Source organism: Sphingopyxis sp. HIX, from assembly GCF_001468285.1.
Taxonomy (GTDB): Bacteria; Pseudomonadota; Alphaproteobacteria; order Sphingomonadales; family Sphingomonadaceae; genus Sphingopyxis.
Genome location: NZ_LNSB01000003.1, coordinates 111,508 through 154,392, shown reverse-complemented (window position 1 = coordinate 154,392; position 42,885 = coordinate 111,508). Strand labels below are relative to the sequence as shown.

The following is a 42,885-nucleotide window of genomic DNA, read 5'->3' as shown; positions in this document are numbered from 1 at the left end:
GTGTTCTTTTTGGTGCCGCCCGGGGGTGGGTTAGCATGGGCGAGGCGTTAGAGATAGGGGCGGCCTGCCGTGTCTTGGTTTTCGGCGATAAAGTGAACTGTAGCGTAAGCTGACTTGACAGCTATGCGTGTCTCTATCAGCCTTCGATCCAAAAAATCGTTGTTGTGCTGCACAGTGCTGCACTTTGCCGCAAGTCTTGCCTTAGGCGTGCAACATGTGTAATAAGTGATCATTGCGCTAAGAGGTGATTTATTCGCATCTCCGTAACCATTTCAGATTCGTTGCATCGAAAATTGATCGCTATCCGCGAAATGGAGAATTTGCGGTCAGTTTCGGAAGTGGCGGCGCGCTTCATTAAGTCTGCATCTGATGCTTATCCAGATCCCGATCAGCTAGCACTTCCATTTGTCGGTAAGGAAATCTCATGAATAGGGATCGAGCGCTGCACGACGCAGCGGAGGAGGGATTGGATAATAGCCGTCGCATCCGGGAGGGACTTCTATCGCTCATACGGGGTCAATCCATCGAATTTGAGAAGTGCAATACCCCCTTGATTGTTATATTTGATGTTCGCCCATCAATTTTTGTCTCGACGAGGATCCATCTTTTTCAGCAGTTTGTTGAGAACCATGTCGGGCAGGTGCCCAAGGTTGTACGTCAAGTGCCCGCTTGCGTTAAGGTCTTTTTTTCAATCGATCTTGACGCGTCTGAAAAGGTTTCGTTGTCGAGGGCGTTCTTAGGGAAAGAATTTGCAGGGCTCGCGAAGTCTTTGGGTATAACTTATATACAACTTTTTGATCGGCCATTCCGACTGTAAGCGGTCTGGCAAGGCTGACTTTTCGGGGGATGGGGATGGACGCCAAGCTGGATAAGTACGAGTTCTGTGTTTTATGCGCCAAACTTGAAGAAATGCGCGCTATTACTTCAGTATTTGATGAATGTTTTGACCAGGCTCCTGGGCATAGGCGCACGGACGTCGTCTATAAAGTTCCCTCGGAAGATGATCTTTTTCTAAAAGTGGCGATGTGCCCAGGGATGGGAGACATGAATGCTGCGGTTCGCACGACCCAGATTATCACATTGTCGCAGCCCACTTTTATTATTTTCGTTGGAACTGCTGCGAGTTTAAGGCCAAAACACTTACAAGTGGGAGATGTGGTGGTTCCAAACAATGCGATTAATCGGATTTATGAGAAGGTAACCGAAGAAGGCAGGTCCGACTACGATCGCTTGTCAGGTCGCAAAGATTTTAGGGAACAGTTCTTTGGTGCCAACGCTCTGATCGCTAATAGCCAAACGATGCCATGTTCTCCCGATGCTCTGGGCGCGCTTTCAAGAGTGCAGGCGGACCGCCTTGTGCTCGATTCACCCTTAGGAAAAACTTTTCAGCTGGGTAGCGAAGAATTCGAAATTCGTGAACCAAAACTGCACGACGATGTGAGCATATTTTCCTGTGGAATGGTCATCGACAGTGTTAGCTATCGCGACTTCATCGCGGACTTGATGGATATTGTGATGCGAAAAGTGCACGCGATAGATATGGAGTCTTTCGGCTTTTTTAAGTCTATCGATGCCGTGCAGCGAACGCCGGTCGGCGCCGCTAGCCAAGGCTTGATGATCCGCGGTATCTCCGATTATGCCGGAAGAAAGGATGAGACTGAAGCGCGACCCGACGATTGGAGGGGGATAGCCGTCAAGAACGCGGCAATCGTTGCCGCGCAGGTCATTCTCGAATTGGCAAAATTGTCTAAGCCCTCCATTTAGCCGACATTAAAAGGGGCCGGTCGCTTCGCAGCGCCGGCCCTTTCCCTATCCCTTAACCATCCGCTTCAGAACAGCTTCGTCACCGTCGCGCTGCGGCGCTCGGGTTCGGCTTCGCCGGTGTAGAGGCTCACCATCGGCTCGTCGCTCACCACATGGGTCTCATCCGCGCCGAAGCCGTTGAACTTGGTCCGCATCGCGCAGCCATAGGCGCCGAGCATGCCGATCTCGATGAAATCGCCGGCCTTCACGTCCGCGGGGAGATAGAAGGGGCCGGCCATATGGTCGAGGTCGTCGCAGGTCGGGCCGTAGAAGCTGAACGCGGTCGTCTCGGCGTCGCTCTCGGGCTCGCGGAGCAGCGTCACGGGGAAGCGCCAGCCGACATGCGCGGCGTCGAACAGCGCGCCATAGGCACCGTCGTTGATGTAGAGCTCGTCGCCCCGGCGCTTTTCGACGCGGACGATCAGCGAGCTGTATTCGGCGGCGAGCGCGCGGCCGGGTTCGCACCACAGTTCGGCCGAATAGCTGATCGGCAGGCTTTCGAACGTCCGGTGGATCGTGTCGAAATAGGCGCCGAGCGGCGGGGGCTCCATGCCCGGGTAGGACGAGGGGAAGCCGCCGCCGACATCGATGATGTCGACCGTCACCGCCGCCGCGACGATCGCGGCGCGGACGCGCTCCATCGCCTGTGCATAGGCATGCGGGGTCATCGCCTGGCTGCCGACGTGGAAGCAGATGCCGAGCGCGTCGCTGGCCTGGCGGGTCGCCATCAAGAGTTCGGCGACATCTTCGGGCTCGGCGCCGAACTTGGCGGCGAGGCTGAGCTTCGAATGGTCGGACGAGACGCGCAGGCGGACCAGCAGGTTGAGGTCCTGGGCGCCCTCGGTGGCGCGGACGATCTTCTCGAGCTCGTCCATCGTGTCGAGCGAGAAGGTGCGCACGCCATGCTTCCAATAGGCTTCGGAAATCGCTTCCTCGGCCTTTACCGGATGCATGAAGCAGAGCGTCGCCTTGGGCAGCGTGCGCGCGACGAGGCGCACCTCGGCGATCGAGGCGACGTCATAATGCGTGACACCCGAATCCCACAGCACGCGCAGCAGGTCGGGCGACGGGTTCGCCTTGACCGCATACATGGTCGTGCCGGGAAATCGCTCGATGAAGAAACGCGCTGCGCGCGCCGCGGCGTGCGGGCGGACAAGCGTAACAGGTTCGACCGGCGAAAGTGCCTGAATCAGCCCGTGGGCGCTATGATGCTGGTGCAACTCAAGGGACCCCCAAAAATAACGTTAAACATCCAAGGCTGCCTTGCGGTTATTGGAAGTCCCCCTGGGGCAGCGGAGGGCGATATATGCAGGGGGGTCCCCCCTGTAAAGACCCTTTGGCGCAATTTTGTAACGCATCGGTAACAGGCGCGGCGAAGCGGGCCTGACGCGCGGTAACCGGGGGACAAAGCCGCGCTTTCCCGCTATTGCTCGCGCCTTCTCCCGCGACAAGGACCATGGCCCATGAACCCGCCGCCCGACGTGAATCACACCTTTTCCGGCGCCGAACTGGAAGAGCTGATCGCGTTCGGCGCCGTCGAATCGCATGCCGAGGGCGATCTTATCCTCGCCGAAGGGACGATGGCGCCCGACTGTATCGTCACGCTGACGGGGCATACCGACATCTTTGTCCAGACCGACGAGGGCAGCCGCCGCGTCGGGTGGATGGAGCGCGGGCAGTTCGCGGGCGACCTGTCGGTGCTCACCGGGCAGCGGCATCTGTCGCGCGTGGTGATGGGCGCCGACGGCGATATCCTGCGTATCCCGCACGAGAGTTTCCAGCGGATGATCGCGGGCAACAGCCATTTCTCCGACATCTTCGTGCGCGTGTTCGCGGCGCGGCGCGAGTTCGGCAATCTACGCGGCTTTGCGGCGATCATCGTCCTCGGCGCGGGGATCGACCGCAGCGTCTATGCGCTGCGCGACCTCTTGATGAAGCATGGCGTCGGGCATCGCTGGTTCGACCCCGCCGACGGCCCGGTCGCGGCGCATCTGATGGCCGAGCGCGGGCTGAGCGAGGATCAGCTGCCCGCGGTGATCCTGGGCGCGACCGACGTGCTGGTGCAGCCGACGCCCGAGGAGCTGGCGCAGGCGATGGGGCTCGACCTGCTGCCCGACGGCGCGACGGCCGATGTGCTCGTCGTCGGCAGCGGGCCCGGCGGGCTCGCGGCGGCGGTCTATGCGGCGTCGGAAGGGCTGACGGTGATCGCGCTCGATTCGCTCGCGCCGGGCGGGCAGGCGGGGACCTCGTCGAAGATCGAGAATTACTTGGGTTTCCCGACGGGCATTTCGGGCAACGAGCTGGCGCGGCGCGCGACGGTGCAGGCGCAGAAGTTCGGCGCGCGGATCGTCGCGCCGGTGCGCGCGGCCGAGATCGGGCGCGACGGCGACGCTTACTGCCTGCACCTCGCCGACGGACGCAAGCTCAGGAGCCGCGCGGTCGTCGTCGCGAGCGGCGCGCAGTACCAGCGGCTGCCGATCGAGGGGATCGAGTCATACGAGGGCCGCGGCATCTATTATGGCGCGACCCCGATGGAGGCGCAGCTCTGCGGCAATGCCGAGGTCACCATCGTCGGATCGGGCAATTCGGCGGGGCAGGGCGCCATTTATCTCGCGAGCGTCGCGAAGAAGGTCTATGTCATCTTCCGCCGCGAGAGCCTGCGCGAGACGATGTCCGAATATCTGGTCAAACGGCTGGAGGAACATCCGAATATCGAGATCATCGGATCGACCGACGTCGTCGCGCTGCACGGCGAGGACCGGCTTGCGGGGCTCACCTATCGCTGCCGCGAGACGGGCGAGGAGGGGCATTGCGACTGCGGCTTCCTGTTCCTCTTCCTCGGCGCGACGCCGAACACGCGCTGGCTGCCCAAGGAAATGGTGTGCGACGAGAAGGGCTTCGTGAAGACCGGCACCGACATCGCTCCGATGGAGCTGGTCAAGGCGGGCTGGTCGCTCGACCGCATGCCGAGCCGCTACGAGACGAGCTGGCCGCGCATCTATGCGATCGGCGACGTGCGCAAGGGATCGGTGAAGCGCGTCGCCTCGTCGGTCGGCGAGGGGTCGGTGGTGGTCAGCGACATCCATCAGGCGCTGGCGGAGATCGCTTCCTGATTCCGGTTGCAAATGTGACGGACCATCAGTTAACCTCTTGTTATCCATAAGAGTCGGACCGGCCGGCGCGGCCGGCCAACTGGCGCGACAGTGGTGAGGAGACGATCATGGCGGTGATTCCCGGCGGACCTGGCGACGATATCCTTCCCGGCACGCCCGACGCCGACACGATCGACGGCTTCGACGGCAACGACCGGATCACCGCCGGCGAAGGCGACGACACAGCGACCGGCGGGCGCGGCAACGACGTGATCAACGGCGAGGGCGGCAACGACACGCTCTATGGCAATGGCGGCAGCGACATCATTTCGGGCGGTACCGGCAACGACATCCTCTATGCCGGCGGCGGCGCCGACGAACTGCGCGGGGGCGACGACGACGATCAGCTCTACGACGAAGATGCCCCGGGCATCGGCGGTGCCGGCGGCAACGACAAATTCTATGGCGGGCGCGGCAACGATCTGATCGTCATCAATCGGCCGGGCGTGTCGAGCCTGCAGGAAAACCTGCTGATCTGGGGCGACGACAATGTCCAGAATCCCGGCAACGACGTCGTCGACTATCGGAACGCCCATGCCGATATCGCGACGGTCGACCTGTTCGGCGGCGCCGATACCTTCATCCTGCGCGACACCGGTACCGGGCGCGTCGACCTGCGCCTCGGAACCGGTCCCGATCAGGATAGGATCGTCTTCATGGACGCGACCCCGGGTTCGGCGGGGCAGGCGGGGCTGGTCGTTTCGCAGTTCGGCACGGTGGGCCGGGAGTCATCGTTGACCGGGCTCGACGTCGTCGACCTGTCGCCGCTGCTTTCGTCGCTCACCAACTGGGACGGCGCGAACCCGTTCCTGACGGGACATTTCCGGCTGGTGGAATCGACAGCCGGCAGCGTGCTGCTGCAGGCCGACTTCGACGGCGCGGGCCCCGGGGGCTATTCGACGCTGATCCGGTTTATGCCCCAGAGCTTCGCCCAGGCCGACCGTCTGCGGGTTTCGGACTTCGGCGAGGCCAATTTCATCAACATCCCGCAGGGCGGCGTGACGCGCGTCGGCGATGCGGGCGACAATGTGCTGAACGGCAGCGCGTTCGACGACAATCTGACCGGCGCGGGCGGCAACGACGAGCTCTACGGCTTCGCCGACGATGACGTGCTGAACGGCAACGACGGCAACGACCTGCTCGACGGCGGCGCGGGCGCCGACACGATGACCGGCGGCATCGGCGACGATACTTATATCGTCGACAATATCGGCGACGTGGTGAGCGAAGGCACCGGAGGTGGCACCGACCGGGTCGTCTCGTCGATCAACTACACGCTCGGCGCCAATGTCGAGCAGCTCGATCTCAGGGGCGGCAACGGCCTCGCGGTGATCGGCACCGGCAACAATCTCGACAATAATATCCAGGGCAACGCCCAGAATAATTCGCTGATCGGCGGCGGCGGCAACGACGTGCTGGCCGGCGGCGAGGGCAATGACACGCTGAACGGCGGTGGCGGCAACGACGCGCTGCTCGGGAACGACGGGAACGACGTGCTCAACGGCGGCCCCGGGCTCGACATGCTCGACGGCGGCGCGGGGGCCGACCGCTACGTTTTCATCCCGTCGGGCATGAGTATGACGCAGGTCGACCGCGTCTATTTTTCGGCCGACGACGGCGATGTCATCGACCTCAGCCTGCTCGATGCGGTCACGGGCGGCGGCGACAGCGCGTTCAGCTTCATCGGCACGGACGCCTTCACCGGCGTCGCGGGCGAACTGCGCTACGAGCTCATCGGCACCTGGGACGAGGGACCGCGGTCGGGAACGACCTATTATGTCAGCGGCGACGTTAATGGCGACGGCGTTGCCGACTTCATGATCGAGATTTCGATGCTGGGCCCGCAGCCGCTCGATGCCGGAGATTTCATCCTCTGAGCACCATCAGCTCAGCCGCGTCTTGAAGTCCTCGTAAGCGAATTCGCGGACCAGCTTCAGTTCGTCGGTCGCGCTGTCCCACAGCCAGATCGACGGCAGCGGCACACCGTTGAAGCTGTTGGTCTTGACCATCGAATAATGCGCCTGGTCGAGAAAGGCGAAGCGCTGGCCAATCGCAGCGCCGCCGGGCAGGCGATAATCGCCGATGACGTCGCCCGCGAGGCACGAGGGACCGCCGAGGCGGGTCGGCGTACTGCCCTCTTCCTCGCCCAGCATCGCCGGGCGATAGGGCGCCTCGATGACGTCGGGCATGTGGCAGGTCGCGCTGATGTCGGTGATGCCGATCGGCATGCCGTTGTCGAACAGGTCGAGCACTTCGCCGACGAGGATGCCCGCGTCGAGCGCGACCGCCTCGCCGGGCTCGATCATCACGTCGCAGCCGGTGGTTTCGCGGACGTTCTTGAGAAAAGCGATCAGGTCTCCCACCTGATAGTCGGCGCGCGTCACATGGTGGCCGCCGCCGAAGTTGAGCCATTTGAGCTGGCCCAGATACGGCGCGAGCTTCGGCTCGACCGCGGCCCACGTGCGGGCGAGCGGCGGGAAATCCTGTTCGCACAGCACGTGCATATGGATGCCGTCGACGCCCGCCATATGCTCGGGGGTGAGCTGGTCGACCGGAAAGCCGAGGCGACTGCACGGCGCCGCGGGGTCGTATTTGGGGACCTCGCCCTCGCTGTGCTGCGGATTGATGCGCAGGCCGACGTCGAAGCTTTCGCCCGCGGCGCGAAGCTCGTCGAGCAGCGGGCGGAAACGCGCGATCTGGCCGGGCGAATTGAAGATCAGATGGTCCGAGAGCTTCGCGATCTCGGGCAGGTCCTCGGCCTTGTAACCCGCGCAGTATGTGGCGACCTCGCCGCCATATTCCTCGCGCCCGAGCTTCGCCTCGTAGAGCCCCGAGGCGCAGACGCCGTCGAGATAGTCGGTGACCGTCGATCCCAGCGACCACATCGAGAAAGCCTTGAGCGCCGCGAGTACGCGCGCGCCCGACGCGTCGCCGATATGGCGCAGCACGCCGAGGTTCGCGCGGATCTTTGCCGCATCGACGACGAAGGCGGGCGAAGGGACGCGGGTGAGGTCGAAATGGGCAAAGGCCCCGGGATCGCCGGCTCTGGTTTCCATGGGCGCGCATGTAGGGGCTTTGGAGGCAGGAAGGAAGGGGCGGTGTCTACGCCACCGGCACGGTCACATTGCCGCTCGCGGTCTGCACCGAATAATCGAAGGGTACCTCGTCCCAGCCGGTCTTTGCCGCGCCGTGCACGCCGTCGCGGCGGATGACCGCGATGCCGCCGCCGATGCTGTAGCCGGCATCGGCGATGCGGCGCAGCGCGGCCTCGGCCGCCGCCTGCGGATGCATGCCGCCGCGCATCAACTCGACCGCGTGATAGGTGGGCAGGAAGCGCATCATCACATCGCCATTGCCCGTCGCGACCGCGCCGCCCACCGCCTGATCGCCGTAGGCGCCGGCGCCCGGGATCGGCGAATCGCCGACGCGCCCCGGGATCTTGAACTCGCGGCCGTTGGTCGAGCAGCCGACGCAGAGATTGCCCGCGGCGTCGAGCGCGATGCAGCCGACGGTGTCGTGCGCGCGCAGCGTGTCGGACTGGCCGCGCGGCTCGGGGCCGAAGGCGTCGGACTTCGAATGGGTCGCCGCCCATTTGGCGAAGGCCGCCTGCGATTTCGGTCCGGTGAGCGAGGTTTCGGTAAAGCCCATGCGCGCGGCGAAGCGCGTCGCATCGTCGCCGACGATCAGCGTGTGCTGGGTCTCTTCCATCACCTTGCGCGCGACCGATATCGCCCTTCTGACGCGCTTCAGGCAGCCGACCGCGCCGATGTCGTGTGTCGGGCCCCATAATATCATCGCGTCGAGCGTGGTCTCGCCGACCTCGTTCGGGACGCCGTCGGCGCCGACCCAATAGTCGCCGAACTCCTCGACATGGTTGATCGCCGCCTCGACGGTGTCGATCGACGACGCGCCCCCCGCAAGCATCGGCCAGCCGACGGCATTGGCGCTCGGACCGAAGTTCCAGGTCGTGAGGATGAAGGGCTTGCCGATGGGGATCGGCGCCGGCTTGGGCGGTTTGGCCGTCGCCGCGGCCGGCAGCGCGGCGAGCCCCGCTGCGCCGACCGCAAAGCTGCGCCGCGAAATGCCCTTGTCGTCCGCCATGCTGCAGTCTCCCCTCGGTGGCGAGGCTAGCGACATGGCGATCAGGCGGCAATCGGCCCCTTGAAGATGAAGAAGGCGCCGCCCGCGATCAGCAGGAAGCCGACGAGATGGTTGAGCGTCAGCTTCTCGCCGAGCCAGAAGACGGCGAAGCCCGCGAAGACGATCAGCGTGATCACCTCCTGCATCGTCTTGAGCTCGGCGGTCGAATAGACGCTGTGCCCCATGCGGTTGGCGGGGACGACGAGGCAATATTCGAAGAAGGCGATGCCCCAGGCGATCAGGATCGCGAGCCACATCGGCCGCGAGATGTCCCCCAAATGCCCGTACCAGGCGATCGTCATGAAGATGTTCGAGATGACGAGCATGAAGATCGGCAGGACATAGGGCGTCATCGTCATTCTTCCTTGGTCAGCGGCAACACGTCGCGGAGCAGCGCGGCAAAGAAATGTCCCGGCTCCTCGACCATCGGCATATGCGCCGAATGTTCGAGCCAGACGAGTTTTTTGGACGGCGCCTTGACCTGCGCGAACCAGTCGGCCGCTACGGGCGCGGGCACGGTATAATCATGCCGTCCGAGCAGGAAGACGATCGGCACGTCCATCTTCTTCACCGGCTTGAAGCTGACGTCGGCGAGGCGCGGCCAGAGCGTGGTGACCGAAAAGGCGCTGCCCTTGCCCCACGCCTGCACGTCGGCGGGCCCATATTCGGGCGAGAGGCGCGGGGTCTGGAAATAATATTTGAGGTCGGGCTTGTTGTAGATCAGCGAACCGTACGGAATTGCATATTTGCGCCAGCCGTCGGCCTTTTCGATGGTGAACTCGCCCGCGGGATAGGGTGCGAGCGCGTCGATTGCGGCGACCGCCTCGTCATTCCCGGCCGCGACCGCCTTGGCGCGCGCCCAGGCCATGCCGGCCTTCTCGCCTTCGCGGAAATCGATGCCCTGGCCGACGCCGACATAGGCGTAGAGCAGGTCGGGGCGTTTCACCGCGACCGACAGGCCGACGATCGAACCCCAGCTGTGCCCCATCAGCACGACCTTCTTCTTGCCGTAGCGCTTCTGCAGCAGCTCGATCAGTTCGATCGCGTCGTCGCGGTAGCGTTCGGGGGTCATCGTCGGCGCGAGCGCCGCGGGGTCGCTCAGCGGATAGCTCCGCCCCGCGCCGCGCTGGTCGTATTGCACGACGGTGAAGACATCCTCCCACGGGCGCTGGAACGCCCAGGCAAAAGGCATCTCGACCGCCCCGGGGCCGCCGTGGACGAAGACGAGGATCGGGTTGTCGCGGTCGGCACCGCGGACGTTCACGACCTGCCGCGCGCCGCCGAGCGTGGCCTCGAAGGTTTCCTGCACGCCGTTGGGGGTAACGATCTTGCCGATGTCGGCGACGATCGCGCGCGCGGGGGCGTAGGCGTCTTCGGTTTGAGCGGCGGCGGGGGTGGCGAGGGCGGCAAGCAGGAGCAGCCCGACCGACCACTTCGAAAACGCCTTCAGCGCAGCAAACAAGCGGATGAGGTCGAAACGGGCAAAGGCCCCGGGGTTGCCGACTCTCGTTTTCATATATGGCATTTCCAAAGTTTCACGCAGAGGCGCGGAGGGTGCAGAGACCGCGGAGAATCATTCTTCCGGGCGGTAGTTATTGACGACGCGCCTGATGCCTTCCTTCATCGTCGATCCTGAGAAATTTAGGAGCAGCCCGACGGGCTGCTGTAAGATTCTCAGATAGGTCAGCACCTGCTTTGCATGGGCTTTTCCGAACTGCTCCACCGCTTTGATCTCTACCACCAAGCGGTCGTCCACCAGAATATCGACCCTGAAAGCCGCTTCAAAATGATGGTTTTCAATTGTTAGCGGCACGACCAATTGGCGAGCCACCTTCAATCCCCGCTGCTCAAGTCTGCTTGCCAATACGGTCTCATAGACGATCTCGAGCAAGCCGGGTCCCAAAAGCCGATGGACCGCGATCGCCTCATCGACGACGATGGCGCTGACATCGTCAATCCGCATCCGGCCCATCTCTCTGCGGTCTCTGCATCCTCTGCGCCTCTGCGTGAAACCGAATTAAAAATCCAGCGGCCCCGCGAGTTCCTTCACCTGCCACGGCAGGCCGTGCTGGTTCAGCATGTCCATGAAGGGATCGGGATCGAACTGCTCCATGTTGAACACGCCCGTGCCGCCCCATGCGCCGGTCACCATCATCGCGGCGCCGATCATCGCGGGCACGCCGGTGGTGTAGCTCACCGCCTGGTTGCCGGTTTCGGCATAGGCATCCTCATGGTCGCAGATATTGTAGAGGTAGAGCGTCTTTTCCTGGCCATCCTTGCCGAGGCCGGTCGCGATGACGCCGATGTTGGTCTTGCCCTTGGTCGTCTCGCCGAGGCTCGACGGCTCGGGCAGCACGGCTTTCAGGAACTGCAGCGGGACGATCTCGCGGCCTTCGTAGATTACCGGGTCGATGCGCGTCATGCCGACGTTCTGCAACACGGTCAGGTGCGTGATATAGGCCTCGCCGAAGGTCATCCAGAAACGGATGCGCTTGATCTCGGGGATATGGGTTTTGAGGCTTTCGATCTCCTCATGGTACATGAGGTACATCGTCTTTTCGCCCACCGCCTCGAAGTCGAACTTCTGCTTCACCGACATCGGCGGGGTTTCGACCCAGTCGCCATTTTCCCAGTGGCGCGCGACCGCGGTCACTTCGCGGATGTTGATCTCGGGATTGAAGTTGGTCGCGAAATGCTGGCCATGGTCGCCGCCGTTGCAGTCGAGGATGTCGAGCGTGTCGATGCGGTCGAAATGATGCTTCTTGAGCCAGGTGGTGAAGACGCTGGTCACGCCGGGATCGAAGCCCGAACCGAGCAGCGCCATCAGCCCCGCATCCTTGAAGCGGTCCTGATAGGCCCATTGCCAATGATATTCGAACTTCGCCTCGTCGCGCGGCTCGTAGTTCGCGGTGTCCATATAATGCGCGCCGGTCGATAGGCACGCCTCCATGATGGTGAGGTCCTGATAGGGCAAGGCGAGGTTCACGACGTGCGTTGCGCCGATCGAGCGGATCAGCGCCGCGGTCGCGTCGATATGGTCGGCGTCGACCTCGGCGGTCTGGATCGTGACGCCGGTGCGCGACTTCACCGACTCGGCGATCGCGTCGCATTTGAACTTGCGGCGGCTCGCCAGCGTGATGTCGGGGAAGATGTCGGGGTTCATCGCCATCTTGTGCACCGCGACCGAGCCGACGCCGCCCGCGCCGATCACCAAAACCTTGCTCATCGTGAAAATCTCCTGTCCGCGAACCTATGCGGCTTGCTCTCTATGCCGCGCCCTATAGGACGAAGCCATGACACAGCAAAGCCCCGAACCCCGTGACTCAAGCCTGCGCGATCCGGCGCGCGCACCGACCCTCGCGGGGGTCGAACGCGCGGCGGCGAAAGTCGCTGCATTGCTGCCGCCGACCCCGCTGCTGCCGCTCGAAATCGACGGCACGACAATCTGGTGCAAGGCCGAGTGCCTGCAGCCCGTCGGCGCGTTCAAGATCCGCGGCGCGTGGCACCGGCTGACCGATCTGACCCCCGAGCAGGCGGCGGCGGGCGTCGTCGGCGTGTCGAGCGGCAACCATGCGCAGGGGGTCGCCTGGGCCGCGAAGCGGCTGGGGATCAAGGCGACGATCGTGATGCCGAGCAACGCGCCGGCGATGAAGCTCGCCGCGACGCGCAAGCTGGGCGCCGAGGTCGTCCTCTACGACCGCGTCACCGAATCGCGCGATGCCGTCGCGGCGAAATTGCTGGGCGAGCGCGGCGGGACGCTCGTGCACGCCTATGGCGACCCGTGGATCATCGAGGGGCAGGGGACAGCGGGGATCGAGGCCGAGGAACAGCTGCGCGCGCGCGGGTTCGATGGCTTCGACAAGGTCGTCGCCTGCTGCGGCGGCGGCGGGCTGTCGGCGGGGCTCGCGCTCGCGCTGCCCGATGCCGAGATCGTCGCGGTCGAGCCCGAGGGCTGGGACGATGTCGCGCGTTCGCTGGAGGCCGGCGAGATTTTGTCGGTCGGGGACCTCGCCTATCCCACCGAATGCGACGCGCTCCAGACACCGCAGACCTGGCCGATCAACTTCGCGGTGCTGCAGGCGCGCGGGGTGCGCGGCGTCGTGGTGACGCGCGAGGAAGTACGCCACGCGATGCGTATGGCTTTCGAGCGATTGCATCTCGTCGTCGAACCCGGCGGCGCGGCGGCGCTCGCGGCGCTGCTCGCGGGCAAGGTGGCGCCGGGGAGGGCGACGCTCGTCACCCTTTCTGGTGGCAATGTCGACCCGCAGAAATATGCCGAGATTTTGAGCGGATACTAATCGCCGCTTGGTGCGTTGAGACCGCGAAGGAGAAAGTCGATGCAGAAGAGCATGATCCTGATGGGCGCCGCGGCGCTGGTGGTGCTGAGCGGCTGTGAAAAGGCCGAAGCGCCCGCGCCGACCGAGACCACCGAGGTGGTCGACGAGACGGTGCCGATCGCCGACGAAGCGGTCGAGGGCGAAGCCGACCCCGCGACCGCGCCACACCGCTTCGCGAGCTGGGCGGGCAAATGGATCGGGGTCGAGGGCATGTACGCCATCATCACCCCCGGCGAGCCCGGCAAATATAAGCTGGAAATGCAGGCGGGGACCGACGACAGCACCAAGGGTACCTACGACGGCACCGACAGCGAACATGGCATCAAGTTCAAGCGCGGCGCCGAGGAACTGAGCCTGCGCCGCGGGAGCGGCGACGAGACCGGGCTCAAATATCTCGCGGGCAAGAAGGAATGCCTGATCGTCAAGGACGGAGAGGGCTATTGCCGGGATTGATAGGTCCCCCTCCCTGAAAGGGAGGGGGTAGGGGTGGGTAAGTCCGGACGGGCTCGACGCCCGGCCGGGCTTCTTCTGGTCTAGGTCGCCGACCCACCCCCGACCCCTCCCTTGCAGGGAGGGGAGGGTTTTTTCACCCCTGTCCCCATTTTGTCACCGAAGCGTCGCGTGAATCGCAAGAATCGCTGCCATGGGCGGCCCCGGATCCACCTCGCTCCGGGAGACCTGCCATGGCCAGCCAGTCCAACCGCAAGATCGCCGCCGCCGTCGTCCGCGAGGATGCCGAGCAGAAGCAACGCCTGCTCGATCGCGCCTTCGCGCTCGCCTTTCGCGGCCTCGTCTACGCCCAGATCTGGGAAGACCCGGTGGTCGACATGGAGGCGCTCGACATCCGGCCCGGCAACCGCATCGCGACGATCGCGAGCGGCGGCTGCAACGTCTTTTCCTACCTCACCGCCGACCCCGCCGAGATCGTCGCGGTCGACCTCAATACCGCGCATGTCGCGCTGGGGCATCTGAAGCGCGCCGCCGCGGCGCAGCTTCCCGATTATGCGAGCTTCCGTCGCTTCTTCGCCGACGCCGACAGCCGCGATAATGTGGCGGCGTACAAGAGCCATGTCCGCCCCCACCTCGACGAGGTCAGCCGGCGCTATTGGGAGGGGCGCGACCTGATCGGACGCCGGCGGATCAACGGCTTTGCGACGGGGCTCTACAAGCGCGGGCTGCTCGGGAATTTTATCGGGGTCGCGCACCTGCTCGCGCGGATGATGAAGATCGACCCGCGCATGCTGCTCGAAGCCCGCGACCTCGACGAGCAGCGGCGCATTTTCGAGACCAAATTCGCGCCCTTCTTCGACCGGAAGTTCGTGCGCTGGGTCACCGACCAGCGCTCGTCCTTGTTCGGGCTCGGCATTCCGCCGGCGCAGTACGACGCACTCGCGGGGGGCAAGCCGATGGCCGACGTGCTGCGCGCGCGGCTCGAGAAACTGAGCTGCGACTTCGACCTCAAGGACAATTATTTCGCGTGGCGGGCCTTCGGGCGCGGCTACGGTCGCGGCGACGAGGCGCCGCTGCCGCCCTATCTGCAGGCGGCGAATTACGACGCGGTCAGGGCGCGCGCCGAGCGGGTGACGATGCTCCATGCGAATATGACCGACATGCTCGCGGCGGCGGCGGATGCGAGCTTCGACCGGTACATCTTCCTCGACGCGCAGGACTGGATGAGCGACGCGCAATTGCTGGCTTTGTGGACCGAGGTCACGCGGACCGCGCGGCCTGGCGCGCGCGTGCTGTTCCGCACCGCCGCCGAACCGAGCCTGCTGCCCGGGCGCCTGCCCGATGCGCTGCTCGATCGCTGGGATTACCGCGCGGAGGAATCGCTTGGGCTTACGCGGCGCGACCGCTCGGCGATCTACGGCGGGGTGCATCTCTATATCCTGAAGCGCTGAGCCGTGGCCGGGGGGGAGGGCCATGCCGCGCTGATGGACGATGTCTATCGCGGCCAGCGGCATATCTATGATATGACGCGCAAATATTACCTCTTGGGGCGCGACCGGCTGATCGACGAATTGCAGCCGCCGGTCGGCGGGCATGTGCTAGAGGTCGGCTGCGGCACGGGGCGCAATCTGATCGCGGCTGCGCACTGTTGGCCGGGTGCGCGCTTCTACGGGATCGATATTTCGGAGGAGATGCTGAAGAGCGCCCGCGCCGCGATCGCGCGCGCGGGCCTCTCTCGGCGGATCACCGTCGCGCAGGGCGATGCGACGGCGTTCGACCCCGACGCGCTATTCCGCGTCGCGAGTTTCGACCGCATCTTCCAGAGCTATACGCTGTCGATGATCCCCGACTGGCAGGGCGCGATGCGCGAGGCGGCGCGGCGGCTGGGGCCGAGCGGCTCGCTACACATCGTCGATTTCGGGCAGCAGGAGGGCCTGCCCGCGTGGTTCCGCGCCGGGCTGTTCGGCTGGCTCGGACGCTTCCACGTCGCGCCGCGCGCGATGCTGGCCGATGCGGCGCGTGAGATCGCGGGCGACGTCGGCGGGCGCATGACGCTGGTGCGCCTCTATCGGGGCTACGCCTGGTCGGTCCGGATCGACAAGGGGCCGCGCCGTTGAGCAGCGGCCGCACCAAGCTCAACCCGCCGGGCGCGTGGCGCTGAACGAGAAGGCGATGTCCACCCCAGCCGCGATGGCGTCGGTCGCGGCCCATTCGCCCTGGCCGACGCCGAAGGCGGTGCGGTCGATCCGCGTGCTCCCCGCCACGCGCGCGCGGTCGCCGTCGATGGCGAGGGTGAAGCGCAAGGTTGCGGGCTTCTCTACCCCGCGCAGGTCGAGCGTGCCGCGCGCCTCGTAGCGGTCGCCGCCGAGGTGACGGATGTCGCGCGCGCTATAGACCGCCTTCGGATGCGCGCCGCTGTCGAAGAAGTCGCTCCCTTTCAGCGAATCGTCGCGCTGGCCGTCGCCGGTGTCGGCCGAGGCGAGGTCGACGGTCACCTTGATCCGCGACTTGGCGAGGTCGTCGGGGCTGAACTTGATGTCGGCGTCCCAGCGGCCGAAGCGGCCCGCGACCGCGTCGCCGTTCCAGCGCGCGGTAAAGCCGAGGCGCCCGCCGGACGCGACGCTCCAGTCGGCGAGCGGCTGGGCGGCTTCTTCGGGTTCGGCTTCCTCGGTTTCCTCGGGTTTTTCCTCCTCGGCCACCGGCGCTGGGGTGGGCGCCGCCGTGACCGGCGTCTCATCCTGCTCGGCGGCTACGCGCGGCTTGTCGGGATAGACGAGCTTGCCCGCGGCCATCGCGGCGAAGATCAGCGCGAGCGCGCCGATCGCGGCGCCGGCCGCCTTGCCCTTGGCGAAAGGGATCATCCGCTGGAGCTCGGGCTTGCCGAGCAGCCACTGGTGGCGGAGCGCGCCCGCAATGTGAAGCAGGAACAGCCCGATCGCGAGCCAGGCCATCGCGCCGTGGATCGACTCGGCGGGATCGTGCCAGCCGTGTCCGACGGGCAAATGCGGCCAGGGGATCACGCCGAAGATCAAGGTCGGTACCTGCACCTTTGCGGTCGAGACGATCAGCCAGCCGGTGACCGGCCCGAGGATCATGACGACGTAGAAAAGCCAGTGGACCGTGCCCGCGAGCGCGCGTGTCCACGCCGGGCCGTCGGACGCGGGCGGGCGCGGTGCGAACAGCCGCACCGCCAGCCGCGCGAGGCTGAGCAGCAGGATCGCGATGCCGATCGACTTGTGGAGCTGGAAACGCGCGAACAATTCGGGGCTGTTATTGCCCTCGAGCGCCCAGCCGAGCGAAATCTGGAAGGCGAGGAGCAGCGCCAGCAGCCAGTGGAGAGCGATGGCGGTGCTACTATAGCGCTGGGTTGTCATGGCATCTTTCGTGCGGGGGAGGACGATTGCCCCACCGCTATCACGACCACCAATAGAGCGCCGCAATTAAAATCAGCAGTAGCGCGAAGCCGATAAAGCAGCCGATCCGGTTGCGGCGCTTGCGAAGGTCGGGGATTTCGGTCGCGGCTTCGCCCACCATGCCCAGCGCGTCGAGCAGGTCGAACGGCACGCGCTCAGTCGTCGAAGCCGACGAAGCGCACCGCGTCGGCGACGCTCTTGCGGTTCGATACCACCGCATTCGCGGGGAAGTCGTCGGCGGGCCAGCCCAGCGCGACGCAGATCATGATCACCTGGTCGTCGGGGATTCTTGCATGCTCGCGCACCACCGGCGACTGCATGATCCCCTGGCTGTTGATCACGCAGCCGAGCCCGCGCGACCAGGCGGCGTTGACCAATGCGTTGGTCACCGCACCGCAGTCGAAGGGGGCAATGTCGCTGCCGAGCAGGACACGGTCATAGGTGACCACGATGCTGACCGGCGCGTCGAACTGGCGGAAACCGCGCAGCACCCAGTCCTGCCGCGCATCCTTGTCGTCGCGCGCGATACCCATCGCGCCGAAGAGCTGCTTGGCGATCTCGATCTGGCGCGCGCGATGGTCGTCGGCGATGCCGTCGAAGCGGCGGAATTCGCGGCTGTCGGGCTTGCCCGCGAGAATGCCCTCGGTGTTGCCGCGGCGGATCGCGTCGAGCGCGGCGCCGGTGACGACCGAGAAATTCCAGCACTGGTTGTTGAACGACGAGGGCGCGCGCATCGCGACCTCGAGGATCTCGGCGATCAGGGCTTTGGGTACGGGTTTGTCGAGGAAGCCGCGAATGCTGCGGCGTCCCAGGACGACCTCGTCGAACCCCGGAGCGGCGCTCACGCGGCCTTGCGCAGCTCGAGACGGTCCCAGATTTCGACCAGCGCCTCGGTCAGTTCGCGCATCATCGCTTCGTCGTGCGCCGGGCCCGGGGTGAAGCGCAGGCGTTCGGTGCCGCGCGGCACGGTGGGGAAATTGATCGGCTGCACATAGACGCCATATTCGGCGAGCAATATGTCGCTGATCTTCTTCGCGCGCACCGGGTCGCCGACCATCAACGGGACGATGTGCGTCGTCGAGTCCATCACGGGCAGGCCGGCGTCGCGGAAGCTTTGCTTGAGATAGGCCGCGGCGGCCTGCTGCGCATCGCGCTCGACGCTCGATTGCTTGAGGTGGCGCACGCTGGCGAGCACGCCGGCGACGAGCACCGGCGACAGGCTGGTCGTGAAGATGAAACCCGGGGCGTAGCTGCGGATGACGTCGATGATATTCTTGTCGGCGGCGATATAGCCACCCATCACGCCGAACGCCTTGCCGAGCGTGCCCTCGATGATCGTCACGCGGCTCGCGGCCTCGTCGCGGTCGGTGATGCCGCCGCCGCGCGGGCCGTACATGCCGACGGCATGGACTTCGTCGCAATAGGTGAGCGCGTTATACTTCTCGGCAAGGTCGCAGATCGCGTGGATCGGGGCGACGTCGCCGTCCATCGAATAGACGCTTTCGAAGGCGATCAGCTTCGCGGCCTCGGGATCGTCGGCGGCGAGCAGTTCCTCGAGATGGTCGAGGTCGTTGTGCCGCCACACGCGCTTTTCGCAGCCCGAATTGCGGATGCCCGCGATCATCGAGGCATGGTTCAGCTCGTCCGAATAGATGATGCAGTTGGGCAGCAGCTTGCCGAGCGTGCCGAGCGTCGCCTCGTTCGAGATATAGCCCGAGGTGAAGAGCAGGGCGCCGTCCTTGCCGTGCAGGTCGGCGAGTTCGGCCTCGAGATCGATGTGGTAATGCGTGTTGCCGCCGATGTTGCGCGTGCCGCCCGATCCCGCGCCGACGTCGTGCAGCGCCTCTTCCATCGCGGCGATGACCTTGGGGTGCTGGCCCATGGCGAGATAGTCGTTCGAGCACCACACGGTGATCGGCTTCGGCCCGTTGTGGCCGGCGAAGCAGCGTGCGTTGGGGAAAGCGCCCTTGTTGCGGAGGATGTCGATGAAGACGCGGTAGCGCCCTTCCTCGTGCAGCCGGTCGATGGCGCGTGCGAAAATATCGTTATAGTTCACGTTTCAGCCCCGCAGTCAGGTGCCAGCACCGCCTCCCTCCGGGCGGCTATTAACATGCGGGCCAATAACGCCGGACGCTGCCGAAATCCAGTGCGAACGATTCGCAATTTGTCCCGCAAATCAGCCTGATCGAGCGGCTAGATCAGCTCGATCCGGTCGAGGCCATAGGGGGCCAGCGCCGACAGCGGCGGCGGCGGGCGGTCGTCGCTGCGTGTGAACACCGCGATGCCGGGCGCGGCGGCGGCGGGCCAGGGCTGGCCGTCGGTGAGGTGCGCGATGCGGCGCGCGATGCCCGCGGCGCCGTCGATCAGGCGGACGCCGGGGCCGACCTCGGCCTGCAGCTCGTCGGCGAGTAGCGGGAAATGGGTGCAGGCGAGCACGATCACGTCGAGCCGGTCGCCGCCGGGCTGTTCGGTGAGCCCCGCGATCGCGCGCGAAATGACCGCGGGATCGACCGTCTCGCCGCGCAGCTTCGCCTCGGCGCCGGTGACGAGCCCGGGGCTGCCGTGGCGCAGCACCGTCTTGCCCGCGGCGAAGCGCGCCGACAGGTCGTCGACATAGGGCTGGCGCACCGTCGCCTCGGTGCCGAGCACGCCGATCACGCCGGTCCTGGTCAGCTCGGCGGCGGGCTTGATCGCGGGGACGGTGCCGACGATCGGCAGGTCGAGCGCGGCGCGGACATGGGCGAGCGCGATCGTCGAGGCGGTGTTGCACGCGATCACCGCGAGCCGCGGCTGGTAGCGCTCGACCAGCCGGCCGAGCAGCGCGGGGACGCGCGCGGCGAGTTCGGCCTCGCTCTTCTGGCCATAGGGCAGGCCGGCGTAATCGGCGGCATAGACGATCGGTGCGGTCGGCAGCAGCGCGCGCGTCGGCCCGAGCACGGTGAGGCCGCCGAGGCCGGAGTCGAAGAAGAGGATGGGGGCGTGCGCCGCGGGGGAGGACATGGCGGGGCGTTAGCAGCGCCGCCACGCTCGCTCAATGGGCGCAACGAGTTTGTCCGATTTGGCGGTCACCATGCGCGAACTCGTTGATTGCTGCGCGCAACATCGCCACAAAGGCGCAAAGGGAGCTGGGGTTACCATGACCATCTTTTTGCTGATCGCCGCGGGCTATCTGCTCGGCTCGATCCCGTTCGGGGTGATCCTGACGCGGGCGTTCGGGGCGGGCGACCTGCGCCAGATCGGGTCGGGCAATATCGGCGCGACCAATGTGCTGCGCACCGGGCGCAAGGGGCTGGCCGCGGCGACCCTGATCCTCGACGGCGCGAAGGGCGCGGTCGCGGTGCTGCTCGCGCGATATTTCTTCCCCGAAACCGGCGACGACGGTGCGATGATCGCGGGCGCGGCGGCGATGATCGGCCATTGCTACCCCGTCTGGCTCAGGTTCAAGGGCGGGAAGGGCGTCGCGACCCTGCTCGGCCTCGCGCTTGCGCTTGCCTGGCCGATCGGGGTGATCTTCGCCGCGGTCTGGCTCGGTACCGTGCTGGCGCTGCGCATCTCGTCGCTCGGCGGGATGATGGGCGCGGTCGCGGCGCCGGTGGCGGCGCTGCTGATGGGCTATCAGGTCTATGCGATCGGGCTCGCGGGGCTCGCCGTGATCGTGCTGTGGCGCCACCGCGAGAATATCGCACGGCTGCGCGCGGGCACCGAACCGCGCGTCGGCGCGAAAAAAGAAACGACCGAATGATCGACGCCGAGCGGCTGGCGCGGCTGCGGTTGATCCGCACGCCGCACGTCGGCCCGGTCAGCTGGCACCAGCTGATGACGCGCTTCGGATCGGGCGAGGCCGCGCTCGCGGCGCTGCCCGATCTCGTCGGGCGCGGCGGTGGACGGTTGCGCATCGCGCCCGCCGAGCTTGCCGAGCGCGAGATCGTGCGTGTCGCCGAACTCGGCGCGCGCCATGTCTTCAGCGACGATGCCGATTATTCGCCGCTGCTGCGCGAGGTCGAGGGCGCGCCGCCGGTGCTGATCATCCGCGGCGATACCGCGATGCTCCAGCGGCCGTGCGTCGCGATCGTCGGTGCGCGGAACGCCTCGGCCGTCGCGTGCCGCTTTGCGCGGCAGATGGGCGCCGAACTGGCGGGGCACGGGGTGACCGTCGTCAGCGGGCTTGCGCGCGGGGTGGACACCGCGGCGCATATCGGCGCGCTGGGCGGCGCGACCGCGGCGGTGATCGGCAGCGGCATCGATATTGCCTTTCCGCCCGAAAATGCCGCGCTCCAGCAGAAGATTGCGGCCGACCAGCTGCTCATCGCGGAACAGCCGCCGGGTACCGACCCGCTCGCCCGGCACTTTCCCGCGCGCAATCGCATCATCGCCGGGCTGTCGCACGGCACGCTGGTGATCGAGGCCGCGCCGAAATCGGGCTCGCTGATCACCGCGCGTCGCGCCGGCGATTATGGGCGCGAGGTGATGGCGGTACCGGGCTCGCCGCTCGACCCGCGCGCGCAAGGGTGCAACATGCTGATCCGCGAAGGTGCGACTTTGATCCAGACGATCGACGATGTGCTCGAGGCCCTGGGGCCGATCGACCGACGCATGGTGCGCGAGCCTGCGCAGGGCTTTGCGCCCGTGCCCGCGGTTGCCGAGGCGGGCGAGGGCGATCGCGGCCGGATCGCCGGGCTGCTCGGCCCGACCTCGGTCGCGGTCGACGAACTCGTCCGCCAGTCGGGCTGCGCCGCGGCGGCGGTGCAATTGGTGCTGCTCGAGATGGAGCTCGCCGGGCGGATCGAGCGCCACGCGGGAGGGCGAGTGAGCCTGCGCAATGTTTGAAGCAGAATCTATGAGGGCGTCGATTTCCCAGGATCTTTAGGGGGTATGACGCCCAGCGACAGCTGTTTCTCCCAATTTTCGGACATGGCGATGTTCAGCGCGCTCCATCTCCGCGACAGTTCCGCGATATGAGGGCTTTGAGGAGGATCGGGCAATTCGAAATGCAACTCGTTGGCTATCGCATAGAGTTGATCGCGCTTGCGATAGAACCAGTTTGCGCGTTCCTGAAACTTTAGTTGATTGAGGACGATCGTGCACAGGGCGGGCACCAAGGCGATAGCGCCGACCAGGATGCTGTCAAATTTCAAAAATGCCAAGATGCTGGAGGCGACGCTAGAAATGGTCGCGACAACAACGAAAAAGAAAGCAAAAGAGTAGTTTCGCAGAGCCGCGCGTCCATTTACATCTATCGCCCTGTCGAGATCTGAAGACATTCGACTGCGCCTCAGATCGAATTCGGTAGCTGCCGACATTTTTTACCTCCCTATTTCGACCGTTCCTTATCATTCTTCGTGTCGATGTGCCAACTCGGCAGCGTGCTCGCTCTGCCGAGCTCGCCAACGGCATGTTGTGACGCCGCGCATAGCGGCCAAACCCAAAGTAATTCACGGCTTATCGCGGTTCAGCCACGGTTCAGCGACCGGAGGCGAGTTTGATGATATTGTATCACATAGCCGGGGAGTTTGATGATGCGCAGCCGATTTCTGACCGGAACGACGATGCTCGCGGTGCTGGCGACGGGGCTGGCGCCGACGCCGCTCTCGATCGCGTCGGCGCGGACGCCTGTCCAGAGCTTCTGCCGCAACGCCGGTCCGCTGCCGCGGCTCGATGCCGAGCAGCAGGTCCGCCAGCAGCAGAACGGCGGCTATGCCAAGGGCGCGAGCAAGCGCGACCGCAGCGGCGCGCTTCGCGCCGAGATGGCGGTCGAAGCCCCGCCGCCTCCGATGGCACCGCCGCCTCCGCCGCCGCCCGCTCCGCCGCCACCGCCGGCCTACGAACCGAGCAGCAGCGTCGATGCGATATCGACGCCGACGGTCGGCGCGCGCGCCGGCATTCTCGAAAGCCCATCCGAATCCTATGCGCCCGCCGCGGCTCCGCCGGTCCCGGGTTCGTCGACCGACTATGTCGAGCGCCGTCCTCCGCCGCCGCGCCCCTATCCGCAGCCGCAGCCGCAATCGGGCATCCTCACCGCGGGCGAGCATGACGACCTGCTCAACCCCGAGCTCTACGCCGCCTATGTCAACCGCACCAGCCTGGGCCAGGATATCCGCGCGCTGCCGCGGGTGGACACGACGCGCGTGGTGACGGTCAAGGTCAGCGACCGCAACGGCCAGCCGGTGCCCTTCGCCGATGTGAAGCTGACGTGCAGCGACGGCAACAGCATCACCATGGCGACGCAGGCCGACGGCAGCGCGGTCTTCTTCCCCGGGCTCGACCGGCTGAGCGAGCGCGTCACCGTGTCGGCGACGAAGGCGGGGCGGCCGATCGCGGCCGCGCGGCCGCTGTTGGTCGTCGACGCGCCAGGCGGACAGACCGTCGGGCTCACCGCGAACCAGCTCGCGACCAAGGCGACCAAGCTCGACCTGATGCTCGTCGTCGACACGACGGGCAGCATGGGCGACGAGATTCGCTTCCTGCAGGCCGAGATGCGCGCGATCATCGCGTCGATCGCGGCGAAGCACCGCGACCTCGACATCCGCGTCGGCTTCGTCTTCTACCGCGACCTCGGCGATGAATATGTCACGCGCACGGTGACCTTCGACCGCGACATCGGGCGGGCGCAGGGCGCGCTGGCGGCGCAATATGCGACCGGCGGCGGCGACTATCCCGAGGCGATGGACCAGGCGCTGATCCGCGCGGTGGCGCAGGAATGGCGCCCCGACGCGGTGAAATCGATGCTGCTCGTCGCCGACGCGCCGCCGCATGGCGAGCTGTTCGGGCGGACCTGGCAAGCCGCCGAGGCGGCGCGCGCCAAGCGCATCCATATCACCCCGGTCGCCGCCTCGGGGGTCGCCGACGAGGCCGAATATGCGATGCGTGCGATGGCCGCGGCGACGCAGTCGCGCTACCTGTTCCTCACCGACGACAGCGGGGTGGGCAATCCGCACGCGCCGCCGGCGATCGACTGCTACCTCGTCACGCGGCTCGACGCGCTGGTGCGCCGGGTGGTCGACAGCCAGATCAGCGGCCGCCGCATCGAGCCCGACGACAATGAGGTGATCCGCAGCGTCGGCAAATATGACGCGGGCAAATGTATCCTTCCCGCCGACTTCCGCTGGCAGGATCAAAGCTAAGCCCGCGTCAGCCAAGGATTGACAAGGCCCCTGCATCTGATTCATGCAGGGGCCACGGGTCGCCTCGTATCGCTCTCTTGCCGGCTAGTGGGTCTGTCGGTCGAGGGCCGGAGGAAGACCCATGAAAAAATTGCTGTCGGCCATCGCCATCGGCGCGATGCTGCTCCAGCCCGTCCCCGTCATCGCCAAGGAAAAGGAACCGGTGAAGATCACCGGCCCGGCCAATGCCAAGGGCGTCACCAACGTCGCGATCGGTTCGTTCAACGTCGGTTTCATCTTCGAATCGATCGACCGCACCGCGGCCAGCGGCGGGCTGATGGGGGCGTTCGGCGGGACCACCAAGGCCAAGAGCGAACTCGTCGGCGTAACCCCCGAAATGATGCAGGCGGTCACCGACGCGGCCTATGCCGACTTCGTGTCGCAGCTGACCGCGAGCGGCTACAGCGTGCAGGCGCCGGGCGACCTCTTCGCCCATGCGACGATGGCGAAGACCAAGTCGCAGGACATGCCGCTCGACATCAACATCGCGCTCGAAAAGGGGAGCAAGGGCAAGGCGACCTATTATAAGCCGACGGCCTTGCCAGCGCTGCTGATGATCCCCGGCGACTTCATGGGATCGGGGCTCAGCAGCATGGGCATGAACATGCAGGCCGGGCAGGCGAGCATGGCGCTCACCAACTATGCCAAGGCCGCCAATGTCGGGGTGGTCAACGTCGTCTACCTCATCGACTTTTCGCAGCAGAAACGCCCCGGCGCCTTCAGCTTCGGCGGGTTGCAGGTCAACAGCGCGCTGTCGGTCAGCGCCGATTATTCGCGCGCCACGCTGATCGCCCCCAATGGCAAGCAGTCGGTGATCACGGTCAAGGCGCCCGTCGCGGTCGAGGGCGAGTTCGTCGAGAAGAGCGACGCGTCGAGCGGCGGCGACAAGGCGCTGCAGGCCGGCGCCAATGTCGCGGGCGGGGTCGCCGCGGTGCTCGGTTTCGGCGGGCTGCGGTTCGGCAAGACGCGGAAGTTCGCCTTCACCGCGAAGCCCGGCAACTATGAGGAAGGCGCGGCCAAGGCGGCGAGCCTGACGAGCGAGATGCTGATCGGGCGGTTGGCGCCTCTGCGCTGAGAAAGCGTCGCCCCCGCGGAGGGGCGACGATGTTGGAAACCCGCTTGACGGGATCGCCCGGCCCGCGCCACCCTCGCGCACAAGATGCGGCAGGGGGTAATAGTGCAATTCGACGCAAGTCTGTTCGGACCGTTGCTGCGCGAGACGGTCGCCGCGATGAAGGCGAACGTGCGCGTGCTGGCGATGGTCTTTGTTGCCGCGACGGCCGTCGGGGTGGGATATGATCTGGCGCTCGGCATCCTCGGCGAGGCGGCGCTGCTCTATTATGTCATCTACATCTTCTTCATGCTGTTCCTGCAGGCGTGCGTGACGATCGCGCTGCTGGAACAGGGCGGCTTTGCGCTACCGGGCCCGCGCCGCTGGCGCATCGCGTCGCTGTTCGGGATCAGCATCATCGCGGGGCTGGGCGTCTTCTTCGGCCTGCTCGTGCTGGTGCTGCCCGGCCTGTTCCTGACCGGGCGCTGGTATCTTGCCGCGCCGGCGCTGTTCCACCGCGACATGTCGGCGTCGGAGGCGATGCGCGCGAGCTGGGATCTGACCGAACAAAGCTGGCTGAGCATCACGCTGGTCGCGATCACGGCCTTTGCGGTGCAGGCGGCGCCGCTGCTCGCCGCCGCCTATCTGCTCGAAAATGTCGGCCAGATCGACTGGCCGGTGAGCCTGGCGATGAACGCCGCATCGCAGGCGGGATGGTTGCTGGGTGTATCGGCGGCGGCGACCGCCTATATGATGCTCGGCGGCGAAGAGGACCGGATGCGAAAAATTTTCGGTTGACGCGGCGCGCCACGCCGCCACCCTCGCGCGTACGTACGTAAGAGTTATCGGGGAACCCGTTTTTCATGCAGTTGGTCATTGTCGAATCGCCCGCCAAGGCGAAGACGATCGAGAAATATCTCGGCCGTGATTTCAAAGTGTTGGCAAGCTATGGTCACGTCCGCGACCTGCCGCCCAAGGACGGGTCGGTCGATCCCGACGACGGCTTCGCGATGCAGTGGCAGCTCTATCCCGACAAGGCCAAGCGGCTGAAGGAAATCCAGGACGCGGCGAAGACGGCCGACCGCCTGATCCTCGCGACCGACCCCGATCGCGAGGGCGAGGCGATCAGCTGGCATGTCCGGGAATTGCTGCGCGCGAAGAAGGCGCTGCCGCAGGCGGTCGATCGCGTGACCTTCAACGCGATCACCAAGCAGGCGGTGACCGACGCGATGGCGCATCCGCGCGCGCTCGACGATGACCTCATCGACGCCTATCGCGCGCGCCGCGCCTTGGACTATCTGGTCGGCTTCACTTTGTCGCCGGTGCTGTGGCGCAAGCTGCCCGGCGCCAAGTCGGCGGGGCGGGTGCAGTCGGTCGCGTTGCGGCTGGTGGTCGAGCGCGAGCGCGAGATCGAAGCCTTCGTCGCGCAGCAATATTGGTCGGTGACCGGGCTGTTCGAAATGGGCGGCACGCCGTTCAAGGCGCGGCTTTCGCGTTGGAAGGGCGACAAGATCGAGCGGTTGTCGATCGGCACCGAGGCCGATGCGCGCGCCGCCGAGGCCGACGTCAAGGCGGGGCATTTCACCGTCGACACGGTCGAGACCAAGCCGCTGACGCGCAACCCGCCGCCACCCTTCACCACCTCGACCTTGCAGCAGGAGGCGGCGCGCAAATTGGGTTTCTCGGCGAGCCACACGATGCGCATCGCGCAGGGGCTCTACGAGGACGGCGCGATCACCTATATGCGGACCGACGGCGTCCAGATGGACGGCAGCGCGATCAGCGCCGCGCGCAAGGCCATCGCGACGCGCTACGATGGCGGTTACGTCCCCGACCAGCCGCGCCAGTATCAGACCAAGGCGAAGAATGCGCAGGAAGCGCATGAGGCGATCCGCCCGACCGATTTTTCGAAGGACAAGGCGGGAAGCGGCGACCATGGCCGCCTCTACGAGCTGATCTGGAAGCGCGCGATGGCGAGCCAGATGGCCTCGGCACGGCTCGAACGCACGAGCATCGATCTCAGCGACGGCACCGGCAAGACGGTGCTGCGCGCGACGGGGCAGGTGGTGAAATTCCCGGGCTTCCTCGCGCTCTACGACGAAGGCCGCGACGATGCCGAGGACGAGGACGCACGCCTGCTGCCCGCGATGGCGAAGGGCGATGCCCCCGCCAAGACCGGGGTCGAGGTCGAGCGCCACGAGACGCAGCCGCCGCCGCGCTATTCGGAAGCGAGCCTGGTCAAGAAGATGGAGGAGCTCGGCATCGGGCGCCCTTCGACCTATGCGTCGATCCTGCAGGTGCTGAAGGACCGCGCCTATGTGACGGTCGAGAAGAACCGCTTCATCCCCGAGGAGAGCGGGCGGCTGCTCACGGCGTTCCTCGAACGCTTCTTCGAACGCTATGTCGGTTATGATTTCACCGCCGGCCTCGAGGAAGAACTCGACGACGTCTCGGGCGGCCGTGCGCAGTGGCAGGCGGTGCTCGAGCGCTTCTGGCGCGATTTCAAGCCGCGCACCGGCGAGGTGATGGAGCAGAAGCCGTCGGAGATCACCGCGGCGCTCGACGAATTCCTCGGCCCCTATCTCTTCCCCGACAAGGGCGACGGCAGCGACCCGCGCCTCTGCCCCAATTGCGGCACCGGGCGGCTGGCGCTGCGCGGCGGCAAGTTCGGGCCGTTCATCGCGTGCAGCAATTATCCCGACTGCAAGTTCACGCGCAAATTCGCGCAGCCGGGCGGCAGCGACGGCGGCGATAGCGGGCCCGAGGCGATGGGCACCGATCCCGAGAGCGGGCTGGAAGTCACCAAGCGCAGCGGGCGCTTCGGTCCCTATATCCAGCTCGGCGAGGGCAAGGAGGCGAAGCGCTCGTCGATCCCGAAGGATATCCCGGGCGAGGATTTCGACCTCGATTACGCGATCCGGCTCTTGAATCTGCCGCGCGAGGTCGGGACGCATCCGGAGAGCGGCAAGGTCATCATGGCGGGGCTGGGGCGCTATGGCCCCTATCTGCTCCACGACGGCAAATATGCCAAGCTGACGGGCACCGCCGAGATCTTCGACATCGGCATGAACGCCGCGGTGGTGCGCATCGCCGAGGCCGCGAACGGCGGCGGGCGCGGCGCGCGGGCGAAGGCCGAGCCGCTCAAGACCTTCGGCGCGCATCCGACCAGCGGCGGCGACATGAAGCTGATGGCGGGGCGCTTCGGTCCCTATGTGACCGACGGCACGACCAACGCGACCTTGCCCAAGTCGATGGAGCCCGACGCGCTGACCGAAGAGGAAGCGATCGCGCTGATCGACGCGCGCGCCGCGAAGGGGCCGCCGAAGGGCAAGAAGAAGGCGGCGCCGAAAAAGGCCGCGGCGAAGAAGCCGGCGACGAAGAAGGCGCCTGCGAAGAAGAAGGCCGCGGCGAAGGGCGCATAGGAATCGTCGCCCCCGCGAAGGCGGGGGCCGCTATAGGCCTAGTGCGAGGCTAGCAGCGGCCCCCGCCTCCGCGGGGGCGACGGCTATGCCTACGGCCGCTGCTCGTTCCACGCCGTCCCGCTGACCTGCTGGCCGTCGAACGTCCCGCTCGCGGTTGCGAGCCCCTCGTAGACATAGGCGCCGTAGGCGAGGAACGCCTGATCATCGACCGGGGTCGTCACCGCGATCGACGCGCCGAAATCGGGAATCTCGACCTGGAAGTCGAGGAAGAAGAGCTGCCCGTTCGGTGCGGTCCACGTCCGCGTCCCCGGCGTCATCGTGCAGTCGCGGACAAAATAGGTCGTGCCGTCGGGGAACTGGATCGTTGCGTTCGACGGATAGGACTGCCCGGCCTGCGGCGGATTGTCCCCGGTCAGCGTCATATAGTGCGAGATGTGCACGCCGTTATCGAGTTGCATATCCTGCAGATACCACAGCACCGGCTCTGTCGACGACCCGAACAGCCCATATTCATGGTCCATCCAAGTCTGGCCGGTGACCTCGAACACCTCGTCGCCGATCGCGATCGTGCCCGACGCCTGCAGCCGGGTGAAGCTGTAGTAATAATTGTTCGCGGTCACCGACCCGCCGTCGTTGGGCGGGGTCGGGTTGCAGCCGGTGCCCCAGACGATCAGCGGCGGGCCCTGCTGCGCCATGACGAGGTCGAAGAGGATGATCGTGCCCGTGGCTTCGTCCTGAAGCTGCGCCTTCACCGTCATGTTGCTGGGATCGGCCTGCGGCGCGGTCATCCAGATCCAGTCGTGCTCGAGCTCGGGATTGCCGAGCTTGACGTACCAGTCCTTGCTCGGGTCGGTCTCGGCCCAGGCGCCCGGCGTCTGCGGCGCGGTCTTCTGGTAGTGGCGCTGGTTGGCAACGTCGGTCAGCATCACCTCGGAGAAGGCGGCGGGCGCGAAGCTCGCGGCGTTGATCTCGAAGCCGAAGGCGCGGTCGCCGGCGACGAGCGTGCCGGTGTGCCACCACCATTCGGTCGGCGCCTCGGCGTGGCAATATTGGTCCTGCGGCAGCTTGATCAGCACTTCGGACGGCGGCACGGGAACGGGTCCGGAATCTTTCGGCGTCATGGCTTGTCTCCCCCTTGAATGGCGCGGAGACTATCATGGCTTGCCAAAAAGTCAGGTGGATATTTCGAGATTTTTCAAAGATATTTTGTCCATTATTCATGTCGTGCATAATAATGCGGATACAATCGCGGTTTTAGGCGCACTATACTGACGAGAAGGCGGCGCAGCCTGCCATATGCGCTGCGCACGACTCATGTTAGGATGCGCCGACAGGGAGGTGTCCGATGCGCCATTTGCTGCTTCTGCTGGCCCTTGCCATCGCCGCGCCCACCGCGGCCCAGGCGCAACAGGCGGGCAGCCTGATCGCCGCGGATCCGCTGCCCGATGCGCCGCCGGGGGTGCAGGCGTGGCGCATCCAATATTGGACGACGAACGGCAGCGGCGCGCCGCTGCGCGTCACCGGGCTCGTCGCCGCGCCGATGGAGGCGGTGCCGCCGCGCCCGCGCCGCGTGATCGCCTGGACGCACGGCGCGTGGGGCGTCGCCGAGAAATGCGCGCCATCGCTCAGCGCCAACTTCTTCCCGGCCTCGGCGGGGGTCGAGCCGGCGGTGCGGCAGGGCTATGTCGTCGTTGCGCCCGACTATATCGGGCTCGGCAATCCGACGATGCACCCCTTCCTGATCGGCGACGACACCTCGCACGCGGTGCTCGACGGCGTGCGCGCGGCGCGCGGCATCGTCGGCGCGGCGGCGGGGAGCAGCTTTGCAGTCTGGGGCGAGTCGCAGGGCGGCCACGCCGCATTATGGACCGCGACCAACGCGCGGCGCTATGCGCCCGACCTGACCTTGGTGGGCGCCGCCGCCGCCGCGCCGCCGACCGATCTCGCCGCGAACCTCCGCGAGGGCAGCGACAAGAATGCGCGCGCGCTCTTGCTCTCCTTCGCGCTCCACAGCTGGTCGACGCTCTACGGCTATTCGATGGACGGGATCGCCAACAAGACCAATGCGGGTATCATCCACCGGCTGGCCGAGAATAATTGCGTCAGCCTGGAAAAGAAGCCGAAACTCGGCACGATCCTGGGAATCCTGACGGTCGCGCGCGCGACGCGGACCAAGGATATCGGCCAGATCGAGCCGTGGAAGTCGCTCGCGCGCGCCAACAGCGTCGACCCCGCGCGCGTGCCGGGGCCGCTGCTGATCGCGCAGGGCGACAGGGACACGATCGTCGCGCCCGCGGTGACGCGCAAATTCGCCAAATCGGTGTGCCGCAACCGCACCAAAGTCCGCTGGATCGAGATGCGCGGCACCGAACATGGCGCAAGCGCGAAGGACAGCGTCGGCGAGACGCTGAGCTGGATCGGCGCGCGCTTCGATGGGCAGTCCCCGCCCGACGATTGCCGGCGGATCTGACCCGCCTGGCAGCTATTCGAAGATTCCCGGATCGACCGGGGCCTTGCCCGTCAGCCAAGCGACTGCATCGGCGCGAAACAGGCATGCGATCGATGCGAGGGTCAACAGGGTGGAAATCAGCGATGCAGCGAGCGCGGCGCCGCGAACGGCGGTGGGTTCGAAGAGGGTGACGAGCGTCCACAGGCTGCCGAGGCCCATCCACACGGTGTAGATCCATTTCGCGATATTGCTTCCGCGCCGCGCGATGAAATACCAGAAGGCGATCGAAATCCCGATAGTTATGGCGAAAATGAACGCCAGAAAAACGATCCCTGTCGTCGAACTCACCGCGTCGCTCTCGATTTCGCGCGCGATGTCGTTCCAGGCAAAACCTGCGGAGAGAAATCCGATCAGGATCGACCCCCAGAAAAAGCGCTCGAACCAGATGATCGATGGCGGCCGGTGCATGAACATCTCCCCTCAGTCGACCCAGTCGAGCCCCATGTCGCGATAGACGCCGCGGTCCTCGTCCCAATTTTCCTTGACCTTGACGTGCAGGAACAAGTGGACCTTGCGCCCCATCAACTCGGTCAGCTCGGCGCGCGCGCGGGCGCCGATTTCCTTGATCCGGCTACCGCCCTTGCCGAGCACGATCGCGCGCTGGTTGTCGCGCGCAACGAAAATCTGCTGGTGGATTTCGGCGCTGCCGTCGGGGCGCGTCTTGAACAGCTCGGTCTCGACGGTCGACTGGTACGGCAGCTCCTCGTGGAGCTGACGATAGAGCTGTTCGCGGGTAATCTCGGCCGCGAGCATGCGCTCGGGGGCGTCGCTGACCTCGTCCTCGGGGAAATGCCACGGCCCCTCAGGCATCAGCTTGGCGAGATGCGCCTTGAGATCGGGCACGCCGTCGCCGCTGCTCGCCGCGATGAAGAAGGTCTCGTCGAACGCGACCTTGGCATTGAGCTCGGTCGCGATGGTCAGGAGCTTGTCCTTCTTGGTCAGGTCGACCTTGTTGAGGATCAGATATTTCTTCTCGGGGCGGTTCGCGATGCCTTCAAGCACGCGCTCGACGCGCCCGCTGAGCTTCGCGGCGGCGTCGACCATCACGAGGATCGCCTCGGCTTCCTCGAGGCTGCCCCAGGCAGCGGCGACCATCGCGCGGTCGAGGCGGCGGGTGGGGGCGAAGATGCCGGGCGTGTCGATCAGCACGATCTGTGCCTCGTCCGCCATCGCGACGCCCATCAGGCGGGTGCGCGTCGTCTGCGCCTTGGGGCTGACGATCGCGACCTTCTGGCCGACGAGCGCGTTGACGAGGGTCGATTTGCCGGCGTTCGGCGCGCCGACGACCGCCACGAAACCGCAGCGCTGGGTCATATCTTGTCTTCCTGTGTCAATATTTCGAGCATGGCGGTCGCCGCCGCCTTTTCGGCGGCCTGCTTCGACGCGCCTTCGCCCTCGGCCTCGGCGAGCTTGCCGACGGTCACGCCGACGCGGAAGCGCGGGGCGTGGTCGGGGCCGTCGCGGCGGATCAGGCGATATTCGGGAGGCTTGCGGCCTTTCGCCGCGGCCCATTCCTGGAGCGCCGCCTTGGGATGCTTGGGCGCCGCGACCTGGCCGTCGATCATCGCGCCCCATTTGGCGACGATGAAGGCGCGCGCGGCGTCTTCGCCGCGGTCGAGCCACAAGGCGCCGATCAGCGCTTCGAGCACGTCGGCGGCGATATTGTCGCTGTAACGCCCGCCGTCGCCGATCGCCTGCGTGCCGAAGCGGACGTGCGCGTTGAGATCGAGCCCCTGGGCGATCTTGGCGCAGGTCTCGCCCGAGGCGAGCGCGTGCAGCCGCGACGAAAGCTCGCCTTCGGCCGCCTTCGGGAAGCGCCGGAAAAGTTCGGACGCGATCACGAGGCCGAGCACACGGTCGCCGAGGAATTCGAGTCGCTGATAGTCACCCGCACCGCTGCTGCCGTGGGTCAGCGCCTCATGATAGAGGGCGAGGTCGTGCGGGGCGGCACCAGTGAGGGCTGCGATCGTGTCGGCGGACGGCCGTTCGGTCAAAAGCCATCCCCGATGCGGCTCCAGCGCGCCGCGGTGAACCAGCTGATCGGGTTGATCCAGCTCGCAGAACCGTCGGTCGAGAACATGCCGACCAGCGCCTTGCCGACCAGATTTTCTTCGGGGACGAGGCCGATGCCCTGGTTTTCCATCGCGGGGAAACGGCTGTCGGCGCTGCGGTCGCGGTTGTCGCCCATCAGGAACAGATGGCCCTCGGGCACGGTCTTCAGCGTCGTATTGTCCTCGGCGATGGTGGTGATGTCGAGGATCGCATAGCTTTTGCCGTTCGGCAGCGTTTCCTTGAAGCGCTTGTAGCGGCACTGGCGCTGGCCGTCGGCAGCGACCTCCTCGAACACGCTCTGGTAACAGGGGCGGAGGTCCGCATCGGCGGGCACGGGCAAGCCCTGGCGGCGATATTCGTCGCGGGCGGCCTCGAGCATGTTCGGGGTCACCGGGATCACCAGATCGGGCATCGCCTCGCGCGGCAGCGGCTTGCCGTTGAGCCACACGATGCCGTCGATCACCTGCACCGTGTCGCCGGGCAGGCCGATGACGCGCTTGATATAGTCATTGTCGTTGACCGGGGGCGCCTTGAACACGACGACGTCGCCGCGCTCGGGGGTCTTGGCGAAAATCCGCCCGGGGATCAGCGGCACGCTGAACGGCAGGCTGTATTTCGAATAGCCATAGGCCATTTTGTTGACGAGCAGATAGTCGCCGATCAGCAGCCGCGGCTGCATCGATTCCGAAGGAATGTTGAAGGGCGACAGGAAAAAGCTGCGGAAGACGATCACCGCGATCGCCAGCCAGGCGAGAAAGCGGACGGTGTCGATCGCCTCTTCCTTGGCACTCATCGGAGCGGGCGCGGGGGTGGGCGTCGCCGGGCCCGCGGCGGGCGGCGTATCGGCGGTCAGGCTGGCATCGGTCATCCGCGGCATTTGGCGGTGAATAGGTCTGCGCGCAAGCAAATATCGGCGGATCGCACTGGCGCGCGGGCGGCGGCGCGCCTAGAGAAAGCCGCCTGATCCGTCCGCAAGGGAGCTCCGACATGACCACCGCCGACCAAGCCTGGCAGGCGCTCGCCGGCTGGCAGCCGCAGACGCTGACCGGCCTCGTCGCCGCCGATCCCGAGGCGCGGCTGCAGGCGCTGGTGCGTAATGTCGCCGACATCCGCTTCGACTTCGCCAAGACGCATCTCGATACCGCGGCGGTCGGCATCCTGACGGACCTCGCCAAGGCACAGGATTTTGCGGGCCGCCGCAAGACCTTGTTCGCGGGCGGTATCGCCAATCCGACCGAGGGGCGCGCGGCCGAACATAGCGCCGAACGCGGCGACGGTGCGCCCGAATCGGTCCACCGCGCGCAGGCCTTTCACCAGCGCATGCGGATGATGATCGACGCGATCGAGGCGGGGGCTTTCGGCGAGATCCGCCATCTGCTCCACATCGGCATCGGCGGCTCGGCGCTCGGCCCCGACCTGCTCGTCGACGCGCTCGGCCGTCACGGGTCGCGCTATGACGTCGCCGTGGTGTCGAACGTCGACGGCGCGGCGCTGGCAGAAGCTTTCGCCAAGTTCGACCCCGCCTGCACGTTGGTCGCGGTCGCGTCGAAGACCTTCACCACGACCGAGACCCTGCTCAACGCCGCCTCGGCGCTGCAATGGCTCGAAGAGGCCGGCGTGCCCGATCCCTATGGCCGCGTCATCGCGCTGACCGCGATGCCCGAGCGCGCGATGGAGTGGGGCGTCGACGAGACGCGCATCCTGCCTTTCGCCGAGAGTGTGGGCGGGCGCTATTCGCTCTGGTCGTCGATCGGCTTTCCCGCGGCGCTCGCGCTCGGCTGGGACGCCTTCGCCGACATGCTCGAGGGCGCGGCCGAGATGGACCGCCATTTCCGCCTCGCCGACGGTGCCGACAATATCGCGCTGCTCGCGGCCTTCGCCGACCAGCTCTACACCAACCGCCTCGGCTGCCAGACGCGCGCGGTCTTCGCCTATGACGAACGGCTGCGGCTGCTGCCCGCCTATCTCCAGCAGCTCGAGATGGAATCGAACGGCAAGTCGGTGACGCTGGGCGGCGCGCCGCTCGGCCGGGCGAGCGCGGCGATCACTTGGGGCGGGGTCGGCACCGATGCGCAGCATGCGGTGTTCCAGTTGCTCCACCAGGGCACGCATCTGACCCCGGTCGAATTCGTCGTCGCGCGCGAGCCCGACCATCTGCTCGACGAGGCGCATCACGAAACGCTGGTCGCGAACTGCATCGCGCAGGGCGCGGCGCTGATGGCGGGGCGGGCGAGCGAGGACGGCGCGCGCCATTATCCCGGCGACCGGCCGTCGACGACGATCCTGCTCGATCAGGTAACCCCGCGCAGCCTGGGCGCGCTGATCGCCTTCTACGAACACCGCGTCTTCGCCAATGCGGTGCTGCTCGGCATCAACCCCTTCGACCAGTTCGGGGTCGAGCTGGGCAAGGAAATGGCCAAGGGCCTCGCCGAAGGCACGGTCGAGTTCGACGCCGCGACGCAGGCACTGATGGCGGCGGCGCTCGGCGAGTGAGACCCGCTCGCTGTCCCTGAGTGCAAAATTCGATTGGCAAGCCGCCGCGGCGTAACCACATAGGCGGCCGCTGCGAACAGCAGCCGATCCATTCAGGGGTTCCTCATGAGCGATTTCGACTATGATCTCTTCGTCATCGGCGCCGGGTCGGGCGGCGTGCGCGCGTCGCGCATCGCGGCCTCGCACGGCGCGCGCGTCGCGGTGGCGGAGGAGTATCGGGTCGGCGGCACCTGCGTGATCCGCGGCTGCGTACCCAAGAAGCTGCTCGTCTACGGCGCGCATTTCGCCGAGGATCTCCACGACGCGCGCCAGTTCGGCTGGGACGTGCCCGAGTGCCGCTTCAACTGGGACGTGCTGCGCGACAATGTTCTGGCAGAAGTCGACCGGCTGGAGGGCCTCTATGGCCAGACGCTGGGCAACCACAAGGTCGAGGTGTTCAAGACGCGCGCGACGATCGTCGGACCGCAGAAGGTGCGGCTCGCCGACGGCACCGAGCTGACCGCCGAGCGCATTCTGGTCGCGACCGGCGGCTGGCCGCACGTCCCCGAGTTTCCGGGCAGCGAGCATGCGATCACCTCGAACGAGGTTTTCCACCTCGAAACGCTGCCCAAGCGCGTCGTGATCGCGGGCGGCGGCTATATCGCCAACGAATTCGCCGGCATCTTCAACGAGTTCGGCAGCAAGGTGACGATCGTCAATCGCGGCGACACCATCCTGCGCGGTTACGACGAACAGATCCGCGACCGCCTGCTGCAGATTTCGATGACCAAGGGCATCGATTTCAAGTTCAACGCGCCCTTCCAGTCGATCACGAAGAACGACGACGGCACGCTGACCGTGATGCTCGAAGGCTGCGACCCGATCATAGCCGACGCGGTGCTCGTTGCCGCTGGGCGCACGCCGAACACCAAGGGCATCGGGCTTGCGGAGGTCGGGGTCGAACTCGACGAGCATGGCGCGATCAAGGTCGACGAGACCAACCAGTCGTCGGTGCCGAGCATCTATGCCGTCGGCGACGTCACCAACCGGATCCAGCTCACGCCGGTGGCGATCCGCGAGGGGCAGGCCTTCGCGGACTCGGTGTTCGGCGGCAAGCCGACCGTGGTCGACTATCAGAATGTCCCGAGCGCGGTGTTCAGTCACCCGCCGATCGGCGCGGTCGGCATGACCGAGGCCCAGGCGCGTGGGCAACTGGGCAGCATCCGCGTCTACACCAGCGATTTCCGCGCGATGAAGAATGTCCTCGCGGGCCGCAACGAGCGCGCGCTCTACAAGATGATCGTCAACGCCGCGACCGACCAGGTCGTCGGGCTGCACATGATCGGCCCCGACGCGCCCGAGATTTTGCAGGCCGCGGCGATCGCGGTGAAGGCGGGGCTGACCAAGGCCGATTTCGACAACACCGTCGCGCTGCACCCCAGCATGGCCGAGGAACTGGTGCTGCTGAAATAGCGTTTCGAGCTGCAACGCAAATGCGCTACTTTCGCCGCCATAACAGGCAAGGGAGGGGCGCATGGCGGGCACGGTATTGGTCACCGGAGGCAGCGGCTATATCGCGGGCTTCCTGATCCGGCAGCTGATCGAAAACGGCTGGCGCGTCCACACCACGGTGCGCAGCCTGAAGCGCGAGGCGGAGGTGCGCGGCTGGCTCGCAGTCGATGACAGCCAACTGCGCTTCTTTGCCGCCGACCTCGAACATGACGCCGGCTGGGCCGAGGCGATCGCGGGCTGCAGCCATGTCGCGCATGTCGCGTCGCCCTTTCCGCTCGATGTGCCCAAGCACGCCGACGATCTGGTGATTCCGGCGCGCGAAGGCGCCTTACGCGCGCTGCGATTTGCCCGCGCCGCCGGGGTGAAACGCTTCGTGCTCACCTCGTCGATGGCCGCCATCGCTTATGGCCATGGCAAGGGCCGCGATCTCTACAACGAGGCCGACTGGAGCAATCTCGCCAACCCTGAGGTCATGCCCTATCCGCGCTCGAAGACCGTCGCCGAGCGCGCCGCGCGCGACTGGGTCGCGGCCGAGGGCGGCGAGATGGAATTCGCGTCGGTCAATCCGGCGGCGGTGTTCGGGCCGTTGCTGTCGGACGACCTCTCGACCTCGATCGAAGTGGTGAAACAGCTGCTTGAGGGCAAGGTGCCGATGTGCCCCGACGTCGGCTTCGGCATCATCGACGTGCGCGACGTCGCCGACATGCATTATCGCGCGCTGACTGCCGAGGGGATCAGGGACGAGCGCTTCGTCTGCTCGGGGCCGTTCCTGAAATTCATCGACGTCGCGAATATCCTGAAAGCCAATCTGGGCGAACAGGCGCGCAAGGTGCCGACGAAGAAGATGCCCGACTGGCTGCTGAAATTGATGGCGCTCGTCCGCCCCGAACTCAAGCAGGTCGTCGCCGAGCTCGGCAATGTCCGCGGCGGCGACAGCAGCCATGCGATGGAGCGTCTCGGCTGGACGATGCGCCCGCCCGAGGAAGCGATCCTCGCGACGGCGCAGGATCTGATCGGGCGGGGGATCGTGAAGGTCTAGTTCCCCTCCCGCTTGCGGGAGGGGCTAGGGGAGGGCATGTTTCGTTGCTCTCTTTCCTAACAGGCCCTCCCCCGACCCCTCCCATGAATGGGAGGGGAGAGTTTTACGCAATCGTCGGCACGATCCCGCCCTCGGCGCGGATCGCGGCGCCGTTGGTCGCCGCGGCCAGCGGGCTCGCGAGGAACGCTACCGTCGCGCCGATCTCGTCGGCGTCGATCAGGCGGCGGATCAGCGACAGCGGGCGCAGTTCCTCGAAGAAGGTCGCTTCGCGTTCGGCCTCGGGCGCATCGGGGTTCGACACCACCGACTGGATGAAGTCGACGATGCCCTCCGAGCGCGTCGGCCCCGGCAGCACCGAATTGACCGTCACGCCCGTGCCCTTGGTCTGCTCGGCGAGTCCGCGCGCGATGGTCAGCTGCGCAGTCTTGGTCATGCCGTAATGGATCATCTCGGCCGGCGGCAGCAGCCCGCTCTCGCTCGCGATGAAGATCACGCGGCCCCAGTTCTTCTCGAGCATCTTGGGGAAATAATGCCGCGACAGCCGGGCGCCGCTCACCACATTGACCTCGAAGATATGGTGCCAGTCGGCGTCGCTGATCTCGGCGAAGGGCTTGGCTTCGTAGATGCCGAGGTTGTTGATGAGGATATCGACTTCGGGGACCGCGGCGATCAGCGCCGCGGCGCCCTCGGCGGTCGCGGGATCGGCGAGCACCGCGCGGATCGTGCCCGCCTGCGCCAGCTCGGCGGCGGCTTCGTCGAGCTTCGCCTGGTTGCGACCCGTGATGACGACCGCGACGCCCGCCTCGGCGAGGCGCTTGGCGATCGCGAAGCCGATGCCGGCGGTCGATCCGGTGACGAGGGCGGTCTTGCCGTTGAGTTTCAGGTCCATGATGCGTCTCCTTGGATGGAAGCCATTTGATGAATGCAAGATAGCGCCGCGGTCCATTGTTGATTAGAATGTCATTCATCACTTCAGTGGTGATTCAAAATCAGGAATGGCGATGGACAATCGGTTCGGCGATATCGAGACCTTCCTCGCGGTGGCGAGCGGCGGCAGCTTCGCGGCGGCAGCCAAGGCGCTGCGCCTAACCCCCTCGGCGGTCAGCCGCAGCGTGGCGCGGCTCGAGCAGAGGCTCGGTACGATCCTGTTCCGCCGCACGACGCGCTCGCTCGCGCTGACCATCGAGGGGACCGCCTATCGCGACCGGATGAGCGTGCTGCTCGCCGAGATCGAGACGGTCGAAGAAGGCCTCGGGCGCGAGAAACAGGGGCCCCGCGGGCTGCTGCGCGTCAACGCCTCGCCGTCGATCGGCGTGCCCTTGCTGCCGATCCTGCCGAAGTTCACCGCGCGCTATCCGGAGATCACTCTCGACCTCGCGCTGTCCGATACGGTCGTTGATCTGGTCGAGGAGCGCGCCGATATCGCGATCCGCATCGGCCCGCTGCGCGACACCAGCCTGCGCGCCAAGAAGCTCGGGCACAGCCGCATGGTGCTCGTCGCCAGCCCCGCCTATCTCGCGCGGCGCGGGACGCCGCGGACGCCCGACGACCTCGACACCCACGACTGCCTGCGCTTCAGCTTCCGCCGCTCGATCGACAGCTGGCCCTTCCTGATCGGCGGCCGCGTCGCGCACCGGCCGGTGCCCGGCAGCTTCTTCGGCAATTCGGGCGACCTCGTGCGCCAGATGGCGGTCGCGGGCGGCGGGATTTCGCGCCATGGGCAGTTCCACGTCGCCGCCGACCTTGCGGCGGGCCGGCTCGTCGAACTGCTCGCCGATTACCACCCCGGCGACGGCGAGGATATCCACGCGCTCTATGCGGCCGAGGATCGTGCGGCTGCGCGTATCCGGGCGTTTCTCGATTTCCTCGACGAAGAACTGGTGATCGCCGGCTAGCCGATCCGGTAGGGCACCACGTCGCGGCGGTCCGGATCGACCAGGATCGGCCGGTCGCTCGGCGGGAAGGCGCGCTGGTCGCAATCGTCGCGCGGGCAGATGCGGCACGACGATCCGATGCGCGTCGCCGCCTGCGGCGCACCGACATCGACCCCGTCGGCATAGACGAAATCGGCGGCATATTGCGCCTCGCACCCCAGCGCGACGGCATAGCGGCGGGGCGAGCGGGCGTAGCTGCCCGAGGGTTTCACCAACCCCTTCGCCATCGACACATAACGCAGGCCATCGGGGGTCTCGGCGAGCTGGAACAGGATGCGGTCGGGGATCGCCGCCGCTTCGTGGACGATCCACAAGGGGCAGGCGCCGCCGAAGCGCGCGAATTGCAGCCGCGTCGCCGAGTGCCGCTTGGTGATGTTGCCCGCCATGTCGACGCGGCAGAAGAACATCGGGATGCCGCGCGCGCCGGGGCGCTGGAGCGTCGAGAGCCGATGGCACGCCTGTTCGAAGCTCACGCCATAGTTCAGGCGCAGCCGGTCGATGTCGTGGCGCACCGCGCGCGCGCTGGCGCGGAACGGGGCATAGGGCATCAGCACCGCGCCCGCGGCGTAATTGGCGAGCCCGACGTGGAGCAATTGCCGCGCCGCCGCGGTGCGCAGCGGCGACGCCTCGACCACCGCGGCGATCTCGTTCGCCAGCGCGAGCGCGGCGAGCTGGTGCGCGAGCTGGAAGCGGCGGCTTTCGGCGGGCTGCGACGGGTCGATCACCAGATGGCGCATCGTCGCGTCATAGTCGCGCAGCGCCTGCGTCTGGTTGTAGACGATCGAAATGCCGAGCGCGTCGCGCAGCCGCCGCTCGATCGTCTCGATCGCGGGCGACGGATCCTTGCCGCGCAGCTGGCCCGCGAGCGTCTCGGCGGCGCGGTCGATGCTGTCGACATAATTGCCCGCGTCGTGGAACCAGTCGCGCACCTCCTCCCACGGCAGGCGGCTGCCCTCGGCGGTGCCGCCGGTCAGCGCCTCGTCGATGATCTGCAGCCGCTGGCCCGCGCGGCGATAGGCGGCGTGGAGCGCGACGAACTGGTCGGCGAGCTGCGGCTGCTGGAGCGCCGCGCGTTCGAGCTGTTCGGGGGGCAGAGGGGCGGCCGCGAAGAGCGGATCGGCGGCCGCCTCGCGCAGCGCGCCGGCGCGGCGGTCGCCGGTTTCGGCGGCGACTTCCTCCCATTCGAGCGGGAAGAGCTTTTGCAGCCGGTCAAGGAGGGCGGGGGTCAGCGGACGGTCGTCGTGTTCGATCTGGCTGAGGTACGATGCCGAGATGCCGAGCTGCGCGGCAAAGTCGGCCTGGCGGATCGCGCGGCTTTCACGAACTTTGCGAAGTTGCCGCCCAGCGTAGAGTCGGGTTGGCTGCATGGTGCAATGCTACTTTGCAAACCATGACTTTGCAACTTTGCAAATTCGCATTTGCATCCGGACGCGCCGCGGCGCAGACGGCAGTCTCCAGAAAACCGGAGAGCCGCATGTCCGCCAATATCGCCGAAATGGAAGCCCGCCGCGCCGCCGCCCGCCTGGGCGGTGGGGAAAAGCGCATCGAGGCGCAGCACAGCAAGGGCAAGCTGACCGCGCGCGAGCGGCTCGACGTGTTGCTCGACGAGGGGTCGTTCGAGGAACTCGACGCCTATGTCGAGCATGACTGCGTCGATTTCGGCATGCAGGACCAGAAGATTCCGGGCGACGGCGTCGTCACCGGATCGGGCACGATCAACGGCCGCCTCGTCTATGTCTTCAGCCAGGATTTCACCGTCTTCGGCGGCGCGCTGTCGAAGCGCCACGCGGAGAAGATCTGCAAGATCATGGACAAGGCGATGCAGGTCGGCGCCCCCGTCATCGGCCTGAACGACAGCGGCGGCGCGCGCATCCAGGAGGGTGTGGCGTCCTTGGGCGGCTATGCTGAGGTGTTCCAGCGCAACGTGCTCGCCTCGGGCGTCGTGCCGCAGATCAGCCTGATCATGGGCCCCTGCGCGGGCGGCGCGGTCTACTCGCCCGCGATGACCGACTTCATCTTCATGGTGAAGGACAGCTCGTACATGTTCGTGACCGGCCCCGATGTGGTCAAGACGGTCACCAACGAGGTGGTGACGCAGGAGCAACTCGGCGGCGCGATCACGCACACGACCAAGAGTTCGGTCGCCGACCTGGCGTTCGAGAATGACATCGAGACTTTGCTCGCGGCACGCGATTTCTTCGATTATCTGCCCGAAAACAACCGCAGCGGGGTGCCGGTGCGCCCGACGAGCGATCCATACGACCGCGCCGAGGACAGCCTCGATACGCTGATCCCGCCCAATGCTAATCAGCCCTACGACATGCACGAGCTGATCCGGAAGACCGTCGACGAGGGCGATTTCTTCGAGGTGCAGCCGGCGCATGCGGGCAATATCATCTGCGGCTTCGGGCGCATCGAAGGGCGCTCGATCGGTATCGT

General features: G+C 66.2%; 39 protein-coding genes (1 of these 39 only partly in view). 19 read left to right on the top strand and 20 right to left on the bottom strand.

Going from position 1 to position 42,885, the window contains the following annotated elements; genetic code table 11:
- The first annotated feature begins 852 nt into the window (after positions 1-852).
- The gene (locus ATE62_RS22735) at positions 853-1,764 is read left to right on the top strand and encodes a 5'-methylthioadenosine/S-adenosylhomocysteine nucleosidase family protein (protein WP_197411642.1); all 912 of its coding nucleotides are present in this window, start codon (positions 853-855) and stop codon (positions 1,762-1,764) included.
- A gap of 65 nt (positions 1,765-1,829) precedes the next feature.
- On the opposite strand, the gene ATE62_RS02950 is transcribed toward ATE62_RS22735, so the two are convergent.
- Positions 1,830-3,023 carry a type III PLP-dependent enzyme gene (locus tag ATE62_RS02950; protein ID WP_058807671.1) on the bottom strand — a complete coding sequence of 398 codons (1,194 nt, stop codon included), beginning with the start codon at positions 3,021-3,023 and terminating at the stop codon, positions 1,830-1,832.
- 243 nt (positions 3,024-3,266) lie between these two features.
- Here ATE62_RS02950 and ATE62_RS02945 point away from each other — a divergent pair, with 243 nt between their 5' ends.
- Positions 3,267-4,916 carry an FAD-dependent oxidoreductase gene (locus ATE62_RS02945; protein ID WP_058807670.1) on the top strand — a complete coding sequence of 550 codons (1,650 nt, stop codon included), beginning with the start codon at positions 3,267-3,269 and terminating at the stop codon, positions 4,914-4,916.
- Between the two features lie 107 nt (positions 4,917-5,023).
- On the top strand, positions 5,024-6,832 hold the full coding sequence (locus ATE62_RS02940; RefSeq protein ID WP_058807669.1) for a calcium-binding protein: 1,809 nt from the start codon (positions 5,024-5,026) through the stop codon (positions 6,830-6,832).
- Between the two features lie 6 nt (positions 6,833-6,838).
- Here the strand turns inward: ATE62_RS02940 and ATE62_RS02935 are convergent, their stop codons facing one another.
- The 6 genes from ATE62_RS02935 to ATE62_RS02910 are packed head-to-tail and all read right to left on the bottom strand — an operon-like array spanning position 6,839 to position 12,321.
- Complete coding sequence (locus ATE62_RS02935) at positions 6,839-8,011, bottom strand: carboxynorspermidine decarboxylase (RefSeq protein WP_058807668.1); 1,173 nt, start codon at positions 8,009-8,011, stop codon at positions 6,839-6,841.
- 46 nt (positions 8,012-8,057) lie between these two features.
- Entirely contained in the window at positions 8,058-9,056 is a 999-nt protein-coding gene (locus ATE62_RS02930) for a N(4)-(beta-N-acetylglucosaminyl)-L-asparaginase (protein WP_058807667.1), read from the bottom strand.
- Between the two features lie 41 nt (positions 9,057-9,097).
- Positions 9,098-9,448 carry a DMT family protein gene (locus ATE62_RS02925; RefSeq protein WP_197411643.1) on the bottom strand — a complete coding sequence of 117 codons (351 nt, stop codon included), beginning with the start codon at positions 9,446-9,448 and terminating at the stop codon, positions 9,098-9,100.
- A 2-nt stretch (positions 9,449-9,450) separates the two neighbouring features.
- On the bottom strand, positions 9,451-10,611 hold the full coding sequence (locus ATE62_RS02920) for an alpha/beta fold hydrolase (RefSeq protein ID WP_231736050.1): 1,161 nt from the start codon (positions 10,609-10,611) through the stop codon (positions 9,451-9,453).
- A gap of 57 nt (positions 10,612-10,668) precedes the next feature.
- On the bottom strand, positions 10,669-11,058 hold the full coding sequence (locus ATE62_RS02915) for a GxxExxY protein (RefSeq protein WP_058807665.1): 390 nt from the start codon (positions 11,056-11,058) through the stop codon (positions 10,669-10,671).
- Between the two features lie 54 nt (positions 11,059-11,112).
- Positions 11,113-12,321: a saccharopine dehydrogenase family protein gene (locus ATE62_RS02910; protein WP_058807664.1), complete on the bottom strand. Its 1,209-nt coding sequence runs from the start codon at positions 12,319-12,321 to the stop codon at positions 11,113-11,115.
- 67 nt (positions 12,322-12,388) lie between these two features.
- Between ATE62_RS02910 and ATE62_RS02905 the strand changes: the two genes are divergently transcribed.
- From ATE62_RS02905 to ATE62_RS02890, 4 genes are all read left to right on the top strand, one after another.
- Entirely contained in the window at positions 12,389-13,393 is a 1,005-nt protein-coding gene (locus ATE62_RS02905) for a threonine ammonia-lyase (protein WP_058807662.1), read from the top strand.
- Between the two features lie 39 nt (positions 13,394-13,432).
- Complete coding sequence (locus ATE62_RS02900; RefSeq protein ID WP_058807660.1) at positions 13,433-13,885, top strand: hypothetical protein; 453 nt, start codon at positions 13,433-13,435, stop codon at positions 13,883-13,885.
- 230 nt (positions 13,886-14,115) lie between these two features.
- A complete protein-coding gene (locus ATE62_RS02895) occupies positions 14,116-15,333 on the top strand; it encodes a DUF3419 family protein (protein ID WP_058807659.1) in 1,218 nt (405 codons plus the stop codon).
- Between the two features lie 33 nt (positions 15,334-15,366).
- A complete protein-coding gene (locus ATE62_RS02890; protein ID WP_058807678.1) occupies positions 15,367-15,999 on the top strand; it encodes a class I SAM-dependent methyltransferase in 633 nt (210 codons plus the stop codon).
- Positions 16,000-16,017: 18 nt separating this feature from the next.
- On the opposite strand, the gene ATE62_RS02885 is transcribed toward ATE62_RS02890, so the two are convergent.
- From ATE62_RS02885 to murI, 5 genes are all read right to left on the bottom strand, one after another.
- Entirely contained in the window at positions 16,018-17,256 is a 1,239-nt protein-coding gene (locus tag ATE62_RS02885; RefSeq protein WP_058807657.1) for a YceI family protein, read from the bottom strand.
- A 40-nt stretch (positions 17,257-17,296) separates the two neighbouring features.
- A complete protein-coding gene (locus ATE62_RS23125; protein ID WP_156420498.1) occupies positions 17,297-17,446 on the bottom strand; it encodes a hypothetical protein in 150 nt (49 codons plus the stop codon).
- A gap of 4 nt (positions 17,447-17,450) precedes the next feature.
- Entirely contained in the window at positions 17,451-18,140 is a 690-nt protein-coding gene (locus tag ATE62_RS02880; RefSeq protein WP_058807656.1) for a nitroreductase, read from the bottom strand.
- Entirely contained in the window at positions 18,137-19,351 is a 1,215-nt protein-coding gene (gene hemA / locus ATE62_RS02875; RefSeq protein ID WP_058807653.1) for a 5-aminolevulinate synthase, read from the bottom strand. Before hemA ends, ATE62_RS02880 begins: the two co-directional genes overlap by 4 nt.
- A gap of 137 nt (positions 19,352-19,488) precedes the next feature.
- Positions 19,489-20,295 carry a glutamate racemase gene (gene murI / locus ATE62_RS02870; protein ID WP_058807652.1) on the bottom strand — a complete coding sequence of 269 codons (807 nt, stop codon included), beginning with the start codon at positions 20,293-20,295 and terminating at the stop codon, positions 19,489-19,491.
- 136 nt (positions 20,296-20,431) lie between these two features.
- Between murI and plsY the strand changes: the two genes are divergently transcribed.
- Together plsY and dprA are read left to right on the top strand one after the other, a co-directional pair.
- Positions 20,432-21,037 (top strand): glycerol-3-phosphate 1-O-acyltransferase PlsY, encoded by a 606-nt coding sequence (gene plsY / locus ATE62_RS02865; RefSeq protein WP_058807651.1) that lies wholly within the window; start codon positions 20,432-20,434, stop codon positions 21,035-21,037.
- Positions 21,034-22,122, top strand: coding sequence for a DNA-processing protein DprA (gene dprA, locus ATE62_RS02860; protein WP_058807649.1), 1,089 nt, complete (start codon positions 21,034-21,036; stop codon positions 22,120-22,122). Before plsY ends, dprA begins: the two co-directional genes overlap by 4 nt.
- Before the next feature lie 8 nt (positions 22,123-22,130).
- Here the strand turns inward: dprA and ATE62_RS02855 are convergent, their stop codons facing one another.
- Positions 22,131-22,595 carry a hypothetical protein gene (locus tag ATE62_RS02855; RefSeq protein ID WP_058818420.1) on the bottom strand — a complete coding sequence of 155 codons (465 nt, stop codon included), beginning with the start codon at positions 22,593-22,595 and terminating at the stop codon, positions 22,131-22,133.
- 213 nt (positions 22,596-22,808) lie between these two features.
- On the opposite strand from ATE62_RS02855, the gene ATE62_RS02850 reads away from it, so the two are divergent.
- From ATE62_RS02850 to topA, 4 genes are all read left to right on the top strand, one after another.
- Entirely contained in the window at positions 22,809-24,416 is a 1,608-nt protein-coding gene (locus ATE62_RS02850) for a vWA domain-containing protein (protein ID WP_231736048.1), read from the top strand.
- A 121-nt stretch (positions 24,417-24,537) separates the two neighbouring features.
- Positions 24,538-25,530, top strand: coding sequence for a hypothetical protein (locus ATE62_RS02845; RefSeq protein WP_058807644.1), 993 nt, complete (start codon positions 24,538-24,540; stop codon positions 25,528-25,530).
- Positions 25,531-25,632: 102 nt separating this feature from the next.
- Positions 25,633-26,304: a hypothetical protein gene (locus tag ATE62_RS02840; RefSeq protein ID WP_156420497.1), complete on the top strand. Its 672-nt coding sequence runs from the start codon at positions 25,633-25,635 to the stop codon at positions 26,302-26,304.
- Positions 26,305-26,369: 65 nt separating this feature from the next.
- Positions 26,370-28,928 (top strand): type I DNA topoisomerase, encoded by a 2,559-nt coding sequence (gene topA, locus ATE62_RS02835; RefSeq protein ID WP_058807641.1) that lies wholly within the window; start codon positions 26,370-26,372, stop codon positions 28,926-28,928.
- 89 nt (positions 28,929-29,017) lie between these two features.
- Here topA and ATE62_RS02830 read toward each other — a convergent pair whose 3' ends face one another.
- Positions 29,018-30,049 carry a lipocalin-like domain-containing protein gene (locus ATE62_RS02830; protein WP_058818419.1) on the bottom strand — a complete coding sequence of 344 codons (1,032 nt, stop codon included), beginning with the start codon at positions 30,047-30,049 and terminating at the stop codon, positions 29,018-29,020.
- A 224-nt stretch (positions 30,050-30,273) separates the two neighbouring features.
- On the opposite strand from ATE62_RS02830, the gene ATE62_RS02825 reads away from it, so the two are divergent.
- On the top strand, positions 30,274-31,398 hold the full coding sequence (locus tag ATE62_RS02825; protein WP_058807637.1) for an alpha/beta fold hydrolase: 1,125 nt from the start codon (positions 30,274-30,276) through the stop codon (positions 31,396-31,398).
- 12 nt (positions 31,399-31,410) lie between these two features.
- On the opposite strand, the gene ATE62_RS02820 is transcribed toward ATE62_RS02825, so the two are convergent.
- From ATE62_RS02820 to lepB, 4 genes are read right to left on the bottom strand one after another with little or no spacing between them, the layout of a single operon-like run.
- Positions 31,411-31,845 (bottom strand): hypothetical protein, encoded by a 435-nt coding sequence (locus tag ATE62_RS02820; protein ID WP_058818418.1) that lies wholly within the window; start codon positions 31,843-31,845, stop codon positions 31,411-31,413.
- 12 nt (positions 31,846-31,857) lie between these two features.
- The gene (gene era / locus ATE62_RS02815; protein ID WP_058807635.1) at positions 31,858-32,751 is read right to left on the bottom strand and encodes a GTPase Era; all 894 of its coding nucleotides are present in this window, start codon (positions 32,749-32,751) and stop codon (positions 31,858-31,860) included.
- Entirely contained in the window at positions 32,748-33,431 is a 684-nt protein-coding gene (rnc, locus tag ATE62_RS02810) for a ribonuclease III (RefSeq protein ID WP_058807634.1), read from the bottom strand. The genes era and rnc overlap by 4 nt, the downstream gene beginning before the upstream one ends.
- Positions 33,428-34,282: a signal peptidase I gene (gene lepB, locus ATE62_RS02805; protein WP_058807676.1), complete on the bottom strand. Its 855-nt coding sequence runs from the start codon at positions 34,280-34,282 to the stop codon at positions 33,428-33,430. The genes rnc and lepB overlap by 4 nt, the downstream gene beginning before the upstream one ends.
- A gap of 194 nt (positions 34,283-34,476) precedes the next feature.
- On the opposite strand from lepB, the gene pgi reads away from it, so the two are divergent.
- From pgi to ATE62_RS02790, 3 genes are all read left to right on the top strand, one after another.
- Entirely contained in the window at positions 34,477-35,982 is a 1,506-nt protein-coding gene (gene pgi, locus ATE62_RS02800) for a glucose-6-phosphate isomerase (protein ID WP_058807633.1), read from the top strand.
- A 105-nt stretch (positions 35,983-36,087) separates the two neighbouring features.
- The gene (gene gor / locus ATE62_RS02795) at positions 36,088-37,434 is read left to right on the top strand and encodes a glutathione-disulfide reductase (protein WP_058807632.1); all 1,347 of its coding nucleotides are present in this window, start codon (positions 36,088-36,090) and stop codon (positions 37,432-37,434) included.
- A 61-nt stretch (positions 37,435-37,495) separates the two neighbouring features.
- Positions 37,496-38,512: an NAD-dependent epimerase/dehydratase family protein gene (locus ATE62_RS02790; protein WP_058807631.1), complete on the top strand. Its 1,017-nt coding sequence runs from the start codon at positions 37,496-37,498 to the stop codon at positions 38,510-38,512.
- Between the two features lie 103 nt (positions 38,513-38,615).
- Here the strand turns inward: ATE62_RS02790 and ATE62_RS02785 are convergent, their stop codons facing one another.
- On the bottom strand, positions 38,616-39,401 hold the full coding sequence (locus ATE62_RS02785; protein WP_058807630.1) for an SDR family NAD(P)-dependent oxidoreductase: 786 nt from the start codon (positions 39,399-39,401) through the stop codon (positions 38,616-38,618).
- A 112-nt stretch (positions 39,402-39,513) separates the two neighbouring features.
- On the opposite strand from ATE62_RS02785, the gene ATE62_RS02780 reads away from it, so the two are divergent.
- Complete coding sequence (locus ATE62_RS02780; protein WP_058807675.1) at positions 39,514-40,407, top strand: LysR family transcriptional regulator; 894 nt, start codon at positions 39,514-39,516, stop codon at positions 40,405-40,407.
- On the opposite strand, the gene ATE62_RS02775 is transcribed toward ATE62_RS02780, so the two are convergent.
- Positions 40,404-41,813 (bottom strand): helix-turn-helix domain-containing protein, encoded by a 1,410-nt coding sequence (locus ATE62_RS02775; protein ID WP_058807629.1) that lies wholly within the window; start codon positions 41,811-41,813, stop codon positions 40,404-40,406. The genes ATE62_RS02780 and ATE62_RS02775 overlap by 4 nt on opposite strands.
- A gap of 107 nt (positions 41,814-41,920) precedes the next feature.
- Here ATE62_RS02775 and ATE62_RS02770 point away from each other — a divergent pair, with 107 nt between their 5' ends.
- Positions 41,921-42,885, top strand: partial view of an acyl-CoA carboxylase subunit beta gene (locus ATE62_RS02770; RefSeq protein WP_058807628.1) — the 5' portion only. It continues 568 nt past the right edge of the window; the window shows 965 of its 1,533 coding nt (coding positions 1-965); the start codon lies at positions 41,921-41,923; its stop codon lies off the right edge, out of view.

Excerpts from the sequence above, each read along its gene's own strand:
- ATE62_RS02945 (WP_058807670.1), top strand. The coding sequence starts at position 3,267 with ATGAACCCGCCGCCCGACGTGAATCACACCTTTTCCGGCGCCGAACTG.
- ATE62_RS02890 (WP_058807678.1), top strand. The coding sequence starts at position 15,367 with ATGGACGATGTCTATCGCGGCCAGCGGCATATCTATGATATGACGCGC.
- ATE62_RS02845 (WP_058807644.1), top strand. The coding sequence starts at position 24,538 with ATGAAAAAATTGCTGTCGGCCATCGCCATCGGCGCGATGCTGCTCCAG.
- ATE62_RS02830 (WP_058818419.1), bottom strand. The coding sequence starts at position 30,049 with ATGACGCCGAAAGATTCCGGACCCGTTCCCGTGCCGCCGTCCGAAGTG.
- ATE62_RS02900 (WP_058807660.1), top strand. The coding sequence starts at position 13,433 with ATGCAGAAGAGCATGATCCTGATGGGCGCCGCGGCGCTGGTGGTGCTG.
- era (WP_058807635.1), bottom strand. The coding sequence starts at position 32,751 with ATGACCCAGCGCTGCGGTTTCGTGGCGGTCGTCGGCGCGCCGAACGCC.
- ATE62_RS02855 (WP_058818420.1), bottom strand. The coding sequence starts at position 22,595 with ATGTCGGCAGCTACCGAATTCGATCTGAGGCGCAGTCGAATGTCTTCA.
- dprA (WP_058807649.1), top strand. The coding sequence starts at position 21,034 with ATGATCGACGCCGAGCGGCTGGCGCGGCTGCGGTTGATCCGCACGCCG.
- pgi (WP_058807633.1), top strand. The coding sequence starts at position 34,477 with ATGACCACCGCCGACCAAGCCTGGCAGGCGCTCGCCGGCTGGCAGCCG.
- ATE62_RS02930 (WP_058807667.1), bottom strand. The coding sequence starts at position 9,056 with ATGGCGGACGACAAGGGCATTTCGCGGCGCAGCTTTGCGGTCGGCGCA.
- ATE62_RS02910 (WP_058807664.1), bottom strand. The coding sequence starts at position 12,321 with ATGAGCAAGGTTTTGGTGATCGGCGCGGGCGGCGTCGGCTCGGTCGCG.
- ATE62_RS02850 (WP_231736048.1), top strand. The coding sequence starts at position 22,809 with ATGATGCGCAGCCGATTTCTGACCGGAACGACGATGCTCGCGGTGCTG.
- plsY (WP_058807651.1), top strand. The coding sequence starts at position 20,432 with ATGACCATCTTTTTGCTGATCGCCGCGGGCTATCTGCTCGGCTCGATC.
- ATE62_RS02820 (WP_058818418.1), bottom strand. The coding sequence starts at position 31,845 with ATGCACCGGCCGCCATCGATCATCTGGTTCGAGCGCTTTTTCTGGGGG.
- murI (WP_058807652.1), bottom strand. The coding sequence starts at position 20,295 with ATGTCCTCCCCCGCGGCGCACGCCCCCATCCTCTTCTTCGACTCCGGC.
- ATE62_RS02895 (WP_058807659.1), top strand. The coding sequence starts at position 14,116 with ATGGCCAGCCAGTCCAACCGCAAGATCGCCGCCGCCGTCGTCCGCGAG.
- ATE62_RS02885 (WP_058807657.1), bottom strand. The coding sequence starts at position 17,256 with ATGACAACCCAGCGCTATAGTAGCACCGCCATCGCTCTCCACTGGCTG.
- ATE62_RS02785 (WP_058807630.1), bottom strand. The coding sequence starts at position 39,401 with ATGGACCTGAAACTCAACGGCAAGACCGCCCTCGTCACCGGATCGACC.
- ATE62_RS02940 (WP_058807669.1), top strand. The coding sequence starts at position 5,024 with ATGGCGGTGATTCCCGGCGGACCTGGCGACGATATCCTTCCCGGCACG.
- ATE62_RS02905 (WP_058807662.1), top strand. The coding sequence starts at position 12,389 with ATGACACAGCAAAGCCCCGAACCCCGTGACTCAAGCCTGCGCGATCCG.
- ATE62_RS02915 (WP_058807665.1), bottom strand. The coding sequence starts at position 11,058 with ATGCGGATTGACGATGTCAGCGCCATCGTCGTCGATGAGGCGATCGCG.
- topA (WP_058807641.1), top strand. The coding sequence starts at position 26,370 with ATGCAGTTGGTCATTGTCGAATCGCCCGCCAAGGCGAAGACGATCGAG.
- ATE62_RS02790 (WP_058807631.1), top strand. The coding sequence starts at position 37,496 with ATGGCGGGCACGGTATTGGTCACCGGAGGCAGCGGCTATATCGCGGGC.
- ATE62_RS02775 (WP_058807629.1), bottom strand. The coding sequence starts at position 41,813 with ATGCAGCCAACCCGACTCTACGCTGGGCGGCAACTTCGCAAAGTTCGT.
- ATE62_RS02925 (WP_197411643.1), bottom strand. The coding sequence starts at position 9,448 with ATGACGCCCTATGTCCTGCCGATCTTCATGCTCGTCATCTCGAACATC.
- lepB (WP_058807676.1), bottom strand. The coding sequence starts at position 34,282 with ATGAGTGCCAAGGAAGAGGCGATCGACACCGTCCGCTTTCTCGCCTGG.
- ATE62_RS02825 (WP_058807637.1), top strand. The coding sequence starts at position 30,274 with ATGCGCCATTTGCTGCTTCTGCTGGCCCTTGCCATCGCCGCGCCCACC.
- ATE62_RS02780 (WP_058807675.1), top strand. The coding sequence starts at position 39,514 with ATGGACAATCGGTTCGGCGATATCGAGACCTTCCTCGCGGTGGCGAGC.
- ATE62_RS22735 (WP_197411642.1), top strand. The coding sequence starts at position 853 with ATGGACGCCAAGCTGGATAAGTACGAGTTCTGTGTTTTATGCGCCAAA.
- gor (WP_058807632.1), top strand. The coding sequence starts at position 36,088 with ATGAGCGATTTCGACTATGATCTCTTCGTCATCGGCGCCGGGTCGGGC.
- ATE62_RS02920 (WP_231736050.1), bottom strand. The coding sequence starts at position 10,611 with ATGAAAACGAGAGTCGGCAACCCCGGGGCCTTTGCCCGTTTCGACCTC.
- ATE62_RS02935 (WP_058807668.1), bottom strand. The coding sequence starts at position 8,011 with ATGGAAACCAGAGCCGGCGATCCCGGGGCCTTTGCCCATTTCGACCTC.